The 57,671-nt window shown below is 36.3% G+C and carries 56 protein-coding genes and 2 tRNA genes (1 of these 58 only partly in view); 18 read left to right on the forward strand and 40 right to left on the reverse strand.

The annotated features are described in order from the left end of the window. Positions 1-162: 162 nt before the first annotated feature. On the reverse strand, positions 163-1,050 hold the full coding sequence (locus MSWAN_RS09330) for an SPL family radical SAM protein (protein ID WP_013826398.1): 888 nt from the start codon (positions 1,048-1,050) through the stop codon (positions 163-165). Between the two features lie 257 nt (positions 1,051-1,307). Here MSWAN_RS09330 and MSWAN_RS09335 point away from each other — a divergent pair, with 257 nt between their 5' ends. Next, complete coding sequence (locus tag MSWAN_RS09335) at positions 1,308-2,384, forward strand: archaeosine biosynthesis radical SAM protein RaSEA (RefSeq protein ID WP_013826399.1); 1,077 nt, start codon at positions 1,308-1,310, stop codon at positions 2,382-2,384. 180 nt (positions 2,385-2,564) lie between these two features. Here the strand turns inward: MSWAN_RS09335 and MSWAN_RS12355 are convergent, their stop codons facing one another. Further along, the gene (locus MSWAN_RS12355) at positions 2,565-4,223 is read right to left on the reverse strand and encodes a sensor histidine kinase (RefSeq protein WP_013826400.1); all 1,659 of its coding nucleotides are present in this window, start codon (positions 4,221-4,223) and stop codon (positions 2,565-2,567) included. Between the two features lie 468 nt (positions 4,224-4,691). On the opposite strand from MSWAN_RS12355, the gene MSWAN_RS09345 reads away from it, so the two are divergent. Further along, positions 4,692-5,939, forward strand: coding sequence for a threonine/serine exporter family protein (locus MSWAN_RS09345; protein ID WP_013826402.1), 1,248 nt, complete (start codon positions 4,692-4,694; stop codon positions 5,937-5,939). A 351-nt stretch (positions 5,940-6,290) separates the two neighbouring features. Here MSWAN_RS09345 and MSWAN_RS09350 read toward each other — a convergent pair whose 3' ends face one another. From MSWAN_RS09350 to MSWAN_RS09360, 3 genes are all read right to left on the reverse strand, one after another. Next, positions 6,291-6,956: an ABC transporter ATP-binding protein gene (locus MSWAN_RS09350; RefSeq protein WP_013826403.1), complete on the reverse strand. Its 666-nt coding sequence runs from the start codon at positions 6,954-6,956 to the stop codon at positions 6,291-6,293. After that, the gene (locus MSWAN_RS09355; RefSeq protein WP_013826404.1) at positions 6,949-8,109 is read right to left on the reverse strand and encodes an ABC transporter permease; all 1,161 of its coding nucleotides are present in this window, start codon (positions 8,107-8,109) and stop codon (positions 6,949-6,951) included. The genes MSWAN_RS09350 and MSWAN_RS09355 overlap by 8 nt, the downstream gene beginning before the upstream one ends. A 292-nt stretch (positions 8,110-8,401) precedes the next feature. Continuing rightward, positions 8,402-8,971, reverse strand: coding sequence for a class I SAM-dependent methyltransferase (locus MSWAN_RS09360; RefSeq protein ID WP_013826405.1), 570 nt, complete (start codon positions 8,969-8,971; stop codon positions 8,402-8,404). 204 nt (positions 8,972-9,175) lie between these two features. Between MSWAN_RS09360 and MSWAN_RS09365 the strand changes: the two genes are divergently transcribed. Beyond that, positions 9,176-10,468, forward strand: coding sequence for an adenylyltransferase/cytidyltransferase family protein (locus MSWAN_RS09365; RefSeq protein ID WP_227717017.1), 1,293 nt, complete (start codon positions 9,176-9,178; stop codon positions 10,466-10,468). A 129-nt stretch (positions 10,469-10,597) separates the two neighbouring features. On the opposite strand, the gene MSWAN_RS09370 is transcribed toward MSWAN_RS09365, so the two are convergent. The 7 genes from MSWAN_RS09370 to MSWAN_RS09400 form a co-directional block, all read right to left on the reverse strand. Continuing rightward, positions 10,598-10,798: a hypothetical protein gene (locus tag MSWAN_RS09370; protein ID WP_144011578.1), complete on the reverse strand. Its 201-nt coding sequence runs from the start codon at positions 10,796-10,798 to the stop codon at positions 10,598-10,600. Between the two features lie 506 nt (positions 10,799-11,304). Beyond that, positions 11,305-12,129, reverse strand: a complete 825-nt coding sequence (locus MSWAN_RS09375) for a DUF1932 domain-containing protein (RefSeq protein ID WP_013826407.1) — start codon at positions 12,127-12,129, stop codon at positions 11,305-11,307. A 235-nt stretch (positions 12,130-12,364) separates the two neighbouring features. Continuing rightward, positions 12,365-13,240: a damage-control phosphatase ARMT1 family protein gene (locus MSWAN_RS09380; RefSeq protein ID WP_013826408.1), complete on the reverse strand. Its 876-nt coding sequence runs from the start codon at positions 13,238-13,240 to the stop codon at positions 12,365-12,367. Between the two features lie 247 nt (positions 13,241-13,487). After that, on the reverse strand, positions 13,488-14,504 hold the full coding sequence (locus MSWAN_RS09385) for a site-2 protease family protein (RefSeq protein ID WP_144011642.1): 1,017 nt from the start codon (positions 14,502-14,504) through the stop codon (positions 13,488-13,490). A 196-nt stretch (positions 14,505-14,700) separates the two neighbouring features. Next, a complete protein-coding gene (locus tag MSWAN_RS09390; RefSeq protein WP_013826410.1) occupies positions 14,701-14,901 on the reverse strand; it encodes a MoaD/ThiS family protein in 201 nt (66 codons plus the stop codon). 322 nt (positions 14,902-15,223) lie between these two features. Beyond that, the gene (locus MSWAN_RS09395; RefSeq protein WP_013826411.1) at positions 15,224-16,159 is read right to left on the reverse strand and encodes a TIGR00269 family protein; all 936 of its coding nucleotides are present in this window, start codon (positions 16,157-16,159) and stop codon (positions 15,224-15,226) included. Between the two features lie 311 nt (positions 16,160-16,470). Next, the gene (locus MSWAN_RS09400; protein ID WP_013826412.1) at positions 16,471-18,165 is read right to left on the reverse strand and encodes a dihydropteroate synthase-like protein; all 1,695 of its coding nucleotides are present in this window, start codon (positions 18,163-18,165) and stop codon (positions 16,471-16,473) included. A 187-nt stretch (positions 18,166-18,352) separates the two neighbouring features. On the opposite strand from MSWAN_RS09400, the gene porC reads away from it, so the two are divergent. The 7 genes from porC to MSWAN_RS09435 all read left to right on the forward strand — a co-directional run bounded on the left by porC (position 18,353) and on the right by MSWAN_RS09435 (position 23,470). Continuing rightward, a complete protein-coding gene (porC, locus tag MSWAN_RS09405; protein ID WP_013826413.1) occupies positions 18,353-18,886 on the forward strand; it encodes a pyruvate synthase subunit PorC in 534 nt (177 codons plus the stop codon). 72 nt (positions 18,887-18,958) lie between these two features. After that, the gene (gene porD / locus MSWAN_RS09410) at positions 18,959-19,201 is read left to right on the forward strand and encodes a pyruvate synthase subunit PorD (protein WP_013826414.1); all 243 of its coding nucleotides are present in this window, start codon (positions 18,959-18,961) and stop codon (positions 19,199-19,201) included. A 1-nt stretch (position 19,202) separates the two neighbouring features. Continuing rightward, positions 19,203-20,357, forward strand: coding sequence for a pyruvate synthase subunit PorA (gene porA, locus MSWAN_RS09415; protein WP_013826415.1), 1,155 nt, complete (start codon positions 19,203-19,205; stop codon positions 20,355-20,357). Further along, positions 20,358-21,221 carry a pyruvate synthase subunit PorB gene (porB, locus tag MSWAN_RS09420; RefSeq protein WP_013826416.1) on the forward strand — a complete coding sequence of 288 codons (864 nt, stop codon included), beginning with the start codon at positions 20,358-20,360 and terminating at the stop codon, positions 21,219-21,221. A 6-nt stretch (positions 21,222-21,227) separates the two neighbouring features. Next, positions 21,228-21,734: a 4Fe-4S dicluster domain-containing protein gene (locus MSWAN_RS09425; RefSeq protein WP_013826417.1), complete on the forward strand. Its 507-nt coding sequence runs from the start codon at positions 21,228-21,230 to the stop codon at positions 21,732-21,734. A gap of 2 nt (positions 21,735-21,736) precedes the next feature. Next, positions 21,737-22,168 (forward strand): 4Fe-4S dicluster domain-containing protein, encoded by a 432-nt coding sequence (locus MSWAN_RS09430; RefSeq protein WP_013826418.1) that lies wholly within the window; start codon positions 21,737-21,739, stop codon positions 22,166-22,168. 462 nt (positions 22,169-22,630) lie between these two features. Beyond that, entirely contained in the window at positions 22,631-23,470 is an 840-nt protein-coding gene (locus MSWAN_RS09435; RefSeq protein ID WP_013826419.1) for a fumarate hydratase, read from the forward strand. Positions 23,471-23,746: 276 nt separating this feature from the next. Here the strand turns inward: MSWAN_RS09435 and phoU are convergent, their stop codons facing one another. The 8 genes from phoU to MSWAN_RS09475 all read right to left on the reverse strand — a co-directional run bounded on the left by phoU (position 23,747) and on the right by MSWAN_RS09475 (position 30,137). After that, positions 23,747-24,409: a phosphate signaling complex protein PhoU gene (phoU, locus tag MSWAN_RS09440; RefSeq protein ID WP_013826420.1), complete on the reverse strand. Its 663-nt coding sequence runs from the start codon at positions 24,407-24,409 to the stop codon at positions 23,747-23,749. Positions 24,410-24,412: 3 nt separating this feature from the next. Continuing rightward, positions 24,413-24,883, reverse strand: a complete 471-nt coding sequence (locus tag MSWAN_RS09445) for a DUF2226 domain-containing protein (protein ID WP_013826421.1) — start codon at positions 24,881-24,883, stop codon at positions 24,413-24,415. A gap of 9 nt (positions 24,884-24,892) precedes the next feature. Next, positions 24,893-25,561 (reverse strand): phosphate signaling complex PhoU family protein, encoded by a 669-nt coding sequence (locus MSWAN_RS09450; protein ID WP_013826422.1) that lies wholly within the window; start codon positions 25,559-25,561, stop codon positions 24,893-24,895. Between the two features lie 96 nt (positions 25,562-25,657). Continuing rightward, positions 25,658-26,413 (reverse strand): phosphate ABC transporter ATP-binding protein PstB, encoded by a 756-nt coding sequence (pstB, locus tag MSWAN_RS09455; RefSeq protein WP_013826423.1) that lies wholly within the window; start codon positions 26,411-26,413, stop codon positions 25,658-25,660. 1 nt (position 26,414) lies between these two features. After that, entirely contained in the window at positions 26,415-27,278 is an 864-nt protein-coding gene (gene pstA, locus MSWAN_RS09460; RefSeq protein WP_048188433.1) for a phosphate ABC transporter permease PstA, read from the reverse strand. 24 nt (positions 27,279-27,302) lie between these two features. After that, positions 27,303-28,178 carry a phosphate ABC transporter permease subunit PstC gene (gene pstC, locus MSWAN_RS09465; RefSeq protein ID WP_013826425.1) on the reverse strand — a complete coding sequence of 292 codons (876 nt, stop codon included), beginning with the start codon at positions 28,176-28,178 and terminating at the stop codon, positions 27,303-27,305. Positions 28,179-28,389: 211 nt separating this feature from the next. Further along, positions 28,390-29,187 (reverse strand): sugar phosphate isomerase/epimerase family protein, encoded by a 798-nt coding sequence (locus MSWAN_RS09470; RefSeq protein WP_013826426.1) that lies wholly within the window; start codon positions 29,185-29,187, stop codon positions 28,390-28,392. 134 nt (positions 29,188-29,321) lie between these two features. After that, entirely contained in the window at positions 29,322-30,137 is an 816-nt protein-coding gene (locus MSWAN_RS09475; protein WP_048188076.1) for a phosphate ABC transporter substrate-binding protein, read from the reverse strand. Positions 30,138-30,323: 186 nt separating this feature from the next. Between MSWAN_RS09475 and MSWAN_RS09480 the strand changes: the two genes are divergently transcribed. Together MSWAN_RS09480 and MSWAN_RS09485 are read left to right on the forward strand one after the other, a co-directional pair. Further along, a complete protein-coding gene (locus MSWAN_RS09480) occupies positions 30,324-31,103 on the forward strand; it encodes a citryl-CoA lyase (RefSeq protein WP_013826428.1) in 780 nt (259 codons plus the stop codon). 289 nt (positions 31,104-31,392) lie between these two features. Then, on the forward strand, positions 31,393-31,776 hold the full coding sequence (locus tag MSWAN_RS09485; RefSeq protein ID WP_013826429.1) for a DUF2085 domain-containing protein: 384 nt from the start codon (positions 31,393-31,395) through the stop codon (positions 31,774-31,776). Between the two features lie 154 nt (positions 31,777-31,930). On the opposite strand, the gene MSWAN_RS09490 is transcribed toward MSWAN_RS09485, so the two are convergent. From MSWAN_RS09490 to MSWAN_RS09505, 4 genes are all read right to left on the reverse strand, one after another. Beyond that, on the reverse strand, positions 31,931-32,833 hold the full coding sequence (locus MSWAN_RS09490) for a phosphate signaling complex PhoU family protein (RefSeq protein WP_013826430.1): 903 nt from the start codon (positions 32,831-32,833) through the stop codon (positions 31,931-31,933). Between the two features lie 5 nt (positions 32,834-32,838). Further along, positions 32,839-33,471: a hypothetical protein gene (locus MSWAN_RS09495; protein WP_013826431.1), complete on the reverse strand. Its 633-nt coding sequence runs from the start codon at positions 33,469-33,471 to the stop codon at positions 32,839-32,841. Positions 33,472-33,947: 476 nt separating this feature from the next. Then, positions 33,948-34,019: transfer RNA gene (locus tag MSWAN_RS09500), tRNA-Thr, on the reverse strand. 78 nt (positions 34,020-34,097) lie between these two features. Next, positions 34,098-34,181 (reverse strand) — tRNA-Leu (locus tag MSWAN_RS09505). 553 nt (positions 34,182-34,734) lie between these two features. On the opposite strand from MSWAN_RS09505, the gene MSWAN_RS09510 reads away from it, so the two are divergent. The 4 genes from MSWAN_RS09510 (at position 34,735) to MSWAN_RS12530 (ending at position 38,504) form a co-directional block, all read left to right on the forward strand. Further along, entirely contained in the window at positions 34,735-34,926 is a 192-nt protein-coding gene (locus tag MSWAN_RS09510; protein WP_013826432.1) for a 4Fe-4S dicluster domain-containing protein, read from the forward strand. Between the two features lie 10 nt (positions 34,927-34,936). Then, entirely contained in the window at positions 34,937-36,094 is a 1,158-nt protein-coding gene (locus tag MSWAN_RS09515) for a geranylgeranyl reductase family protein (RefSeq protein WP_013826433.1), read from the forward strand. A 205-nt stretch (positions 36,095-36,299) separates the two neighbouring features. Continuing rightward, positions 36,300-37,667, forward strand: coding sequence for a HEAT repeat domain-containing protein (locus MSWAN_RS09520; RefSeq protein WP_013826434.1), 1,368 nt, complete (start codon positions 36,300-36,302; stop codon positions 37,665-37,667). A 258-nt stretch (positions 37,668-37,925) separates the two neighbouring features. Beyond that, positions 37,926-38,504 (forward strand): methylated-DNA--[protein]-cysteine S-methyltransferase, encoded by a 579-nt coding sequence (locus tag MSWAN_RS12530; protein WP_013826435.1) that lies wholly within the window; start codon positions 37,926-37,928, stop codon positions 38,502-38,504. A gap of 218 nt (positions 38,505-38,722) precedes the next feature. Here the strand turns inward: MSWAN_RS12530 and MSWAN_RS09530 are convergent, their stop codons facing one another. The 9 genes from MSWAN_RS09530 to MSWAN_RS09570 all read right to left on the reverse strand — a co-directional run bounded on the left by MSWAN_RS09530 (position 38,723) and on the right by MSWAN_RS09570 (position 50,418). Next, a complete protein-coding gene (locus MSWAN_RS09530; protein ID WP_013826436.1) occupies positions 38,723-39,190 on the reverse strand; it encodes a 4Fe-4S dicluster domain-containing protein in 468 nt (155 codons plus the stop codon). A gap of 57 nt (positions 39,191-39,247) precedes the next feature. Next, positions 39,248-40,627, reverse strand: coding sequence for an acetyl-CoA decarbonylase/synthase complex subunit gamma (gene acsC / locus MSWAN_RS09535; protein ID WP_013826437.1), 1,380 nt, complete (start codon positions 40,625-40,627; stop codon positions 39,248-39,250). A gap of 18 nt (positions 40,628-40,645) precedes the next feature. Next, entirely contained in the window at positions 40,646-41,815 is a 1,170-nt protein-coding gene (gene cdhD / locus MSWAN_RS09540; RefSeq protein ID WP_013826438.1) for a CO dehydrogenase/acetyl-CoA synthase subunit delta, read from the reverse strand. Between the two features lie 12 nt (positions 41,816-41,827). After that, positions 41,828-42,586 (reverse strand): ATP-binding protein, encoded by a 759-nt coding sequence (locus MSWAN_RS09545; RefSeq protein ID WP_013826439.1) that lies wholly within the window; start codon positions 42,584-42,586, stop codon positions 41,828-41,830. Positions 42,587-42,730: 144 nt separating this feature from the next. Next, on the reverse strand, positions 42,731-44,128 hold the full coding sequence (gene cdhC, locus MSWAN_RS09550; protein ID WP_013826440.1) for a CO dehydrogenase/CO-methylating acetyl-CoA synthase complex subunit beta: 1,398 nt from the start codon (positions 44,126-44,128) through the stop codon (positions 42,731-42,733). Between the two features lie 159 nt (positions 44,129-44,287). Then, entirely contained in the window at positions 44,288-44,803 is a 516-nt protein-coding gene (gene cdhB / locus MSWAN_RS09555; RefSeq protein WP_013826441.1) for a CO dehydrogenase/acetyl-CoA synthase complex subunit epsilon, read from the reverse strand. Positions 44,804-44,823: 20 nt separating this feature from the next. Further along, positions 44,824-47,175: a CO dehydrogenase/acetyl-CoA synthase complex subunit alpha gene (gene cdhA / locus MSWAN_RS09560; RefSeq protein ID WP_013826442.1), complete on the reverse strand. Its 2,352-nt coding sequence runs from the start codon at positions 47,173-47,175 to the stop codon at positions 44,824-44,826. A 396-nt stretch (positions 47,176-47,571) separates the two neighbouring features. After that, a complete protein-coding gene (locus MSWAN_RS09565; protein WP_013826443.1) occupies positions 47,572-48,681 on the reverse strand; it encodes a type II secretion system F family protein in 1,110 nt (369 codons plus the stop codon). 120 nt (positions 48,682-48,801) lie between these two features. Beyond that, positions 48,802-50,418 carry a CpaF family protein gene (locus MSWAN_RS09570; RefSeq protein WP_013826444.1) on the reverse strand — a complete coding sequence of 539 codons (1,617 nt, stop codon included), beginning with the start codon at positions 50,416-50,418 and terminating at the stop codon, positions 48,802-48,804. Positions 50,419-50,459: 41 nt separating this feature from the next. Between MSWAN_RS09570 and MSWAN_RS09575 the strand changes: the two genes are divergently transcribed. Further along, positions 50,460-51,440 (forward strand): 50S ribosomal protein L11 methyltransferase, encoded by a 981-nt coding sequence (locus tag MSWAN_RS09575; RefSeq protein ID WP_013826445.1) that lies wholly within the window; start codon positions 50,460-50,462, stop codon positions 51,438-51,440. A gap of 213 nt (positions 51,441-51,653) precedes the next feature. On the opposite strand, the gene MSWAN_RS09580 is transcribed toward MSWAN_RS09575, so the two are convergent. The 7 genes from MSWAN_RS09580 to MSWAN_RS09610 form a co-directional block, all read right to left on the reverse strand. Next, positions 51,654-52,901, reverse strand: coding sequence for a tripartite tricarboxylate transporter permease (locus MSWAN_RS09580; protein WP_013826446.1), 1,248 nt, complete (start codon positions 52,899-52,901; stop codon positions 51,654-51,656). Positions 52,902-53,275: 374 nt separating this feature from the next. Next, a complete protein-coding gene (locus tag MSWAN_RS09585) occupies positions 53,276-53,545 on the reverse strand; it encodes an elongation factor 1-beta (RefSeq protein ID WP_013826447.1) in 270 nt (89 codons plus the stop codon). A 165-nt stretch (positions 53,546-53,710) separates the two neighbouring features. Then, positions 53,711-53,872 carry a zinc finger domain-containing protein gene (locus MSWAN_RS09590; protein WP_013826448.1) on the reverse strand — a complete coding sequence of 54 codons (162 nt, stop codon included), beginning with the start codon at positions 53,870-53,872 and terminating at the stop codon, positions 53,711-53,713. Further along, positions 53,873-54,517: an amino acid kinase family protein gene (locus tag MSWAN_RS09595; RefSeq protein ID WP_013826449.1), complete on the reverse strand. Its 645-nt coding sequence runs from the start codon at positions 54,515-54,517 to the stop codon at positions 53,873-53,875. It abuts the gene before it with no gap. Positions 54,518-54,570: 53 nt separating this feature from the next. After that, on the reverse strand, positions 54,571-54,912 hold the full coding sequence (gene pth2 / locus MSWAN_RS09600) for a peptidyl-tRNA hydrolase Pth2 (protein ID WP_013826450.1): 342 nt from the start codon (positions 54,910-54,912) through the stop codon (positions 54,571-54,573). A 99-nt stretch (positions 54,913-55,011) separates the two neighbouring features. Next, positions 55,012-56,202 carry a YcaO-related McrA-glycine thioamidation protein gene (locus tag MSWAN_RS09605; protein WP_013826451.1) on the reverse strand — a complete coding sequence of 397 codons (1,191 nt, stop codon included), beginning with the start codon at positions 56,200-56,202 and terminating at the stop codon, positions 55,012-55,014. A gap of 305 nt (positions 56,203-56,507) precedes the next feature. Further along, on the reverse strand, positions 56,508-57,101 hold the full coding sequence (locus tag MSWAN_RS09610; RefSeq protein ID WP_013826452.1) for a site-2 protease family protein: 594 nt from the start codon (positions 57,099-57,101) through the stop codon (positions 56,508-56,510). A 219-nt stretch (positions 57,102-57,320) separates the two neighbouring features. Between MSWAN_RS09610 and MSWAN_RS09615 the strand changes: the two genes are divergently transcribed. Further along, positions 57,321-57,671: the 5' portion of an HIT family protein gene (locus MSWAN_RS09615; RefSeq protein WP_013826453.1), read on the forward strand. The gene runs 105 nt beyond the window's last position; the window shows 351 of its 456 coding nt (coding positions 1-351); it begins with the start codon at positions 57,321-57,323; its stop codon lies beyond the right edge, outside the window.

A 57,671-nucleotide genomic window follows, 5' to 3' on the forward strand; every position in this document is an offset into this window, starting at 1 on the left:
TTACTATTCTGTTTCTAAAACAGGTATCCATTTTCTAAGATTTAAAGGGTCCAATTTGACTCTAAAAATTTAATTTGCTTTATTAATTGGTGTACTCTCAATTGATCTATTCCATTTTACTAAGCTAATTATTCTGATTTATTCTAAATTAGATTATGTTAATCAAATTATTCGATTCTTAACACCGTATTTTGTAGATATTTCATGGTACCTTTTTGCCAAATCCATTTGATAACGCTTTGAAGGTGCAAAAGAGCTGGAAAAAAGTTTTTTATATTCTAAAACCAGTTCGGGAAAATGATTCTCCAAAAATTGGTAGTATAACATCTTGCAGTCATATGGACCATCACCATAGAGAGTCAAGCCTGAAAAAATAATATATTCAGCCCCACGAATCTTCGCAGATTTTATCATGGCCTCCAGATCTTCACTGGAATCTGAAAGGAATGGTAAAACCGGCATGTTGATAATTCCAACTTTAAAACCTGCATCACTGCATTTTTTCATGGTTTCAAGACGTTCCATTGGACTGGGGGCTCCAGGCTCCAGTATGCTGGCCAGTTTCTCATCTAACGTGGAAAAAGAAAAGGATATTAAGACCCCACATCCCAGCTTCTCCTTGAGATCATCTGGTAAGATTGCATCCCGATTTATTTCTTCTAAAACATCCAGATCTCTCAAAATTAAACTGGATTTAGTGCAAACATGAACAGGGAACTTGTAGCGCTTGATCAAAAAGAGAATTTCACGTGTTACCCCTAAATTTCTCTCAATTGGAGGATATGCTTCTGCAGCAGATCCAACAACTATGAACCCACGTTCAGCCCTTCGTATCCTGTTTTTAAGCTGACGTTTGAGCATGGAAACTGCATTTGCCTTCAAAGCCACTTCAGATCCATGGTCTCCCCCGTACTTGCTGCCGCGTGTGTAACAATAAATGCAGTTAAATGGACAGCCAGCATATGGGTTAAGTGTGTAATTCCCCAAAAACCAGTCATCACGTTTTTTGTGTTTGTTAAGTATTGATGTGACCTTAATTTCATTTAGCACTTCATCCACCTATACGCTTATCAACAACTAATTGAATATTTTATAATAATATAGAACTAACCTTCTATCTACATTTATCATCAACTTTTTAAATTTATTTTAAAAAAAGTTAAAAAAATAGTTTAGTATATTTTTTAAAAATTAAAACGTAGTTTTATAGTTTTAAAACTTTTACTAAATTTATGAAAATACTAAATTTATAAAAAAAACTTTAATTTACTGGAATAGCTGGAAATAAAAATTGGAAACGATTCAAAATGGAAATACAAAATTTAATGCATGAAATCAGAGAAGATGCCATTGAAAAAATGGAGAAAAAATCACCCTACGACTTAGCAGCCAGCTGGTCAGGAGAAGATCTACTCTACTCCGGAGTAGGAAATGCAATTTTTATAGTACTGCCAACTTCAGGATGTGCCTGGGCTCTTTCAGGTTCAGGAGGGTGTACAATGTGCAGTTACGTTGCAGATTCACCCCTTGTGGATGTTGAGGCAGATGTGCTCGTGGATATATTCAAAAAATGCATGGCAAAACACGAAATAGAGAAGAAAACCACTGTCAAAATGTTCGTATCCGGAAGCTTTCTAAACGAAGCAGAAGTTCCAAAGGTCGCAAGGGACGAGATTTTAGGGATTCTAAAAGACGAAAAACATGTTGAAGAGGTTGTTGTTGAATCAAGACCAGAGTACGTAACAGAAGAAGTTCTTAAAGAGTGCAGCGAAGCACTTGGAAACAAGTTATTCGAGGTAGGGATGGGACTTGAAACCTCAAATGACTACACAAGAAAATACAAGATAAATAAAGGATTCACAAGGGAAGACTTTGAGCAAGCAGTTCAAATCATCAAAAAGCTGCAGCCAGAGTACAATGTGCATGCAAAGGCATACCTTTTTGTAAAACCAATTTTAACATCTGAAAATGCTGCAATTGAAGAGGCTGTTGAATCAGCACGGTATGCAGAAAGTGTTGGAGCCAGCAGAATTTCATTTTGTCCTGCCACAATTCATAAAGGAACATTGATGGAACTACTCTGGAAGCAGGGTTCTTACCAGCCTCCATGGATATGGAGTGTGATTGAAATTATAAAAAGGGTGCGCAGTTCTGTTAAAATTCCAGTTATAATGGATACAGCAGCATTTGGAACAAGACGAGGACCTTATAACTGTAAAAAATGTAACTCCAAACTGAAAAGTATGATAATTAAGTCCAACCTTGAGCAGAACATTCCAAAAGAGTTTGAAGATTTTGAATGCGACTGTAAGGAAAGATGGGTTGTTGATGTGAAATTTTCAGATGTTACAAGGTCAACAACCAATTTAAACAGACGAAGATAAACTAAAATGAACAAAAAAAGTAAATAAATTTTTTTATTTTTGATTAGTTTATTTTAGAAAAAATGTAAGAAATATATTTGATAGATCTTATCAAAAATCCAATATTTATTGATAATATCGGATTCACTATCTAACAGAACATTCTTTTAAAAATATTACCAACACTATTTTAATATTTATTTATAATTCTCTTTCCATGAATATGATGGTTATTTCGGTCCCATGATCCATATCAAAAGTGAGTAGTCCTTCAATCTGTTCCACCAAACCCCTTACTAATGTTAATCCAAGCGTATCACTTTTTTTGACGTCAATATCTGCAGGGATACCCACACCATCATCTTTAACCTTCAATATACAATTATCATCTTCTTTTTTGAAAACTATTTTTAATGTACCTTTATTATCTGCGGGGAATGCATATTTAAGACAATTAGAAATAAGTTCATTTAAAATAAGTCCCAGAGGTACTGCCGTGTCCACGTCTAGTTGAATATCCTCAACTGCCATCTCAAGTTTTATATTGCTCGTATCCACTGCATAGTTTCTGAATAAATCCGTTGTTAAGCTCCTTGTGTATTCTCCAAAGTTTATATTTTTGAGGTCTGAAAAACCGTAGAGGCGCTCGTGTATGAGTGCCATTGAATTTGCCCTATTTCTACTTTCCTTAAGTATATTACGTGCTTTTTCATCTTTCACGTATCTGGACTGCAGGTTGAGTAGACTTGAAATTACCATCAAATTATTTTTAACACGGTGATGTATTTCCTTCATTAGAAGTTCCTTCTCTTCCAGAGCTTTCTGGGCATTCTCTTCTGCTATTTTAGTTCTGGTGATGTCAGTCAATGAAACCAGATGCCCCAGAAATGAATTGTTGCCGTGAAGAGGTTTGATTTGCACATCCAGCCAGCAGTGTTGCGAACCTAAACGTGTTTCATAATGTTTACGAGTCTCTTCATCAGGAATTACGAAATCTTGAACATTTTTCATCACTGAATCTGCACTCTGACCCAAAACATTACCCTCTAAACCTAAAAGCTTTCTTGCTGCAGAATTTGTTTCTACAATTCTATTTTTAGCATCAAAAACAACAACAGCTCCACTCATATTGTTAAAGATTGCTGTGTGAGCAACAGGCATTATATTCAAAAATCGAAACCTGAAAATGCTCCAGGCAGATACAAGTCCGGTTATAAAGAATGCAATGGGTGTTGGATCCACACCGGGGTCGGGAAAAAGATCTGCAAGATAAACCGCATTTAAAAGAAGTGGTACCATCGCACCCACAAGCAGAAGTCCAGCTTGATACCTGTATAAACCCGGAGAGTTGATTACAGTCTGGAAAAGCAGGATCATTCCTATGATCATGAGTGTGTACGAGTAGATCACGTTGATCCATGCACCCATTCCATGGTCGTAAACAAACACCGTACCTGAAGCTGTTGATACAGTAGTTACATGGGGCCATATAAGGCCATACCACTGGTTGGTAAACACCATCACAAGTACAGCAAATGGTATAACCATCAAAAGCAGTAATCGTGACTTTGTAAGCCATCTCTCATTTTGAGTATATGTCAAGGCAAAAAGAAACCATAAAGGAGCTATGATGACCACACCAATATAACTCATCTGCGACCAAAAGATGTTTGATGCAACATTCACAGTCATAACTTCATTTATCCCACAAAATGACCAGAAAGCAACTCCCAGAAGTGCCAGAGATATATAAGACGCACCAGGAACTTTTCGCCTTTTCCAGGTGTAAAACGTTAACAACAAAGCGATTAATGAAGATAACGCAAGGATAATAACATAAACTATATAACTGTCGTTCATTTTTCCTCCATATGAATATTAACTGTGCTAATTGTTAAAAAAACATTGAAAAGATTAGAAATTCCGGATCTTGATCTTAATTTGCCTTTTACCATAAAACATCTCCATTTAAAATTTCAGAGAAATTTTCCTAATGAAAAATATAAAAAAATACCTAATCCCACTAGATCTTCATGAAATACTTATTCGTTATTAAATCTTGAATATAAATAATATTAAAAACTTTTCTATTTCTTTCACGACCATCTTGCTTTTTAAAAAGAAATTTGTATCCAAAACAAAGTATTTTAATCCAAAACTTTTTTAAATAAAAAGGGTAATTTATAAAATTAAAACTAAATTGGGAACCGAATATTAAAACTTAAGAATTAAAACTTAGAGTAGAACTTAAAGATTAAAACTTGAAAATAGGAACTTGCGATTTAATAAGAACTAAATTTTTCAGTGATAACAGACAATAGTTTAACAATGCAAACCCCTGATAAAATTACACAAAAAACTGGGTCCCAGACCAGTCTTCTTGAATTTTTGATGGCTCTTGGAAAGGCCTTGATTTCAGCTGGTATTTCAGTGGTGGATATAACCTCAATTTTAGAACGTATTGCCTGCGCATACAAAGTAAAAGCTGAAGTACTGATTTTTCCCACCGTACTGCTTGTAAAGCTTGGTGAAACTGAATCCGCACCTCTAAGCGCAAGCAATCAGAAACCTGGTTTAATACCTTTAAATCAAGTTTCAGAGATCTACAAATTAATTTATCAAGCTGAAAATGCGGAAATTTCTCCGGAAGATGGTAAAAAACGTTTGAAGCAGATATTAACTGAAAAACATCGTTTCGGCTCCATTGGAACAATAATCGGTTACACATTGTTTTCAATAGGTATTGGGATGTTGATGCGGTTTTCACCAGAACAAATCCTAGTTTCAGGTGCTTTCGGAGTTATAGTGGCATTTTTAATTTTATTTGGTGAGAACCAGACCAAAGTCTCACTTTTACTCCCTGTAATTGCTGCTCTCATTGTTTCTTCATTGTTCTTCTTGGGTATGAAAGAGGGATTTCTGACCGGTACATTTATTATGTTAATTCCTGCACTCGCCTACTTCCTGCCTGGAGCTATCCTCACAACTGGAATGTTTGAACTGGCATCTGGTGAGATTATCTCCGGTGCAAGCAGGGTTATCTCAGGTGCTGCAATCCTCCTTTTACTACTTTTTGGATTGATTGTTGGACTTGAAATAGCTGGACTTCCTCTGCAGCAGCTCATGTTCATTAGCCCATCCAATACCTCCATTTGGTGGATTCCTTACATTGGAGTTTTAGTTTTTGGGGTTGGAATGTACCTTTTCATGTCTATAGAAAGAAGAGATATGCCATGGATCATTTTAATCCTTTATATAGCTTTTATGGGGGAACAAGTTGGTAATCACTTTGTAGGAGGATTTTTTGGAGGTTTTCTGGGTTCGCTGCTTATGGCTGTGAGCGGAACATTAACCGAGAGATATGACCATGGAACTCCAGGTTTCATTTCTATATTACCTGCTTTTTGGATACTGGTTCCCGGTTCTCTGGGTTTTATAAGTCTGGCCAGTCTTGTGGGACAAAACTACCCGGCAGCAATTAACAATGCTTTACTTGTTACAATGACCATTGTGGCAATTTCACTGGGATTGCTGGTGGGTAGAGTTCTTACTGAGCCTTTAAAAGTAGAAAAATAATATAATTGATATAATAAAATAAATTTTTTAATAAATTTAAAGATTTAATATAACTTTAAAGACCATGAAAAGGAGGTTGGAGGGTAAGAATTTTGGACTAATTTGGCAGTGGACTACTTATAAAAGGAGCAAAATATCGTTTGGAGGTTTATTCAGGATTATCTGCCAATATTTAGTCCAGTTTCTCATCTTACCCTCCCATATTAATTCTTAAAGAATTCATGACATTTAAATCACTTAGATCATCATATTATTTGGACAGTCCAACGTATTTGAATTTTGTTTTTAATCAGATCATGTTCCCTCCAAAACCCTAAAAAAAGGGTTTAAATTAATTAAACCTTTGTTCAATTATTCTACCTTTCCATCAGAAACTCTGATGATTCTATCAGCAATTTTTGCCACATTAAGATCGTGTGTTACCATTACAATGGTTACCCCTTCCTTCCTGTGTATGTCCTTTAAAAGTTCGAGGATCACTTCTCCTGTTTTTGAATCCAAAGATCCTGTAGGTTCATCTGCAAGTATTATGGAAGGGTGATTGGCCAGTGCTCTGGCAATGGCCACCCTCTGTCTTTCACCACCTGAAAGTCTGGTTGGAAATTGATTCAATTTGTTTCCTAAATTAAGTGATTTCAGAAGGTCCAATGCTCTTTGAACCATTTTTTCATCATCAAGAGGCGTTCCTAACATGGGGATCTGCACATTTTCAAGTGAAGTAAGGTTGGGTATCAGGTTGTGGAACTGGAATATGAAACCTATCTCCTGGGACCTGATCCGACTAAAATCTTTGTTCTTCATCAGATCATGTCCGGCTACTTTGATGGAACCTTCATCAGCATGATCAAGAGCCCCTATCATATTAAGAAGGGTTGATTTCCCGGACCCTGAAGGTCCCATAACAGAAATAAACTCTCCTTTTTTTATTTCAAGGTTTATACCATCCAGTGCCCTTATTCCGCCATTATCATATCCCCTTTTGACACCGCTCATTTCAATTATGTTCTCATCATTCATAGCGCAACGCCTCCGTTGGTGATAATTTAGAAGCTCTGTACGCTGGGTATAATCCTCCTAAAATTCCGAGTAGTAATGCCACTCCAATTGCTTTTAAGAAGAGTTCAGCTGAGAATGCAAGTTGAATGTTGGGTATGAGATTGGAAATACTTAGAAGCTCAACAGCACCTACACCAATAATAAGCCCTACTATGGATGCCATTACCGTGATAATAACAGATTCTCCCAGTATCATAGTCATGACTCTTTTATTGGTCCATCCAACAGATTTGAGAACTCCTATTTCTCTGGTTCTTTCAACTACGGATTTTATCATGATAATCAGAACGATTACCCCACTTATAAGTACCGCCAGGAGTGAAATTGCCCATGCTCCGGTGCTTATGGTTTCAAGTCCGTTGTTCATTCTACCCATCGATGCCATGGATTTTGTGTTTGATAAATCAGGATAAGCCGCTTCTATCTTGTTAATTAGATTGTCTGAGTCTTGGGTGTTGTTAGCTTTAACCATGATTGAAGATACTGTTCCAGTGCTGTTGGTAATGTTTTGAAGGGAACTTAGTGACATGAATACGCCACCATCCTCCATGAAATTACCTGTTTCATAGATACCCACAATTTTAAAGGTTTGATTGGATATGCTGAGTGTATCCCCCACTGTTTTGTTCATGGTTTTAGAAGCAGTTGTACCAATTATTACCTCATTTCCAGTAGAATATGTGGAACCGTTAGTAATTACCGCGTCGGCAAGTGATAGTTTGCTTCCATCAATTCCTATTGCATTAACTGGCATCTGAGAACCATTAATGGTGAAACTGCTTTGTAAAGCTCCTACTGCATCTTCAACACCTGTTATTTTCAGGACATCTTCAACACGCGTTTGATTTATGGTTCCTCCACTACTGGAATTTTGACTCATCATAGCTGAATCAGGACCACCTTGCCCTCCCGAACCTCCTGTAGAACTCGCTGAAGTTAGTGTAAAATCAGCCGCTCCGGCCGTAAGGGTTTTTTCGGTGGATGCTGTCAGACCATCACTTACCAGACCCAACCCCACTATCGCAGCGATCCCTATGGAGATCCCCAGTAGAGCCAGGAATGTCCTTGATTTATTTCGGAATATGTTTTTTAGAATTAAGTTTATGAACTTCATAGCTCCCTATCTAAAATAACATAAAAAGTAGTTTTTCCCATATTGGACCCAAATCTATACCAAATAACACCCAATTACTTATAAAAGTTGTAAAATAAGGTATTGATTTAGATATAAAAGATCTATCCATTATTTTCTGAAATAATTTAAAAAAATAGGAATAGTCGATTAATTTAGTTGAATTAATTGTAAAGAATTATATAATATACTTGATAGCAGCTTGATAAAATAATTATTTTAAAAATTAAGATTTAATTTAAATCTAAAATCTAAATAAAAATAAATCAAGATATCATTTTTGGAATATTGCCTCTGTAATCTGACCCATAAATCTTATCTTATTTATTTTGAGATTAATTTCCTTTAATCCTGCTTTTTGCATTAATTTCTTAATTTCACTTGTAGACATGCCATGATTATCTGCAATTGGCTCTCGGATATAAATTTTTCCTCCATCTTTTAATTTTTGAATAAGAACTTTTAATATATCTCCCCTTAAATCAGACTCTATATCATGCAGTACGTAATGAATTATAATCGCATCATAAGACTCATCTGGAATATCCACATTATCAATTTTTCCAAATTTAAAATTTACGTTAGGATATTTATTCATCGTTTTTTTGATAATATTCATCCATTTTCGGGATATATCAACACATGTTAAATGACCTTCTCCTTTTAAAAGAATTTGAGCCACATGTCTTGAAAGAGCACCTGACCCTGAGCCATAATCCAAAATTTTCTCATTTCCATTCAGATTAAGGCTTTTTGCATAGTTTTTGTAAAAAGGACTACCAATTGAGTAGCATACTGCAACTGTGAAAAATACTTCTGTTGAACCGGGTTCTTCAAATTTCATAAGTAATCATCTGATTCATACCATAAAAAATATGTTATAACAAAAAATGTTAACTCAGTAAGTCTAATATTCATAAAACTTTAACTAATTACAAACATACAATTATTAAAATATATTTAAAATAATTAAATGACTTTTTTATGCTTGAAATAGATTATAATAAACATCAACACGGTATTTAAAGGGGGTATTAACCTGATTGGAATAAGCGCGGATTTTGACCCAGTCCACAAAGGGCACGTTAAATTAATAGATAAAGCCAGACAACTGGCAGATAAAAAAGGCGACGAAGTTGTCATCTACCTCAACAAGGGTTACAGTGCCAATCATGCACCATTTTTTGCAAACTTCAATGCAAGAAGCCGCATGGCACTTGAAGCGGGAGCCGATAGAATTGTACCAATCGAAGGGTTACATCACAGGCTCACCCTGGCATATACAGTTCCAATAAGGATAGCAATGATGATAGAAGATGGTGTAGTGGATTACGTTGATGCGGCAGATGTTTCAACGGATAAAATAAAAAAATATTCATCATCTTTTGCGAAAAAAGGAATATTCAGCGGTATACCTCGAAATTTACCTAACAGAAATGTTATACGCTGGTTTGCTGTGAACGAGTTTCTATACAAAAAATACAACAGAAAGCTCAAGTTCCATATAATACCAGAGTACAAGATCCATGGTGAAAAAATTTCAGGAAGGTTCATAAGGCGTGAAATAATCGAAAATAACATGGAAATACCTGAAAGTGCAGCCAAACTTCTTCCAGACTCAACTGTCCAGATATTAGAAGAAGAACTAAAAAAGGGCAACATACCCGGTGAAAGGAATATAACTGTCTTGACAAAAAGGCTTAATACTTATTCCCGGGCAAAAATGATTAACATCGCCCATATGAACGCTGATGCTGTGAGTGCACTTGTAAAAGGTAGGAAATACACAAACGAGGATCAGATCTGGGCTTCATTAAGGATGGCTGGTTACGGCCCTGTTCTTACAAGGCTCGTAATAAGCGCTGCTGAGGAAGATGTAACTCGCAGAGAAGTTTTTGACCTCATCAAAAAGTATGAAAAAGACGGGATCATCCCACCAGACCAGAAAGTCGAAAATGTCATTGAGAGGGCATGGTTTGTGGCATCAAAGTCTGATGAGGGAATGCCATCTTCCGATGCACATAAAATGTTCAGAAAAGGAGTTAGGATCCATGAAAAACCCCTTTACACTTTCGATGGGGGTATGCATCTCAGGAGCTTTGAAATTCCATCTTTAGAAGATGGTATGGATGCCACACTTTACGTGGATAAAAATGATAGACTCTGCTGTGATGTGCGTGCAAAGGATCGTAAGATAAAAAGTCCACTTAAGCTACCAGCCAAACTTGTAACTTATCTGAGGCTTCTTATTGACTCTCAGTTCATCCCCCTAAGCGCTCAGCTAGTTGAGAAAGAGGAAGGTTGGAGAATTAGAGTATTTGTTGGGGATTATAAAAATTAATGGAGATTGAACTTTAATTAATCTCCAATGAAATCTTTTTTTATTATCTTTAATTTTAGAACTGACATGATTTCATATATTTAAATCCTGTGATGAATTCCTCGAACTTATCCTTTGTTCTGAATTTTTCTATGGGTTTTTGTTCCTATGCTCAACTACAGGGCACATCCAGTCCTTACAAAATGTCATGACCATCTTTCCGCTATCTGTGGTTATGTAAAGTCTCCAGCAGTCACTGTTTTGTGGTTTGAATCTAATATCAACGATAGTCTTACCAATAAGCTTCTGAAGAGCTTCTTGACATTCCTGCATATGCTCGTTGATTTCCAAATGACCGTCCCCTTTCTTAATGCCCAAATTCTATAATTATAGACCTAAATTCTAGATCTGTTAATTGTATTGATTCCAGTAGGATTATTTTGTCTCTTAAAAGTTATAAAATTTACTATGAACGTATTATGCCTCAAACATTCCAAAAAATTCTATTTTAGGTTCTGAAACTGGATAATGTTAAATTAGAAAAACCAAGATAATTTAGGATAATTCAAAACATTATAAGATTATAGGATTAGATTATTAGTTTGATTTAGGAAATTGTCCCAAAAACTTTAGGAGTTATAAAATTATTATACAATTAAGTATTCACTCAATTTTCAAATATTGTTCCATTTAACAAAGTCTCATTAACTCATTAATCTTTTCTAATTTTCAGTTCTAATTCCAAGAGGTTTCCCAAGAAAATAGAAAGTTTAAAGTACTATAAATTAATATGTTATTACCACAACAGTTGAACATGGTTATGTCTAGTTCCAGTATTTAGAAGAGGATAAAAGTAATCAGTCTTCATAGAAACTGTAAAACACATCTCTATAATTTTCCAGTTTCTTTTCATGTTTACCCTCTTTATTTGAGAGTAATTTAAAAAATTCAGATGTTGCCCTGCTCATCATGGGATTTGTATGTTCAGAAACCACTTTCACAACCTCCATCATCTCCTGAGCACGTCTTTCAGCATGAAATGTACTGCTTATTATTCTGGACATTGCAGATTCCTTGAAACCAGGGCATTCAGTTTCAGATATGCATTCAAGGAGCATTTCATCAACTCCCATTTTATAAGCCACCAAAAGAGTTTCAAAAAGCAGAGCCGAAACTCCCTTGGTGTATGCACTTCTAAGCATCTTTATAGCAGAAGCTTGACCAATTTCATGACTTATAACTTCTATATTCATCCCATAACCGTTGAGCTTTGCAAAACGCTCTGCACCGCTGCCTGATGCAATGATCTTAACATCCAACCCTTTTTTTACACTCCCTATTAACGATGCATCAACAGTTTTACCTTTTTTTATAAACCCAAGTGCTTCTTTAACCCTTTGGGGTGAAATGTTATTTACATCCACATAAACACCATTAAAATGTTCTCCAACTTCCTTTGCAACTTCAACAGCGCTGGATGGAACAACTGCAGATACGATGATTTCTGATATTTCTGCAACTTCTCTATTGGTTTTGCAACGATTAACACCAACTTTATCTGCAAGATCTCGTGTTCTTGAACTTCTACCCTCAACACAAGCGCAAACATCCACTCCGTTGCGTATAAGTCCATCACTTAATGTTGATGCAACTTCTCCAAATCCTAAAAATCCCACTTTCATAGATACAACCCCAAATATCTGGATAAATGTTAATTTGTATTTGATTTTGATTGATTTTGAATTTAAGAATATTAAATAAGTTCGGTTAACATGCCATTAATTGAACTCAAATATAGATTAAATTCCTGTAGAATATTATTCCCGTAAAATTATTTAAGTAGATTTTATTCATCAGAGATTTCCATCAGTAGGTTATATCTCATTAAAATGAATAATTACTAAAAATGGATAAAAATTAATTTTTAGAGGCATTGAGCATTAAAACCACATTATCACCCTTTTCCACGCCAATATCCCTTGCAACAGGGTCGCATTTAGCGTTCAAAAGGGAAAATACTGGTTTTTCCTTGAGATACATCTCTCCCAAGCCTTCGTAGTTTCCAAGGCCCTTGGCTATGACCATATCTGCCTTATCAAATATTTCCTTGAATTTAGATGATACATCCTCATAGATTACACCTACAGAGTCCGTACCTGTAGTTATGAGCTCTGCAACCTCTTCCAAACCGATACCGAGGGCATCTTCCAGGCATGCATCGTTTAAAATTGGTTTTTCTTTAAGAGCTACTGTAACTTCCACCCCATATTCGTGGAGTTTTTTTATGAGTAACTTATCAAATACTATCTCCCCTATGTTGTCTGCAAGGTACAAAACAGTTTTAGCCTTTTCAAGCTCATTTTCAAGCTCTTTGGAGTTGTTTACCCCAAAACCTTTTTCCATGGTTTTAATTAGGATGCCTTCCATGTCTGAGTCCAGCCCCATTGCACCGAAGTCTATGACATTGCCTGCTATTGCTGCTTTTAGGTAACTTTCAAGCCCGTTTTGATCCTCCACTATTTTTTCAACCCTTGGAAGGAATTTCAGGGCTATTTCATTGCAAATTTCCCTTTGATAACTGTATGGATCCTTGTTTCCAGTTTCTTTCTTTATGGTTCTGTGTATCTCTGTTCCAATCACGTTGGAAGCTGCACCCCCGTGGAAATTTTTACACACTATTTTTGTGACCTTCTCTGTAACATCCATTTTCAATGATTCATCGTTTGTTGCAAGATCAACTGCTTCTCTTGCCTGTCTTAAGAAACATGCTGCGCATTCGTAGTGAACTTTCATATTATCTCCTTAAATACTTAATCCATTTATATAAATCTTTATTTTGACTTATTTTTGTTTTTTTCTCTGGTTTTTATAAAATTTTTATAGTTTCTATATTTTAAATTTAGGTAGTTTGTATTTTGTACAACTCCAAATCCAATACACTTGGAAATCATTTACAACTTGGAAATCCTGAAAATCCAGTTTAATCTGTAAATTTTTAATCATTTAATATATTTTGAAATTTTGATTTGGGATATGAATCTTAAAGAGAATTTGTTGGAATTGGGGATAAACACAGAATAAGAATTATCAGCATAACCAACGCCATAATTTTTCTGCCCCTTGTCAATTTTGAAGCATTATCAAGTGCTCCAGGATGCTTTTTAGTAAAAAAGAGTATTAAAAACATTAGTATGGCCATTGTTATCCATCCAAGAACCACTGTTACCACTATACCCATCATAGATATTATCTGGTGAGTCTTACCATCGAAAAGCGACCTTGAGATGTGTCCACCGTCTAAGAATGATACAGGCATCAAATTGAGCATAGTCACTATTATACCAACCCACGCAGCAAATAGAACAGGGTGAATCTGCAGCATGTAACCTGCAGGTACAGTTGGTGCCAAGAAGTACATAAATATGGCCATTAAAGGTGGTGGGTTGAACATTCCAGCCCCTGAATCTATTGGAACCACCGTTGATAATAAAATTCCAGTTATGAGGACAGGAATTGTAACGATGATCCCTGCAATCGGCCCGCTGAACCCAAGATCGAAAAGGGCATTTTTATCAGGAATAGGTGATTTAACATTTATAACTGCCCCAAATGTCCCGATAAGAGTGGGTGCAGGTACGAAGTAAGGTAAAGTTGCTTCAACACCATGTTTTCGAGCTGCAAAAAAGTGAGCACTCTCATGAACCCCCAATATACTCAAGATTGCTATCGAAAATGCTACACCACTCCATATGTTCTGGTTTCCAACCATGTAACCTGCATAGATGGTGGTTGCAACGGTTACAACAAAAAGAACTATATTTATGTAAATATTGGATTTTCTCTTTTCAGGTTTTTCAGCTATCCCTATTCTGTAATTTTCCCCATAAGGCTCCATAAATGGAATGTAACCTATTTCAGCCATATCCTGGATTAACCAAGAAAATTTATCGTGATCATAGTCGTAAATGACAAAATAAGAACCTTCTTCAGTAGAATGAAATCCCTCTACCTGAAAGTAATTTGAGATGTTCTTCTCAATGAGATCGAAGTTTTCCACATATACACATCCCGACTTATTAAACATTTTAAGAAGTTTGTTAAAATTAAAATATTAAATTTAAAACACCTTATTTAAGTTGAATATGAATCCCTCAAATAACTGGGGTACAATGTTGGAGTTAGAATATTTCAATGAAATCCTTTAACTTCAAAATATCTTGATATTTAAACAGTGTTCAAAGAAGGGGAACACATTAACCACCGTATATAACCTGTATAATTTCAATTGTGTCCCCGTCAGCAACTGGCTCTTCTTCTATAACGATGTAATTGTTTTTTTTGACGACCACTGTTTCTGAGGGAACATCCATAATTTCAAGCATGTCTTTTACTGTTTGATTCTCATTTATTTCCCGGATCTCTGTATTTTCCCCTATGACTATTTTTACTTCCATCAAAATTCGTCTCCAATCCTTGAATTACTTCTGTTAAATTTTTTTAATTTTTATTAAGTTTTATGCCACTAACTAGTTCTAATAAACGTTCGTAAGTTTACATGTTTAATCTGTCAACAAACTTTAACAAAGTATCCTTGTTATTAGTTTAAGTTGTATTAATCTGTGATCTTATATCTTAACTTATTTTTTATATCATTAACATCATTTATAATAAAAATACATTTTTTATGATCAATCTTCGTAAAAATACATCTTTTACTTACACACTGGATATTGATTATATTATTGATTATACTCCATATTCCAATTTAAAAAGCGTTCAATTCTCATCCCAATGTTTAAGGAAGCTACAAGCCTTACAGAGATCACCTGAAGCAGGTTCGCCACAGTTTACACAGACCCCTGTACTGGATTCATTTGCAAACTCATTTTTTAGAACTGGTTTTATCTTCTCAAAACCACGCAGGGTTGAGTACATGATGGTTGGATGTTCCACAGAAAGATCCTTTATGAACTTGCCGATTTCAGCCCTGAACGACTCTCCCGCATAAGGACAACCTGCAAAGTGCACATCCATGCCCTTAGCCACAACATAAAGACCAATTTCCTTTTCGGGTATCTCACTTAATGGTTTTATCTTCACTGTGAACTCTTTGTTTCTTGACTCTGACTTTGGACCGATTCGTGTTAAATTTCGGATGTTTCCCTCAAGGTAATTCATGAGTATCGACTCAGTTTCATCGTCCAAATTGTGGCCTGTTGCTATTTTGGTGGCTCCTTCTTCCTTGGCTACCTTGTTGAGGAACCATCGCCTGAAAACTCCGCAGTACGTGCAGGGATGCCTTGAACGTGCAAGATCAGAATCTTTCTCAACTATATCATCGAGTGTTAGTCCAAAATAATCCTTAAAAGACACAATTCTATGTTTTACGCCTAATTTTTCAGCGTTACTTGCTGCGATGCGCACACCATCTTCCCTGTATCCGGTTATACCCTCATCAATTGTTACAGCAACCAGATCTATTATGTTCCTTTCTTTGAGTGAGTTAAGGATGTCCAGTAGCATGACGCTGTCTTTACCGCCTGAAAGTCCAAGGAGAACTTTATCTCCCTTTTCTATGAGTTTATATTTACGGATATCATGCAAAACTTTTTCTTTTGTGGTTTCTATGAAACACTCACGGCATAACTTCTGGCCAGACTGTTTTTTCTTTATGATAACATGAGGATTTCCGCATTTAGTACATACGTTCATTTTAATCTCCAAACTTGAAAATTAATTATTCTGAATTTGTTACTTTGAAATTAACTTTCTTAATTTAAATTATTTTAATTAAATTATTTTTAAATAGTTTAATAAAATATTATGAGAATTATATTTAAAAAAAATTAACTTATTGAAAATTTAGATTAACTATGAAAATTGGTATATTTAAATATAAAAATAATTAACATTTTTTTTTAGTAGAATTTCATAAAAATTAGGAAAAAATTTATAGAATTATTTTTTAATAACCTATTAAACAGCTCATTAAATCTATTAAGCTTATTAAACCTCATTAATATTTAATTAAATATGGGAAAATCTTGGACATAGTTCTTGCCAAGTTTAACGGCAATTTCAGCTTTTTGAAGTTCTGCACCCAGGTAGGTGGCATGTTCCATCCTTGAAATCAGCCCTCTTTTCAGTATTTCATCATAGAGTTTCTTGGCTTTCTTCCCAGTTATGGCTATTTGAGGTTCCATTTTAATGTAATGCACCGCAGTTATAAGGCCCTCTTCAACTAGGATCTTGAAGCTTCCTGCAGGGTCCTGAATAAACTTTGTGTCAATTTCACCTTCAACAATTGGAACATCAAACTCTTCGGTTATAACATCTGATTTACGTTTATCTTTCAGGACAAGAAGGTTTATACCCAGATCCTTCGGTATTGATCCCCTCTTTTTAGACAAGAACATCATATCTGAGGACACTGCAAGCTCCCGAACACTCCCCCTAGTCTTACCACTTTCTTCAGGGGTGAAAAGTACGCTGGCACCAAGTTCCATGGCTATACCTGCAAGTAGAGCATTCACACCCACTGAATCAGCATCTAAAAGTTCCGTAACATTCCCAATACCAAAAAAGACAGGTTCACTGTTTTTTTCTTTAAACTGACGGCATGCCATTATTGAATCCACAATGCTACTGCTATTGATAGGGTCGAGGATAAGGTCGGCGATCACATCGATTCCACTGCATTTTTCCCTCAGACTCTCAAGTGACTTAACACGTTCATCAACTGTACGGGGGACCCAGTTTTTGCGGTAATCTGTGGGCAGAATAACTGCAGGGATGTTTTTTCCCTTAAGAAGTGGTAAAACCTCTTCCACGTTGCCGTGATCCAGACTCAACACCATGTCAACCCTGGCTTCAATTGCTGCTTTTAATTCAACAGGGTTAAGGCTGTCTATACTCACTGGAACATCCAGATTTTCTTTTAGAATTTTTACCATGTGGGGAATTTTATTGTCTAGAGTTTCACCGGCAATCATACCAATATCCACCATGTCCGCCCCTGATTTCACGAAGTATTCTGCCCTTTTGAGCAGTTCGTCATCGGTTAAAAGGGGTGCGTTGGCTATCTCAGCAAGTACCCTCATTGGGAAATCTTCTCCAACTGGAAGTTTTCCAACCAGAATATTTTCAGGCTTTTTCAGGAGTTTTTTAGTTTTTTCCTCATCTTTTTCAAAGTCTTCTATGAACTGGAGGGCACGTTTTCGAAGCTCATCCTCGATTAATTTATCTGCAGGTGTTTTTGAGGATAATTCAAGTTTTTCAATCATTTCAAGAACTATCCCAAGATCAGCAGCATCTTTAGGCCCTTTATAAGTTGGAATACCAGTTTTTTCTTCCACGTAACTTACGTCTTTTCTTATGAGTCCCGGTGTTAGAATCATGTCAAATGATTTTGGATCGAAATTTGAAGCGTATTCTCCATTCAAATTTTCTAGATCATCTGTATTCTCATATGGAGTCTCATAGATCTTTTCATCTACCCCTTCTTCCAGATTCTCATCATGCTTTTCTTCACCCATTTTATCATGATTAAATTCATACTGATTTTCAATGTCTTTTAGCTCTTTAACTATCCTTTTAGGGGTTAAAAATGCAGCTATAGGTGTGTTAACCATATGAACGTAAATATCCTGTTCTGATTTAGCTGATTCCTTTTTTACGAGTTTGCTTGCCAATTTTCCTGTTACAATTAAAATTTTCATGAGCATGCCTCTAAACCTGAATTTTTATTAAGAGTAAATTTATTGAAGGTCTTGTAAAACATTTTTCATCATGTTTCTAACCCCAGTATATTATAAGAGTAGACCATATATCTTATAAGATCATTGACCAACACGTATATATATTACAATTTATAATGATTAACTATGAGGAATGGAGGTATAGCAGATGATTGAAATTCGCTTTCACGGACGCGGTGGACAGGGAGCCGTAACAGCAGCCGAGATATTGGCAAAGGCAGCCTTTGAAGATGGCAAATACTGTCAAGCATTCCCATTCTTCGGCGTTGAAAGAAGAGGCGCTCCTGTAATGGCGTTTTCAAGAATAGATGACCAGCCCATAAGAAGAAGATATCAAGTTTACAAGCCTAATTATGTAATAGTGCTGGACGACGGCCTTCTTGAAGTCGCAGATGTGTTCTCCGGAATTAAAGACGGAGGAAAAATAATTATAAACACCACAAGTGATGTAAAGACTGTTGACGGCGCAGAAGTCCAAAAAATTGATGCTACAGGTATAGCACTGGAAATTTTAGGTGTCCCAATCGTTAACACCGTTATGCTCGGGGCTTTTGCCGGTTTAACAGGCGAAATTTCACTTGAATCCCTGATAAAAATCATAAAAGAAACTTTCAGTGGAAAAATAGGTGAAAAGAACGCAAAAGCCGCTACAATAGCGTATAATAAAGTAAGAGAGGAATAAGATAACAATTAGCTAAGGATAATAAAATTGTGATAATTATCTAATGATTAGTTAATGTAACAAGGTGATTTCATGGTATCAATTGGAGCAGCTGTTAAAAAACCTGGAAGTACCACTAAAAATAAAACAGGTAGCTGGAGAACATTTAAACCAATTTTGGACAAGGAAAAATGTATAGAATGCGAAAATTGTGTTCTTTTCTGTCCGGAAGGCTGTATAAATAAAGAATATGACATAGACTACGACTTTTGTAAAGGGTGCGGCATATGCGCCGAAGAATGCCCTGTAAAAGCTATAAAAATGGAGAGGGAATAATATGGTTCTTAAAGTGATTTCTGCAAACGAAGCAATAGCAGAGGCTGTAAAACTTGCAAAACCGAATGTTATTCCTGTTTATCCCATAACCCCTCAGACAACTATTTCTGAGCACCTTGCAAAGTTCGTTGCAGATGGAGATATAGATGCAGAGTATATTAGAGTTGAATCAGAACACAGTGCAATAAGTGCATGTGTCGGTGCCTCCGGTGCAGGTGTAAGAGTTTTTACAGCAACATCATCACAGGGGTTAGCATTAATGCACGAAATATTATTCGCAGCTGCTGGTTTAAGAGCGCCAATAGTACTTGCAGATGCAAACAGAGCATTATCTGCCCCATTGTGCATATGGAACGATCAACAGGATTCAATATCACAAAGAGATGCAGGATGGATGCAAATCTATGTTGAAAACTGTCAAGAAGCACTTGATTCCATATTACTTGGTTACAAAGTTTCAGAAAACCACGATGTGTTACTTCCAAGTATGGTGTGTCTGGATGGTTTCATACTTACCCACACAGTTGATCCGGTGGATATACCTTCAGCAGAAGATGTTGACAAATTTTTACCGTCATATAAACCAGAACATGCATTCCTTGACCCTAAACAACCCATGTCAATAGGTTCATTTACTGACCCTGATTATTACATGGAAGCAAGGTACGCAATGGAACTGGCAATGGAACGATCAAAAGACGTTATAGCCAAAGCCAACAAGGAGTTTGCAGAGATATTCGGAAGAGAATACGGTTTTGTTGAAAAATACAAATGCGAAGATGCTGACATAATCATCGTTGCAATGGGATCAGTTTGCAGTACAATAAAAGATGCTATAGACGACCTCCGTAAGAAAGGTGAAAGAGTCGGTTTACTGCGTGTCAGAGTTTTCAGACCATTCCCAGTAGATGAGATACACGATGCCTTAAAAGGTGCTTCAAAAGTTGCAGTTATTGATAAAAACATCTCATTTGGAATAGGTGGAGTTCTCTACAACAACATCAAAGCCAAAATGTGTGATGTTGAATCTTATGGATTTATTGTGGGACTTGGAGGACGTGACATAAAACCTTCAACCATACGAGATATAGTCGATAAAACCAAAAACCCAACAAAAGACATAGAGTGGATAGGAATTAAAGAGGAGGAGCTTTAAATGGAGATAAGTGAAAAAGAATTTCTTGCACCAGGACACAGGGCATGCGCTGGATGCGGCGCCACCATAGGCGTCAGGCTCGCGCTTAAAGTGCTGGGTGAAAACACTGTTGCAGTATCTGCAACAGGATGTTTAGAAGTTGTAACAACACCTTATCCTGAAACTGCATGGAGAATTCCTTGGATTCACGTTGCATTCGAAAACGCTGCAGCCGTTGCATCCGGAGTTGAAGCAGCATTTAAAACCCTTGGAAGAGATTCTAACATAGTGGTCTTTGGTGGAGATGGTGGAACAGTTGACATAGGACTTCAAGCACTATCTGGAGCCATGGAAAGGGGACATAACATAATTTACATTTGTTACGATAATGAAGCTTACATGAACACGGGTATACAGAGGAGCGGTGCAACACCCTACGGCGCATCAACAACAACCTCACCTGCAGGTAAGCAAAGTTTCGGTGAGGACAAACCAAAAAAGAACATGCCAATGATAATGGCCGCCCATGGAGTGCCTTACGTTGCAACAGCATCAATAGCATACCCTGAAGATTTCATGAATAAGGTTAAAAAAGCATCAGAAGTTGATGGACCAGCATATATTCACCTCCACCAACCATGTACAACAGGTTGGGGTTACAAACCTTCAAAAACCATAGATATGGGAAGGTTAGCTGTTGAAACCGGTTCATGGATACTTTATGAAATTGAAGAAGGTGAGTTCAAGGTTACATACAGGCCAATGCAAAGAAAACCTGTCAATGTATATCTTGAAGCACAGAAAAGATTTAAACACTTAACAGATGAGGAAAAAGCCAGGATTCAAAGCCTTGTGGATTCTATCTGCACTGAGCTTAAAATATAGGGGGACATGACCTTGAAAAAGATACTGATTCAACCGGACGTCTGCGACGGTTGCGGGGATTGTGAAGAGGCCTGTTCAAAGATTTACGGCATATCAAGGATCAGTGTAAGGGAAATTGATGAATCACACTATCCTATAGTCTGCCAGCAGTGCGAAGACGCCCCATGCAAAATGATATGTCCCACAGAAGCCATAGAAGAGGAGATCACCTCTGAAAAATGCATAGGCTGCGGACTATGTATGATGGTCTGTCCATTTGGAGCCATATCAATGCATGATAGAAAGGCCCATAAATGTCATCAATGCCCTGACTTCGACACACCTGTCTGTGTAAAGGCATGCTCCAAAAGAGCCATTGCAAAGGTTGATACAGACAAAATGAAGGTCGAAAAACAGAACATGCATATCAAGAAACTCTCAGGACTCGGTAAAAAATCAAAGAAAAGTTTTGATAGGGTAAATGTCTTGACAGCTCATACTAGAGGCAGAAAGGTTCTGCAGAAGGAGGTCTAAAGATGAAAGAACTCGTTTCACGACCTGAACTGTGTGAGGACTGTTCCAGATGCGAGAGGGTCTGCCCTCAAAACGCAATAAGAGTTATAAATGGTGTGCCAGTTCACTGCCTGCACTGCGCAGAGGACAGAGCTCCTTGCAAGGCAGTTTGCCCTGAAGATGCCATAGTTGAAGTTGACGGTGCAATCATCATAAATGAAGATGACTGCATAGGTTGCGGTCTCTGCAAAGATGCATGCCCAATTGGAGCTATTTATATTAATGAATCAGGAATTGCCAAAAAGTGCAACCTTTGTATAGACAAAGAAGTGCCACTTTGTGTTGCTGCCTGTCCAACAGAAGCACTTAAAACAGATTCAACGGATGTTTTATCTGGTAAAAGGGATAGGATCGCCAAGGAACTTGAAAGGGTCAAATTGATCATGAAATACTAGGAAATTCAAGGATTCCTTCTCTTTTTTTCTTTTAATATCTTTTTTAGTCATTATCTAAATTTATCTAAAATTTCCTTTTAAACTTAATTTTAATAAATACTTTCTAATCTTAACTTTTTTTTATCAAATCATATACCTTTTTAATCTTAAATTCTCTAATTTCAATCTTTATTTTTTTAAAAATCATTTTAAACTTATATCTTCTCTAAAAATTGTTTTTATGTTTTATTCTTTGGATAATTTTTAATTTTAAAAGACAGTTGAAATAGATTTGAAAAACATCCTAAAAAAATATCATTTGAAATTAAGAGTTTTATAAAAATTAAAAAATAAAGTTAAGATTTAATTAAATCTTAAAAAAATTAAAAAAAAATATATTTCATTAAATTAAAGCTTTTATTAAATTAAAGTAAATTTGGAATTAATTACTATTTATTTAAAAAGTTAAAACAATGATTCAAAATGATCACAACAAAACAAGTTGAGGAAACCATATCCCGCATTTATAAGGAAGCTGTTATACACCTTCCAGAAGATGTGAAACAAGCTTTGAAGGATGCATACGAAAATGAAGATGATAAAACAGCACGTTTAAACCTTAAAACCGTGCTGGACAATATTGATGCTGCTTCGGAAGATGATATTCCCATGTGCCAGGATACAGGTCTTCCAATTGTTTTTGTAAAACTTGGAAAGGTTGAAGTTGAAAACCTTTACGAAGGAATAAGAAACGGTGTTGAAAGGGCAACAAAAGAGGTTCCCCTGCGCCCAAACGTTGTGGATCCCCTGACCCGTGAAAACACAGGCAGTAACGTAGGAAAAGACATACCTCAAATAAACGTGGAGCTGATTGATGGAGATTATCTTGAATTAACAGTTTTCCCAAAGGGATTTGGCTCAGAAAACAATAACGCACTCAAAATGGCCCTTCCCGGTGAAAGTGTTGAAGGGATAAAAAAATTTGTGCTTGAAACTGTGAACAATGCAGGTGGAAAACCTTGCCCACCTACCATAATCGGCGTGGGGATTGGTGGCTCCTCAGATATGGTGATGAAGCTCGCCAAAAAGGCACTGCTGCGATCTGTAGGGGAACATAACCCAGATCCAAGGTTGGCAGAGCTTGAAGATGAGCTTCTGGAACTTGTTAATGCCACTGGCATCGGTCCAATGGGTCTTGGCGGTAAGACAACAGCTCTTGATGTTAAAGTTGAACTTGCAGATACCCATACCGCGGGTTTACCTATTGGTGTCTGTATTCAGTGTTGGGCTGGAAGGCATGCAAGTGCGATTTTACGGCCGTAAACTCTTAATTAACTTTTTTTAGCTTTAATTTTTATTATAAACATTTAAAAATAAAAAAATGTTTATTTTAATGAACTTAATTAGTGATTTCATTTTTTTAATAAATTTCAAACTCAATTTATTTAATGAAAGTATAAAAAAAACTATGAACTTATTAATTAAAACTAAATAAAACGTTAAAAAGGATTAGGTTAAAAATAGAATAAAAAAAGAGAAAATCAAAAAGAAGTAAAAGAAAAAAATTTTATTTTTAAGTTAACTTCTTGATCAAAGCTCTTAGGGTTTTTCGCATGTCAACATGAATATGGTTCTGTCGCCTATGTTTTCTGCACGATCTGCGATCCTCTCAAGGAACCTTGCAACAAACAATATATACACCATGTAGGATATAGCATCCTTCTCTTGGAACATGCTTTTGGTTATATCCTGAAGGGCTTTATCAAATAAATCATCCACCATGTCATCGTCATGGTGAAGTTCCCTGGCAAGGTCCATGTCTTGTTCCAAAAATGTGGTTAAACTTTTACTCACCATTTTCTCCACTATATCAGCCATATCCTTAAGGTCATTCATTGGTTTTTGTGGGATTTCCTCGTCTTTTATGTGTCTTGCAACCTCTGCAATGTTAAATGAGAGATTTCCCATCCTTTTAAGATGACCTCCTACTTTAACACAAGCCTCAATGAACCTTAAATCTCTTGCAACAGGTTGTTCGGCAGCTATTACTCCCATTGCATCATGTTCAAGGTGATAATTCATTTTATCTATTTTTTCATGCGCCTTGGTAACCTTTTTCACCAGATCCTCATCATAACTGGAAAAAACAAGTATGGCATTTTTATACGCCTCAATGGTTGTTTCACCCATTTTTCCCACTTCTTCCCTCAAATCATTCAGTCTTTTACGGAATAGTACCCTTGGATATCTTTTTTTCTGCATATGCTATCCTCCACCTATTTTGGATCTATAATCTTCTAATAAATTTTCAACATCAATTTCAGATGGTTCATTTATCCTATACTTCGACAACAAGTCTTTTCTATTAATGGAATCTTCCCTATCAACGACCTCATTTAACTTAAACCTATTTAATATCACGTCAATTTCCACTGGTAAAGATAATTTAGACTCCTCGTTAAGTTCAATAATTGTTTCAAAGAGATTTGAATCAATTTCATAAATTTCAATTCTCGATTCATGCTCAATTTCTATCAATTTCAATGCTTTATTCTCGTAACATTCTTTAAAAGACTCAATATTAAAACTCCATGCCCCAACAACCAGCATCTCCTTCAGAAATATTAAAAATTCATTACCTTTAGTAAGGACTCTCAAATATCCCAGTGAAGGCAACTGTGATTTTTTTAAATTTCCCTGAATTACAAGGTTTGGTTCATTGGATGGAAGCCACATATTACTAGTTCACCTCATCAAGAAGTTATAAAACATTTTATTATGCATAACACGTTTTCCAACAATTGAATAAGCTATTCTATCTGCCATTCCCATTATATGGTGTCCCATACTCAAGAGATTCCTTCCAACAAGGATCAGGTAACTGTGTGAACTATCATGTGTAATTTCACTGTACTCTGAAAACATTTGATTATAAAAACTTTGTACAGAAACGTAGCCTTTAGTGGAACGTTTTAAAAGCTGTAAATCCTCATTTAAAAGGGAACCAACCCCATCTTGCAACATGCTCTGGACTGTTTGGGACATAAAGGTGATGTGTGGTGGTTTATGATAGTTTAAACCCTTTTCCGCGGAATCTATACTGTATCTCGCTATATAAGCCGTGAGATCATTTATTCTTTCAAGTTCTATAGATGTTCTAAGGAGTGCAGCTCCAAACCTCAAGTCCTTTGCAATTGGCTGGTGTAATCCAAGTACTTTAAGACATTCATGCTCAATACTGTAACTTTCCTTGTTTATTTTATCTGTGAATTCTATTACCTCTCTTGCCAAGGCCACATCATCATTTAAGAAACTTTCAACAGATTTGTTTATCCGGACAGTTGTTTCATTACTGTAACTCAGGATATCTTTGCTCAAATTCATTAGTTTGTTTTCAAGGACAATACCAAACATCAGCACACCTTTAAAACTTATAAAGCTATAACTTGCTTAACCCTACTAAAACCTCATAAAACTTATTAAATTTATTAAGTTCTTTTGTTTATTTTATCACCCAAATCTGCCAGTTATATAATCTTCAGTACGTTTATCCTCAGGTTCTATGAAGAGCTTATCTGTACGGCCACTTTCAACAATTTCTCCATTAAGGAAAAATGCTGTGTGTTTTGAAACCCTTGTTGCCTGCTGCATATTATGAGTCACGATGATAATTGTATAATCCTTCTTCAATTTGTGGATCAAGTCTTCGATCTTGGTTGTTGAAATAGGGTCAAGTGCTGAACAGGGTTCATCCATCAATATAACTTCCGGAGAAACTGCTATCGTCCTTGCAATGCAAAGTCTCTGCTGCTGACCACCGGAAAGTCCCATTGCAGATTTGTCAAGTTTGTCTTTAACTTCATCCCAAATTGCTGCAGCTTTAAGACTTCTTTCAACTGTTTTCTCGATTTTATCTTTATCTTCAACTCCATGTATCTCTAAACCATAAGCTACATTTTCAAATATGGATTTAGGGAAGGGGTTAGGCTTTTGGAAGACCATGCCCACTTTTTTACGGAGTTCCACAACATCGACTTTCGGATCGTAGATGTCTTCACCATCAAGGAGAACTTTCCCTTCCTTTTTAAACATTGGTATGAGGTCGTTCATCCTGTTTAAAGTCCTTATGAATGTAGATTTACCACATCCAGATGGTCCGATGAGTGCTGTAACTGCTTTTTCAGGTATTTTAATATTAATATCTTTTAAAATATGCGCTTCATCAAAGTAAACGTTTAAATCTTCTACTTCTATTATTTCCGACATTTTATCGCCCCATCATCTTTTTTGTGTACCTTTCAACCAGAGTGTTTGTGACAATGGTTATTCCTAATATCAAAATAACCAGTACTGCGGCTGTTCCATAAGCATTTGGTAAAGATATGCCTTCTGTGGCCAATATGTACAGGTGCAGTGGTAAAGGTCTTGCAGGGTCAAACATTGAAATTGGTACGGAAAGTGCTGCTCCAACTGTGTATAAAATCGCAGCTGTCTCCTCCATAGCCCTTGCCATACCAAGAATTATACCCGTAGTTATACCAGGAATTGCGGCAGGTAAAACAACTTTATATATAGTTTGCCATTTGGTTGCGCCCAATGCAAGACTTCCCTCCTTGTAAGCTTGTGGTACTGTCTCAATTGAAACTTCAGCAGTTCTTAGTATCGTTGGAAGCGCCATAAATGATAGCGTAAGAGCTCCTGAAATCACAGACCAACCCAATCCAAGGAATACAACAAAGAAAGCCAGTCCAAAAAGACCGAACACAATAGAAGGTATGGAGGCCAAGGTTTCAGACCCAAACCTTATTAACTTTACGAGTCTACTTTCACCAGCGTACTCTGAAAGGAAAACTGCAGCCCCTACACCCAGAGGTGTTGCAACAACCACGGCTATGAAAGTTACATAGAAAGTTGACACTATCATAGGGAATATACCACCAGATCTACCCGAATCTATTGGATCACTTAGAAGGAAGTTTAAATTCACAACAGGCAGGCCCTCAAATAATATGTAACCTATGATGACTATTAAAATGAAAATTGTAAATAGTCCAGATCCCCACAGCACTGCGTTCATGACCTTCTGCGAATTATTGGGGGATAATATTTTAATCAAGATTAAAACCTCCATCTGCAAGTTTTCTTAAGCCATTTATCATAGGTATCCGCCCCCAATTGTAACCTTCTTTTTGTAGTGGATGTAGTTGGCTATCAATAGCAAAATTATTATCATTCCAAATAATACTATACCCGTTGCAAAAAGTGCGTTATAATGTAAACCTGTTGCATAACCCATTTCAAGTGCTATGTTTGATGTTAAAGCTCTCACTGGATCAAATATTGAACCCGGAATCTGTGCAACGTTTCCTGTAACCATTATGACTGCCATTGTTTCTCCTATAGCCCTTCCCATACCCAGAATAATTGCAGTTATGACACCTGGAAGTGCTGCAGGAAAAATAACCTTCCGGATTGTTTGCCATTGGGTTGCACCAAGAGCGAGAGAAGCTTCTTTGTACTCAACCGGGATCGATCTGAAAGCATCTTCAGATATGCTTGTTATGGTAGGAAGGATCATAATGGTTAGGAGTATGGAAGCTGCTAACATACTGAATCCCGATCCCCCAAAATACACCCTCATAATAGGTACAAGGACTATAAGCCCAAAAAATCCGTATATAACAGATGGTATTCCTGCAAGTGCCTGTATTGTAGGAGTTAAAATTCTCCTCATTTTATCCGGGGCTACTTCTGCCAGGAATAATGAACATAAAATTGATAATGGCACACCCATCAGGAGCGCCAATGCAGTTATACCTAATGTGCCTATTATCATAGGGAAAACACCATAAAATCCATTTGTAGGATCCCAGTCCATTCCGAAAATAAAATTCAAAATTCCTACCTGCTGCAATGCAGGAGCTCCCTGCTGGAAGATGAATGCTACAATAAGGACAATTATAGCAATAGATGATATTGCCGTTATGAAAAGTGCTTTTTCTACTAAAATTTCATCCCATTTCTTTGCCATCTAAACACCTCAAAGATGTCAACTCAAGACAACATCTTTAATCTCTTTTGATTTTGTTTTTGATTTGGTCAGTCTAATTCTATTTTGTAATAGTTTTAATCAAATAATTATCGCTTATCCAGTGGTTATTTGTTACCTTAACCAATAGATTGAGTTAAATTTATAGCTTTGTTAAAATGTAAATTTATAGTTTTGTTAAAATGATGATTCCTCAATGTACGGGGTGGCATATCTCTGCAAGTGAGGAGTGTAAAATTGAATATTTAATGTGTGGGACTGATCTATTCTCTAATGTAATGAAAATATCCTTATCTTCCACAAGTCTAAGCAAAGCGTTCAAATCTAGTTTTCCTGTTCCTAAAGGTAGATGATCCCTTCCAAAATCATCAAAATCATGCACATGGATTCCAATAAGATTATCTCCAACAGTTTCTATCATTTTGTTTAGAGATCCTCCTAAACGACCTAAATGGCCAACATCCAAAACAAATGAAACTTTATCATCCGTAAATTCCATTATCTTTTGAGCATCAGTCTGGTCCTGGAATATGTAATGATTTAATCCTTCCGAACACTGGTTTTCCAGACCTATTTTAACGCCAAAATCCTTTGAAAAATCTGATATCATATTATAAGCTTCTGCAAATCTTTCATAACCTTCATTTAATGCTTCTTTAGAACTGTCATGACTTTGTATCCATCCACAGTGCAGAACTGCATTTTTTATGTTGAGATCGTAACAAACACCAAGATCTCCGAGAACTCCTAAAATGTTCCTTTTCCATTTCCTTTCATCAGTCTCTGCCAAATTGTAGGGATAAGATACATGTAAATTAGAGTTTAAATTGTAAATATCAAGAAGATCATTGATCTTATTGATTTCTTTTTGTGGAGGTATCCATTCTTTACCAATTTCCACATAATCAACACCTAAAGAATCTAAAAAGCCAAAAAAAGATTCTATTGAACCTTGAAAATTGTTGTAAAGTGCTACACCGACTTTTTTCATTTGTTCACCGTCTATTCACAAATTTTTTATAAAATTTTAAAATTAAAGTTAAATAAAATATTTTAGTATGGGAATGTTCATGTAATGGAATTGCCCATATCATGAAAATTCACCATACTAGTTATTATATTCTATTACGAGGTCATAGGAGTTGCGCCGGCTTGTTTAACTATTGCCTGACCCTCTGAACTCATTGTCCAATCTATGAAGTCTTTAACTACACCTGTTGGTGTTCCTTTAGTTAAGAACAAGAATGGTCTCTGTACCTTGTATGTACCATCTGAAACTGTCTGTTCTGAAGGAGCTACACCATCAATTGTTAATCCTTTGACATCACTGGTTACACTTGCTAAGGACATGTAACCAATTGCATCCGGATTTCCTTTAACTGATTGTAGTATGGCTTCTGTTGAACTTTGTACTATTGCTGATTTAATAATGCTGGTTCCATTTCCACCCATTATTAATTTTTGGAATGCATCTCTTGTACCTGAACCGTCTTCTCTGGTTATAACGCTTATACTTCCGCTACTTCCACCAATCTGACTCCAATCAGTAACATTACCTGCAAATATAGATTTTACTTGAGCACTGGTTAAGCTTGTAAGATTGTTAGCATTGTTTACCACAATTACAATACCATCTTTTGCAATTTGAGTCTGGTTCAGTCCCTCTGCTTCAGCAGGTTTAAGTGCTGATGAAGATGTACCAATTTGTGCTGTACCCTGTTTAGCACTCGTAATTCCAACAGCAGAACCTCCACCTTGGACAGTTATCTTAACATTTGGATGTTCCTTCATGTAAGCCTCAGCAAGTTTTTCTGCAACAGGTTGTACAGATGTTGATCCTGCTATTGAGATCTTCTGCTGATTTGAAGACGCAAAAATCATATACGCACCCACTATAACGATTAGGGCTATTACTATACCTATTATATATTTTGACTTCATTTTTATCACCACAATTAGTAGTCCTCCCTTTGACTATTTAAAGATTACCATTTGTGTATAGATTAACACATTTAGTGAACATAACATACCTTTTAGGTCCTTAAGCATACTGTAAATACACATTTTGTGATCAATACTGTGCAAAAAGGATAAATTTAAATATGTTTTCATCTATTAAATTCCAACATGATAACAGAAGAAGTATTGAGGGGAATGTTCAAACCAAGGCAAAGCCCGTGGAAAACTTCCATAACCAAGGTAGAGCCCAACAGATTAACAACAAGAGGACACCTTCAGGAAGATTTGATTGGCAACATATCATTCCCTGAAATGATATATTTGCTTATAAAAGGGGATATGCCTTCAGAAAATCAAAAAAAGATGCTTGAATCCGTTCTGGTATCATTCTGCGACCATGGCATAACACCTCCCAGCACACAGGCAGCAAGGTTAATGGCATCTGCAGGATCACCTGTAAACGCATGCATAGCCGGAGGAATCCTTGCATTCGGACAGAATCATGCAGGAGCAATAGAAATCGCCATGAAAACTCTCCAAGAGAGTGTGAAACTTTCAAAAATGTGCAACAGAACCGTAAATGAAACTGCTGAAAGTATAATGACAGATTTCAGAAGTATTGGGAAAAAAATACCAGGTTATGGGCACAGGTACCACACAGAAGATCCCCGGGCAAAAAAACTCATAAAACTTGCAGAAAAGTATGGTTGTTACGGGAAACACCTCAAACTTGCAGTCAAAATCGAAGAAATTCTATTTGACAATAAAGGAATTAAAATGAATATAGATGGCGCAAATGCAGCTATATTATCAGATATGGGGTTGAACTGGAGATTTGGCCCAGGAATATTCATAATTGGAAGGGTTCCGGGTATTTTAGCCCATGTAACTGAAGAAATGGAAATTGAAACACCCTTTAGAAAGATGATGGAACTGGATGAATTTTAATTTTTCTAAATTGATTTCCAGCTTATTTTGATATATAACCAATATTGCAACTTTTTAGGGAAATTATTCTGATTTTATTTATTTCACTTGATAATTACTTTTATTTGAATTTAATTATTAGAATTATTTAAAAAATATTTTATGCAAAATCAGTAATAAGATTATTAATTATAATTTATCAAACTCAAACTTCTTAAACGAGTCAATCAGGTTAATTTCCAATTTAAACCCAAACTATCTAAAATAATAATAAATAGTAAAACAAATGTAAAAATCTAAGGATACCAAAATGGCTGCAAAAATCAAAAATAACTGGAAAAAAGATTCTACAGAGCAATCTGAATTAAAACTTAAGAAAGTTTATATATGCCACCGTATCCCTGAAAGAACATTCAAAATTGGAAACCATTATTTTCCAGTTTGTTCAAGGTGTACTGGCCTTTATATAGGTGCTTTTTCTTACTTCCTATTTGTGTACTTCTTTTATGTGCAGTATTCCATCGCCCTGATTTTATCGGCAGCAGCTATGGTAACTCCAACCTTTCTCGATGGCTTAACTCAGTTTTTGGGTTTTAGAGAAAGTAACAACACCCTAAGATTTGCAACGGGTTTAATCGGAGGTTTAGGGCTTGGAATTCTTGTAAAAGCATTTAAATGGTTTTTAATAAGTTAAAATAAATATTAAATGCATTCTTCAATGTTTTTGTAAAACATGGGGCATTCAGCAAAGAATTGAAACATGAGATCAAAAAGATTGAAAAAGATGAATGAAAAGGATAAAAAAAGAATGATTCCTTCTCTTAGGTTAATAACTTAAAGATCCAGAATTAATCTTTAGAAATCCTTCTGAAACGTTCCGGTGTTGTTGTACGGGGAATATTCCTGTAGAACTCCCCTGAAGCATCTACTATCTCAACAGAAATATCTCCAATCCTCTCAAATGCCTTAACAACCCTTGAAAGTGAAAGGTAGTAAGTTGAGCGGTCCTTATCCACAATATCATCTTCAGCCATTAAAATAGCCATGTTATTCAATGCCTTCTTCTGCAATGCGTGGATTTTCTCCTCGTAATCCATTACTTTATCTTTAAGGTCAAGTTCCTCATTTAAAAATGCTTTTACCGAATATTTAACCATTTTTCTGGATGTTTTAAACATTGATTTCAATATGCTGACCATCTCCTCATCAACTTCATAACATCCATTCAAGACGAAGTTTGCAATGTGACCTGTGTGGTCTGCTATTCTTTCCAGATCGTAGGCAATTTCGCTGAAGATCATGGTCTTGCTGAACTCTGAGTAAGGGTTTATGGATATAACTGTGTCAACAGATGAACGAACCTTCTCATGCATGTTATTTGAAACATAATCCATTTCCAGGGCTTTGGTGGCCATATCCTTGTCATATTTTTCGAATGATTCAAATGACATGTCGAACTGTTCACAGACATGTTCTGCCATGTTCTTCAACATTTCCTTGATTAAGTAAGTCCCTGCATGTTCCCTTGAAGTTTTCTCCTCGTTGAACATCTCGGAGAATTCATCAAACTTCTTCAAGTCAAGGATGTACGCCCTCCTAACAACTCCCCGTTTAACAAGGGGTTGGAGAAGTTTTGTTACATATCTTCTTGATAATCCAAGTTTGTCTGCAATTTCATCCTGTGTGGATGGATTTTCATGAAGTATGACATCAAGCACAGATTTAAGAGTGCTATTTGCTTTATTTACCATTTATATCACATTATTTTCCGTCTCGTGTGTTTCTTAACAGTTTTTTTATTAATAGTTTTTTCATTTGTGAGGGTCACAGCTTCTTTTGCTATGGCCAATATAACATAGGAAAGTGCTGCAATAACCAATAGGGAAATCAAAACACCGGACTCAGCACATATCATAGAGTATAAATTTGTTATAGGAGTATTAAGATCAGAAAATCCTCCTAAAAGTTTTATTACTCCAACTCCTAATAATACGTAACCATAACTCGCTTTTATATTATCCGGTTCTAACAAAGGATATATTCCCATTACTATGAGCCCGAATCCAATGGATCGAAATAGGTTCCCTCCAGTTGCATGCTCGAGTGTTCTGAAAAGATACTCTGGCTTCCAGTATACAGATGCTAAGAGGTACAAAATTTCAACAGCTACTATAACTATGAGCGGGAATATATAAACAATTTTTTTTGTATCCACTCTTTTAGTTTTAACCCCTTCAAGAGGCTGTTTAAAGATATGTGTCATTAACTGATACAACATAGACCCTAAAACAGCCCCAATAATTGTTCCTCCTACACCGAGCATAGCTGTGGTGTATGCAACCAGCCCCGAGATAACCCCAGCCATTACTATATCTAACATCTTTGACATTTTATCACTTCAAAAAAAGTTAATTCTATTTAAACATTCTTTTTTTTAGTTTTTTTTCTTTTTAGCTTTTCTTTTTAATTTTTTATTTTTTTAGTTTTATATGACATCAAATTCAAGATTTTTTGATATAAGAATATTTCTGCTACTTGATTCATGGATTAAAATCCTTTAAAAATTTATCTTCAAGTTAAAAAAATGATTTCAAATCCCTTTAGTAAATTGAAAAAAATAAATCCTTAAAATTGATCAATTGTGAATTTTAAATTTGAATTTAAGTTTTTGAATTTGAAAGGTTTAAAATTTTTGGTTAAAATTATCTTATTTGAATTATTATATATTTTTAATAACTATTCATATCTATTGTTTTTATCTATTGATAACCCAAAAAAATTGTTTAAAAAATAAAAAGAGATAAAACACGGTAAGAATTTAGGAAATTCGATTTAAAAACTCAAAAAATCCAAATCCAAAAATTAAGCCTTAGGGGGGAATTGAACCCCCGACCTATGCCTTACCAAGGCATCGCTCTACCCCTGAGCCACTAAGGCAATATTAAACATTTATAAGAATTTATTTATTGTATTTTAATCTAATTAATGGTAAAATTAGATATTAACAAATTTAAGTGCAGGGGATGGGATTCGAACCCACGTAGGCCTACGCCAGAGGATCTTAAGTCCACCCCCTTTGGCCAGCTCGGGCACCCCTGCATATGACGCATACATCGAACTTGGTTAACGTTCTATATTAAGTTAACGGTTTCACCAAGGATTTCACCATTTATCTAATTTATATCATCTTAAATATAAATACAACTGTTAAATCTTAAAATATCATATAAAAAGTTTTAAATATTATTCACAAGTAAACAAAACCATGTTTTTAGAAATATTAATGAAATTTAACAAATTTGAATAATAACAATCCGATTTAAGAGTTTAAAACGATTTTATGAAACTTCAAATTTATGATTTATTAATGGGATGAATGTAATTTAATAAGGGCTTGAAGGAGATAATTAAGAGATAGTTAATAATATCTTAGAAATATCCTTGAGATTTGCAAATAAACTGCAAAATACCATATAGAATAATCTTAAATCAATTAGATCAAAGATTAATTAATATCAAAATTCAGCACAAAATATCAATAAACTCAATACAAAATTCATTGATTGTTTCCACTATTATTATCTATGCGATGGATCATTAAATTATAGCTAGAACATAAAACTTCATTTATATTTTAACAGACTTGATTTAAATGAATATCATAACAGAACGTTGCGGATACTGTGGTGCATGTGTTAGTGTGTGCCCTAAAAACATCCTGGAACTTAAAGAAGACAGAGTATATCTACAAGAGGGATGTGAAGAATGTGGATCATGCGTAAAAGTATGCCCTCTTGGAGCCCTGGAAGTTGGGTCCAGAATAGAAAGGAGAAATACTAAATAGGTGGCCCAAAATGGATAAGATGAACTATGATATCGTTGTTGTAGGCGGTCGCATTGCAGGATCAATTTCCTCCCTCTTCGCATCAAAAAATGGTGCAAATGTTTTGATGATTGAAAAAAGACAGGAAATAGGGACTCCTGTCCAGTGCGCCGAAGGCACTACTCTTGGAACATTTGAAACCCTCGAGATGAAACCCTCCCAGAAATATATCTGCTCAAATATAGAAGGGGCAAATGTACATGCACCAGACGGCAGAGTTGTTAGGGTAAAAAACGAAACAACGAAAGGTTACATTTTAGAGAGAAAAATCTTTGATAAAGAGCTTGCCATTAAATCAGCGAAAGCAGGAACTGACATAATGGTTAAAACCATTGTAAAAGACCTGATAATTGACAATGGTAAGGTCTGTGGGGTTGTTGCAAACCATCTGGGTGAGACTATAGAAATAAAGGCAGATGTTGTCATAGCAGCAGATGGGGTAGAATCAACCATAGCAAGAAAAGCAGGTTTAAAAACCACTAAAAATACAAAAGATATATGTTCATGCGCTCAGTATGAACTGGTTGGTCTGGATGTTGATCCTGAGTTTCTGGAATTTTATTTCGGAGAGAAAACAGCACCGGGGGGTTATGGATGGATCTTTCCAAAAGGTGAGGGCATTGCAAACGTTGGTCTGGGTGTAAGGGGCTCTGCAGAAACTGCTTACCATTATCTCAAAAAGTTCACCTCAAAATTTGATGCAACACCCGTTGAACTCAATGTAGGGGGAGTACCATTATCAGGACCAGTTAAAAAAACATTTACAGACGGTTTAATTGTTGTTGGAGATGCTGCAGGGCAGGTTGATCCCGTAACTGGAGGCGGGATACATTCAACTGCTTCTTGTAGCAGAATAGCGGGTGAAGTTACGGCAGAAGCTGTCAAAAAAGGAGATACAAATTCAAAATTCTTAAAAAGGTATGATGATCTTTGCAGAAGTAAATTAGGAAAAAGTTTGGAGTTATCACTTAAGTATCGAAAAATAGCGGATAAACTCACAGACAATGACATGAATTCCCTTGCAGAATTTTTAGAATACAGTGATTTCAATTCAATTTCTAAGATATCTGCTCTCAAATTTTTAGGAAAACATCCAAATCTTTTAAAGCTTCTAAAAGATATTTTGTAACTTTGATCCGGATATTTTATGTTAGATAATGCATTTCTAGATCACCTATAAATTAAAATATTTATTTTTTTATTTTCTTGAAGTACATGAATAAATTAAAATAATACACTCAATATAATTATATGGTGTGTATTTTGATCTTGTAGACGGGTTATTTTGATCTTGTATGATGTGTTATTTTCTTGTTGGAGTGGGGTTATAACATATGGAACAGTACAACAGTGCTTTTGAACCAGATATAGATGATATGCGAGAAAAAAAGGATGTAAACGGTTTAATTAAGGCCCTTAAAAATGATGATCTTTTAATAAGAAAAAATGCATCCATAGCTTTGAAAAAAGTTGGAGATGAACGGGCTGTTGAACCCCTGATAAAATCTTTAAGATATGAAAAGTGGCAGGATGAGTATATCATTTTGAGTACTGTAAGAGAAAATTCAGCTGAAGCAATTGGAATAATAGGGGATAAAAGAGCTGTTGAACCTTTGATTAATGCATTATTTGAAGATGTGGATGAAAATGTCCGGTGGAAGGCTGCATATGCCCTTGGAAGTATAAGTGATAAATCTGCAGTAAAACCTCTGATCGAAGCCCTTAACGATGCCCGATGGGTTGTAAGAGGACATGTAGCCAACGCTCTTGGAAATATAGGTGATAAATCTGCAGTAGAACCTTTGATAAGTGCCCTTAACGATGAGGACTGGCACGTCAGAAAGTACGCAGCCGTTGCCTTGGGTAACATGGGTGATGAAAGAGCAATCTCTTATTTAGTCAAAGCCCTTGAGGATGAAGATGAAGACGTACGGAGTAGATCCATAGTTGCCCTTGGAAATATGGGCGATACTGCAATCGAACCTCTTATAAACGCTTTTGAAGATGGAAACTGGTGTGTGAAAGGGAAAATAGCAGAAATTTTTGGAAATACAAATGATGAAAGATCTGTTGGACTTTTAATCAATGCCCTCAATGGTAAAAATAAAAAGGGTACAAATAAGTATGTACGGGGAAAAGCTGCTGAGGCTCTGGGAAAAATAGGCGACCAAAGAGCTGTTGAACCTTTAATCAAAGCACTTGATGAAAAATATATATATGTGCGGCTTAAGGCAGAAGATGCACTTGAAAGGATTAGATCCGCTGGAAAAGTATTTTGGATAATGCATTATGACGATGGTGAAATATCCTTTGATTATCCCACAAGTTGGGAAGTCGTAGAACATATGGATGAGAAAAAGATAATAAAAGGAAGCTGTGCAAACAGTGCATTAACCTTTTCTATCAACAGGCTCGAAGATGTAAGTGATGTCAGTCAAGAAGAATTTTCAGAAATATTGAAAAACGTTTTTTTAATTCAAAACAGCAAGATCCTATCAAGTACAACATTTAAAGCAAATGGTATGGACGCTTATTTATTACTTGGAGAGAACCCCCACGTGTCTATGACAAAAATAATGATTATTGCATTTAAAAAACATGACTTACTGTATTATTTATGGTTTTCAGGAGAACCCGGAATTTTTAACACTTTGAATGGAGATATAGATCTTATAGTTGAAAGTTTCAGGATACATAGATGAACTAAACACATAGACAACTTTAAAATTAATTTTTCAAGTTTTTAGTACTAAGTTTTTTAGTACTTAATTTTCAAATTTATTATCTTAATCTTTATTAATTTTAATTTTCGTTCATTTCTAAATTGATCCAATTTTTCTCATTTCTCCATTTTAAAAAAAATCTTCTGTAGAATATCTTAAATAAAAAGAGAACTTACCAAAAAATAGACATGAACAGATTTCATAACTTAACACAAATTTTTACAAACGAGGAATTAAATGGATGAAAACAACACCCAAATCATGATTTCTACTTACAAGTACAAAAACCTTTATTTTGCAGTTGGAGTTTCAAAAGCTGGAAAAATCGTGTGGATAGCACTTCCACAGGAAAATGAAAAGGATGCAATAGCTGATATCTTAAAACTGTATCATCCAGATCAAAATATCCAGTTTGAGGTATCAAACAAGTATACAGACATTGCTAAAAAGGTATGCAGAGTTTACAATGGAGAAGATGTTAAATTTCATTTGGACTCCCTTGATTTGAATGTTGATAAATCAAAAAGATCAAGCATTAAAACTCAATTTGAAAGAGATGTTCTCCTTGAAGTTGCTAAGATTCCTTATGGAGAAGTTAGAACTTATAAACAGATCGCCGAGGAGCTTGGAACCAAGGGTTATCGTGCTGTTGGAACAGCTGTAGGCAAAAATCCATTCCCAATAGTCATACCATGCCATAGGGTCGTGAAATCAGACCTGAGAATCGGGGAGTATAGAGGTGGGAGTGAAATGAAAAATGAAATCCTAAAAAATGAAGGAATTAAAATAAATGGGGACAAGATCACGAAAAAATGAAATTACGACTTAACAAAAAGAAAAGAAAAATTAAAAATTAAAAATTAAAGAATGAATTAAAATTTTTGAAATTAAGGAATTCTATTTAAATCTCAAATAAATTTACTTAAATAAATTATCTTTAATAATTAAACAAATAAAACTTAAAAATTAGTTTAAAAAATAGTTAGAGGTAAAAAAGTAAAAATCCTCTGAACTTTTTCTAGATCTTAATTTTCCTAAATCTTATCTTTATACACCTTCAATGCCTCTTCAAAAACATTTACATAAGACATATCCTTTTTAAGATCCTCAAGGTCTTCTACCGAGAAAATTTTAAGCACATTGTCCTTGCAAGCCTCAACACAGGCCGGTATTATTCTATCGCAGTCCATGCAGAGGGTGCACTTCTGTACTGATTTTTTCTCATCGTTGATCACTAGCATGCCCACAGGACATGCTATCATACAGAGTCTACAGAGTATGCAGGCATCCTCATCAACAATAAGCGTGCCATTTTCTTCTTTTATAGCTCCTGTTGGACATATACGTTTACAGGGGGCCTTATCAGGGTGACATTGGAGGCAAAATAATGGTACTGTGCTTGTTTTCTTTGCTCTCGCCACTCCATGCTCTTTACGACATGCTGTGATGCAATCGTTACATTCTGTGCACATCTGTGGGTCTACGACCATCAATGTTTTCATATCTACACCTTTATATCTAATTTTTAAGCATTCCTAATTTTTAAGCATTCCTAATTTTTAAGCATTCTCTTTTAACTTTAATAATACACCTGCTACTGCAGATGAATCCCTTGGACCTACTTTAACTTCCCAACCTGTTTCATCCTCGATTTCACCGCTTACAGGTGCTGCAAGTCCGGGTATCATGAGTATTCTGGTTTTAACCTTGTCCTCAACACCAGATTCTTTTATAAGGTCTGCAACGGATTTACCGTTGAACTGACCTCCAGCTATTGAAACATCCACAGCTCTTCCATCTGTGTCAAGTACCAGAAGGTAGCAATTGGCTTTTCCAGATTTTAAGTCTCCTTCTACCGTGTAGTATGTTAAGGCGAAGTTTGTGGTCATGAGCACTGGTGAATCTTCGTTAACTTCACCGAACTCGTAAATTCCCGGATCAACTGCCTGTGGTTTCCTTGGATCTGTGTATACGCTCTGTCTTAAGGTTAAAATTGGTATTAATTCCCATATGTTCGTTCCGTGGATTATCAGAATATCTGCGTATTTGTCAATGAGTGTTGCTGCAATTGTGGCCTCTTTTATTCCACCTTCAACTTCATCCTTCTCTGAAAGCCATGTTACAGCAGGAATTCCTAAAAGTGGGAATCTAAAGTCATCATCTCCCTCTGTTATGCCCAGTCTTCTGATCATAACGAAGTTGTCAAGGGTGTCACCTATACCATCACCTACAAATGTACCAGGATCAAGAACTATATCCTTTATTCCCTTTGATCTAAGGATTCTTGAAAGTTCTTTCATCTTTTCAAGGTCATTTTGCACAAATAATGCTATTGGACAATCATATTCAATTGCCAGTGCCGCCATATCCTCTACGTTGTTCTCAGTAGCAGCGTAAATAAGTGGTCTTTCATCTCCAACTTTTTCAAGTGCTGCCTTCATGGCCACAGGATCAAGGGAACAGAGTATCAACGGGAACTTGGATTTTTTAAGCTTCAAAGCAGCTTCAGCAAAATTATCATTGTTTCCAGATGCGTTTCTGAGTGCTATAGCATTGAGCTTGAGTTTTTCACCCGTTCGTTCAAATTCAGTTTTCTCTATGAGTTTAACTCTTTTTCGGAATGTTTTATCATCCATATTGTCGCTCACATCTATTACAAGAGGTGTGGGGTTGTAGTACGTAAGCTCGTATCTGTAGAGAACTTCATCCCCACCAAAGGTTACAGTTTTATCCCCGGTACCTATGGTTATTTCCCTCACTGCAGGGGCGAGCAGATTTTCAAGCTTTTCTAATTCATCTGCAGCCAGGGGAGTGCATAACTCAAGATCAATTTCTTTTTGTGAGAGTTTTGTGGCGAATGCCATGCATGATGCTTCTCCACATTCAGCGCAGTTGGTCTTTGGAAGTAATCTGTAAATATCCATTGCAGTAACTTGCAATTTTAAACCTCCTTCTCCTTATTCAAGTTCTGTTATCCATCCTGAAATGTCAGGGACATCTGTGGTCATGTATTCTTTGGTGAATGTTTCACCGATCTGTTTGAGCATATTCACTGATGATGGGTGGAGCATCATGAAGATGTCAACACCACAGAGCATCATGGTAAGGCCTGTTACTATCTCCCATATAGGTCCACGGTATGCTGTTGGTCCCCATTCATCTTTTTTCATCCATGCTTCACGTGAACCCCATGCATTGGTTGTACCGGATGACATTGGCATCTGCAGGTCTGTGTCACCCCTGAGGGCTGCAAGTCTGGTTCTTGTTACAACATCAATTGAAAATTCTATACCATAACCTAGCGCACATGTTGTGGGGTCCATTACGATGTCCTTTTGAGTTAGGCCCTCTTTCATGAGGTACTTGTTAAGACTTTTCTGCATGTTTATGTCTGTTATTGCCCATGATAGAACTGCATGGTTGTAATCTACAGCTGCCTTTGCAACCCTTTTGTAGTCAAGGTCAAGGTTTGCTGATGCAAGAAGACATCTTTCACCTTCTGCAGCTTCAGCTGCTGCTTCAAGCACAATTGGATCTTTTTTAGGGTCTCCAGAACCTCCTATTACCAGTGGGACCTTAACAGCCTGAAGAACTTCTTCAATATCCTGTGCTGCTTGGCGTGGAGTTTTGTCCATAACCTTTGGTCCTGTTCCAATAAGATGTATCGTCACCATATTTGCCCCGAATTCTTTAACAGCTTTTTTAGCCCATTCTCCAGGGTGTTCCATCACATCAGAGAAGTGTTCCCTGATGGGTTTTGGAAGTCCGGGCATAGGTATGTCAAATACATCGAAGGTTACAACAGGAGCGTTCGGCTGAGGTTCCTCAAACCTGTAAAGAGCTTTTTGTCCCCCTAAAAATACTGGTTTCCTTGTGCCTGCCCCAAGCTGAACTTCCGCCACTTCCCCTTTGTAATCATGTATCGGGGGTGCAAAAGGTGCTGATGGGGGCAGTTTTATGCCCATATCCTTTGCTACAGTAGCCTGCTTTTGTGCCACTTGCTGAACAGCCCTTTGAACAGCAGGCATCAGCTGAAGTTCCAGTTCTTCAAAATCCATTCTAAACTCATTTATTTCTATAGAGTCCGTTTTTTCAAGTAGTTTAAGAAGCTGTGTCATTTTATCCATTAACCCACATCCTTAATTTGAATTTAAAATTTGAGATACGATTTTTGAAACTGTAATAACAGGATCAGAATCATCTGAAAGGTCTATAAGAGGTGTTCCTTCAATATCATATTCTGAAACTTCTTTATTTTCATAGATTGTTCCTATAACATCAAGTCCTACTTCCTGAACTTTTTTCATCATTTCATTTTCATTCTCTGCTTTGACCCTGTTCAAAATCAGGAACATTTCCTTGAAACTTATATCAAGTTCATTTGAAAGATCACTGATCCTCTGAGCTGTTAATATACCTCTCTTTGATGTGTCGGTCACGACCAACATCGTATCAACATTTTGAGTTGTTCTGCGGCTCAAATGCTCCAATCCTGCCTCTGTATCAATTACAATTAAGTCATAGTTAGATGAAAGTCTTTCTATTATTCTTCTGAGCATGTTGTTAACTGCACAGTAACATCCACTTCCTTCGGGCCTTCCCATAACAAGAACATCAAAAAGTGGGGTTTCTACAATGGATTCCATTATTTTGTAATCCAACATATCCCATTTGTTCATTCCCTCAGGGATGTTGCCTGCTGCTGTGTCCTTTTTAAGTTCCTCTCTAACATCTCCAACCGTCTTATCAACATCAACACCTAATGCTTCTGGTAGATTTGAATCTGGATCGGCATCTATGGCAAGTATATCTTTGCCCATTTTTGAAAGGTTTTTTATAATAAGAGACGATACCAGGGTTTTGCCTGTTCCCCCCTTTCCACTTACTGCTATTATCACTGCACCACAACGCTCTTTTTAAACATTAAGACTTTATGAACATCAATTTTTTGAATAAGTTTTGATATTTGGAAATGTTAAGATAAAATTTAATTCAATGATCTGAAAAATATACGAGTAAGATCAAACCTGATTTTATCTAACCTATTTCTTTTTAATTATAACCTTTTCAGCGTAAATCTTGGCATTTTTAAAGATTATTCTAACTCCTCCAGAGGTTGGTACCGTGAGTTCTGGTACTTGAGCAACTGGTGCAACTGGCACACCCTCCATCCCAACTTTTTCCATTTCTTCACCCTCTTCTTCAATTTCAGGAGATTCTGCCTTATCAGATTCTGTTTCTTTAAGTCTTTCCATGATTGGATGTTCTGCATCTTGCAAGAATTTCCTTATTTCTTTTATACTGTTTGCATCTTCATCAGTTGGAATTTTATCCATGAGATCTTCCGGTATGAATCCTTCCAGTGAGCTTTTAATATCTTTAGGAAGCCATATTATCCTTTCATAGCCACCATCTGCCTGTAAGAACTTTGGTGACCTCATATATTCTAAACTTAATCCTGCAAATCCTTCTATCTGTTTTCCGCCAGAACACTGTCCTGCCATTGCTGAGAATGGAATTCCAAGGGGCGTTTCACCTTTAAAGTCCCTATCAACAATTCCTATTCCATCAAGTTCAGGTATGTAAAAGGCCACTGCCTCAAAACATCCGCATGATGTGTGTGGATGCCCGAATACACTATGAAGGTAAACTCTGTCAAATGTGCCCTGTGACTTTTCAGCCACAGCCGCGTTGACATTTTCGTATTCCCCCTTCACATCGTCAATCACTGCACCCTTTTCTATTTCAAATATTGGTCCGTCTGGATCCATTTTTGCCGCTGCCCTGCAGTCAAACCAGTTTATGGCTCCACAAAGAGCTGTTCTATCCGGTGTTACCACACATACATGGGTTGGTGCGAAGGATTGGCACATTACGCAGCCGTAGAATACATCCACATCTTCCTCTGAAAGTTCCCTTGACCTTGCATCCCTCTGTTCATACTGGGATCTTGCAGTTTCAATGAAGGATTCCACTTCTGATTTTTCTGTTAATATTCTTATAGACATGGATTCTATTATTGGGAATTCTTCTTTATATAATGCAGAAAGTGCCTTTCCAAGGTCTTCAAGCTTAAAACCTGCTTCTTTGGTTTCTTTGCTGATCCTACACCAGATCTGGTCTCGCTGGTTCAGGTGCATGAATCCTTTAACGTAGTTACAGAGCTCGTGCATCTTTCGCTCTATTACCCCTTCAAGCTCTTTTTCAAGTTTTTCACCCTTAATCTCCACGAGAATTCCAAAGGGATAAATTTTTCCTTCTTTCATCTCGTCAATATTTGGACCTACAACCTCGATCTTCCCATCTTCAACGTCTTCTTTTACTTGGACAAGTTCTGCCCCAATGGATTTTGGGCCGGCAAGTTCAACGAACATGTTCGCTGCCCTTATACGTTCTCCTTCATACATGGGGCTGACATCAACAGGTATATCCTCAAACATTGAATTCCCTCCGATACTTCTCTAGTTGTCTTAAATAAGTCTTATTTTTTAGTCTTTATTTTAAGTCTCCAATATTTCTAATTATTTCTAATATTTCTTAATTTGAAATACCTAATTTGAAATATTTTTAATCTAAAATATTCATCATAAACCAATTGCTCAATCTGTTTTCATTTTATCAAGATATTTAAACCATTCTTCATCTTTCATATTCGGGAAGGATGCATCAGCATTTGAATGGAAATATTTACAAACTGTAAGCGTTTTAATGTGAGGTGCAAAGTGTTTAAGGGTTGAAAGACCCTGTGAAGCTATGTAGTAAATGCATCCTAAAAAGATAACCAGGTCATGTTGGCCTTCATCCTTAACTCCCTGCCATTCTGGGTCCTGGAGAAGGTTTACGATTTCTACAATTCCGTAAGACTTGGTTTTAACTCCTTTATCTCGAAATGCTTTGTATGCATCTGCTGTTGTAACCACTGGAAGCTCCCATTTTTCTGCAATGTCTGCAGAATAATTGATCAACGGTTCTTCCGTTACTAGGGGCCCTAAAACTAGTAAAGGCCTTTTAGCCTTTCTAAGCATCATTTTAGCTGTTTCTGGTGTTGCAAGAAGCGCCTGTTTGGGTCCTGCTATCACCGTTGGTTGCCATGGAATTACTCTTTCGTTGCTCATTTAATCACCGTTCCAACCACTTAATCACCATTTTTATCCTTAAAATCCATTAAAGATGGCTCTTGTGGTGTTGACCTTGGTGCCCATCCTTTTTCCTTTAAAATTTTCATAATATCCTTTTTGTAGGTTATAGGAACATCTTTATCTGTCCTTACGAATAGGTGAACATCTTCCGGTATTGTGCCAAAGTACTTCTTGTGAAGGTCTATGTAATGGTTGAGCTTTATATTTCTTCCTTTTGGAGTGTCAGTAGGTCTTATGCAAAGTTTTGCGACCATTACAGTTGCTTCTTCCCGTGTTTCTGCTGCATAAAGCAGGTGCTCAGGTGCTGGCTCACCATCCACAACCTTTCCTGTTCGGAGATCGTTTATTTTCCATTTATCCTTCTTATCAACTCTTCCAAGGTACAAACGTCTATATTTTGAGCCATGAGGCCCTATAACTGCAGGTATTCCCCATCTATTAACACCAGCTGCTATCGCAGCTGCTTTTTGTGAGTATGCGCCCCATGCAATTCCACAGGCCCCTACCCTGTTGAGGATGTAGTCTGCAACTTCTTCATAGTTACCCTCTAATGGTTTTTTAGCAAATATATTGGCTATCTTTATTGTGGCGCCTGAAACATGGGAATTTGAAACACATGAACCCAAGTTAACAAGCCCCTTGGCGTCGAAGTCCCCACTGTACTTCTCGTACAAAGTTTTTCCATCTTCGTCCCTGTACTCACCTATGGACATTGCTCCACATCCTGTTGTAACCACAATGTAGTTACGTTCAAGGAATTCTTCTGCCATTTTAGCAACTTCCAATCCTCCTTCCGGATAATTGGAACACCCTATAAGCGCTATAACTCCAGGTATGTCCCCTAAAACTATTGGTGCTCCTACTTTCCTTATTTCAACGTCTTGTACAGGTCCTCTTCCAGCACGGATGTTGAATTTCTGGTCTTTTAAGAAGCGTTCACCAACTTTCGTGAGCATCGAAACTATAGGAATATCCCTTGGACATTCCTGTTCGCATCTTCCACAAATGTAACAACGATCATGTTCATAAAGTTCCTCCATTTTAGAGAAATCACCATTTGAAACTGCCATTACAGCATCCATCATTGGTAAACTGTTCGGACATACCCTGTCGCACCATCCACATTCTGTGCATTCTTTAGCATATTCTACAATTTCTTCAAGGTCTGGGAGCATTTTTAAGTTTTCCCTCTCTCCAGATATTTTTCTTGCAACTTTTACAGCCACTTCTCCAACCTTATCTGGGTCAAGTATCAATGCGCCCTCAATATCATTGTTCACAAGCTGTGATACGATTTTATCAGCATCTTCTTTGGTTTTATCAGGCAGCCCAAGGCAAATCTTGTCTGTGGTTGCTATGACTACTGCTTTGTTTTTCTTGGCCTCTTCCAGAACATCTGTTCTGACGCACTGCTCATCAACAACTATTACGTCTGCAACTCCACTTCTAACAAATTTAAGCTGTTTTGAAATTGGACCGACAACTTTGGCCCTGTTACTGTATCTTGTGATGTCTATGGCCGCACAGCAGATTCCACAAACTTCAATGTCATCTTCAAGTCCCTGATCTTCCATGTAATCAATAATTCCAGCCCCAGGTGCAATGTTATGTCCTATACACAGTACTACAGGTTTTTTACTATCTATGGTTCCAAGTCCCAGTTCCACAAGCGGTGCATCCTCAGATCCTTTCGGCAGGTCCAGGGCGGCAATCTGAGCTACGTCTCCAACTTCCATTGCAACATGATCCATTAAACCTGCATGAAGTACCTTTGACTCAAAATCCATGTAATTTCCTTCCTGTCCAGTGTGGGCAGCTGAAAGGAGTTGTAATGACTGTTCTTCGACATAACTCATAGTTTCCCTTAAATCACCTAATGTTTCAGGTTTTTTACCAATTACAGTACGCATGATAGGTGCTTCTATATCTATGCTGCCACCCAGGTCTATTGGGAAATCTTCACCTTTTTTATCTATTAAATATTCCAGCAAATGTCTTGAATGCCCTCCATGAGCTGCTGTTCCTATGCAAGATGCTATAAGCACCATCCTACCTTGCTGAGCTTTTGCATCGATTCCACATGCTCCTTTCTTACCAAGGAGGTCACACTTTCCAAAAGTGCAAAGACAGCACATATCACAGAAAGGAGCATAAAATGGCTCGTATCTTTCCAGTAACTTCATATCCCATGATCTCAAATCTGTTACATTTGGCTTTGGAGTTGGTCCCATTGGTACCTCTGCTGAGATTCCATTAGAGCCATCTTTTTCAATAATATCGCCAATTGAAACTTTAAAGTCCTTTGTTTTCCAAAAATTGCCCTTGAAATCCTTTGTTTTCGGTGCCATGTTTATCACCAAATTATTAATGATTTATAATGATGATTTTCTTTTGAATGACCACTATATATAAAGTTTGTGTATTACTTTTTCAGAAATAAGTGTATTTTTATCTTCGTATTTAATAAAAGATTTTATTTAATATTGTTTATATTGAAATTCTTATTGAAACAGGAGTTTTAGTAAATATTAAGAAATTTTATGTTATAAAATTAAAATCAAAGTAAAATTAAAAAGATAAAGTGTTGTTAACTTTATTATATAAATGGTTATCAACACTCTACTTTATAGTTTTGTGTAATACGTTAAACAAATTATGTAATATGTTAATGTAATATGTTTCAAATGTCGTAATTTTAATAAAAATAGAAAAATGGAGAATATTTATATTAATCAAACCCCATTTTACATCTGTGGCTCCAACCTTTTTATCATGAAAGCCATAAAAGCCACTATCATGGGGAATAAGAATAAATACATTATCAAAAGCAGTATAGGTGGAACTATGGGCCCCATTACTGTTGAAGCTGCTATTAACATGATCATGGTGATAACTGGTCCAAGTATGGCTACAAACATGTAGATCATGGTAAAAGAATTCAGTTTCATGGCGTAATCCTTGAGCTTCATTCTCATTTCATAGGCTGTATCCTCTGCTATGACATTAAGAGTTTTTGCAAGGTCTCCACCACTGGACAATGTCCTTGTTATCTGGTTAACTGCCCTTTTAAGTCCTTCAGAATTTATTCTCTCACTCATATCTGTAAGAGCTTTTTCTGTCGTTTCACCATATTTTATTTCCTCAAGCGCCCTTGCAAATTCCTCTGAAAGCGCCCCATATCCTGAGAGCGATATGGACTTCATACTATCATGTAGACCTATTCCTGCACGCAGTTCTGTTGCCATCTGTCTCAATGCAAAAGGCAGTTCCCTTGAAGCTTCACTAGTTTTTTTACCCTTCTGAATGTTTGGCAAAAATATTATGAACATTGCCATCATGAATATTGCCAGACCAAATGCAAGGCCCAGTTCTATTCCAAAACCCAGTACAACAATGATTCCAAATACAAGCACAAATGAAACAACACCTAAAATGAGGATCATTTTAGGGTCTAATCCTTCTTTCTCTTCTTCCTTAAGAAGTTTTTCCAAAGAAGCTTTGCTGTAAGATTCCTTTTTTTGTTTAGCTTCTTTTGTTTCCTTCTCTTTTTTTACGGGTTCCTTTTTTTTATCTATGAGTTCCTTGAATATGTCAATTTCATCTTTATCCATCCTCATTCGTTCTATAACTCTTGAAGGTTGTTTAGGAACTTTATTTTGTTTTAAACCCTCAGTTAATAAGGATGATGCTTTTTTTTCTGGTTTTATGGCTCCCTTTTTAGCTTTTTTTCGATCGGGTCTGGTTTTATTTAGCCTTTCCACAGGTGCAGAAACACCATTTCCCACCTTTTTACTTGAGTCAACGGTTATACCACCAATCCTGTTGAAGAGTTTTCTAAGACCATCAAAAGCCATTTTATCACCAGTATTATTCCATATTTAATCTTTGTACCTATTTTTGTTATTTATTCTAAATATTCATATAAAAATATTCATATAAATCTAAAGTTCCTTGAAATATCTAATTTTACGTAATTATAATATTTTATCTAAAATTTCATCAGGATTTTTATAATAATTATTGATATACGCTGCAACCTCTTCAATGGATCTGATGTTGTTATCTGCCATGTACTCCAACACAAGCTTTCGTTTCTCAATTTCTTCTTCAATTTCAGATATTCCTATTCCGCGTAGTTCAGCTATTGCCCGAAGTGTCTTACTTGCAATTCCTACATATTCAACTTTATCAACCACGTTGTTCCACTTGAACACACGGTTGAGTTGCACGTTTCCTTCTTCCATACCCACAACTTCTGCAACTTCCGTCACTCTTCTTATTGAGCCCCCTTCTGGCCTGTACATCCTGTTCTGCATTATGACGAAATCAAGAGCCGGTATCATAATGGTTGGAACATTCATAGGCGGGTTTACAAGCCTTGTTATAGTTTCTCGGGCTGTATTTGCGTGTAAAATACCCATACCGGAGTGGCCTGTGTTTAACGCTGTAAAAAGAGTTACAGCTTCGGCACCCCTTACCTCACCAACGATCACACGGTCGGGCCTCTGCCTCAAACAATTCTTAACCAGTATGTCCATTGTAAGTTCACCCTTCCCCTCAATGTTTGGTGGACGGGTTTCCATCCTTAATACATGGGTGTGTGGAAGTTGCAGCTCTAGAGTATCTTCTATTGTGATTATTCTTTCACGGGGAGGTACAAAAGCCCCAATAGTGTTCAAAGTCGTAGTTTTACCAGAACCCGTACCGCCCGCTATAATGGCATTACAGGGTTTCACACCAAGCCCATCAGTACAAACCCATAAAAAAGCAGCTAAATGGGATGAGAATGTTTTGAAGTTTATTAAATCAATAACAGTTAATGGATCTTTTCTAAATTTCCTTATGGTCAGTGTTGAGCCGTCTGCAGATACCGGAGGAATTGTTGCATTTACCCTTGAACCATCTGGCAGTCTTGCATCAAGAATAGGTGTCTGCTGGTCTATTCTTCTGTTAACCTGCCTGGCTATAACATCTACAATGGATTTTATATCGGAATCATCATCAAAAACAACGTTTGTAACCATCATGCCCAGTTTCCTGTGGTATACAAAGACGTTTTTCCCTGTTCCTATGACCATTATTTCCTCAAGGTCGTCGTCCTTTATCATTGGATCGAGTTGGCCGTAACCAAGCATTTCCTGGGATATCTGGGTTGCGAGACGATCCACATCTCTTACTCCTTTCATCCTAAGGAATTCCCTTACTTCTCCAATGAACGATTCCTCTTCAATACGGAAATCTTCTCCCTGGGAAACTGCAACTTCAACGAGTTTCTCACGAATCTCATTGAAAAGTAGGTTTTCTTTTTCTGAGAACTTGGGGAGACTCACATTGTAGCGAGGTATTAAACCCTCTTCTACTATTTCTGCTTTAAAACTATCAGAAACTTTTTTGATCTTTTTAGAATGTTTTTTAGAAGGTTTTTTCATTATTTTATCTAATTTAAACCCGTCTTCATCCTTTTTATCAGGTAAAATTTCTTTTTTTTCCCTTTTCCTTCTAATTATTTCCCCTTTATCCTCTTCAGTCTCCTCAGTAGTTGCAAATTCTCCAAGAAGATCCTTGAGTATTTCCTTACGTTTGTCTTTCATAAGCCTCAATTATTTATATACAGTATCCAATATTTAAGCATATGGACATAACATGCAATTGCGGTGGGGAATGCGTAAAATCAGCACCATATGTTTTGAAGGATATTAAGTTTTTTTACGATCCCTGCGATAACTGTAAAAATTTGAAATTAAAAAAGTTTGCTCCCCTAACCAGTCAAATTGACTTAAACCAGATAAATGCTGGTTTTGGGAGGTGCAAATGCGGCAGGCGGCACCTTGACATTGTGATGGCCCATATCCTGAAAGTAATGATCGAAAACGGGGCAAAAGGTGAGAGATCAACCTTGAGAGATACCTGCGTTCCATTGATAACCCCAGGATATCCAACAAATTCAGCACCTTACCTCCAAGAGAACTCACTTGTTATACTTACAGATGATGTAGACAAAAAGTGTGCTGAAACTATCGTTAAAGATGTTCCAGAGGTTAAAGGCGTTTTAAAAGGCGATTTAAGAAAAACAGTTGGGATTAAGGATTCTAATTCCGCCCCTAATGTGTACAAACTCCTTGCAGGTTGTGATATGCGTTGTGATATCGTTCAAACGCAATATGGGTCAATTTGTATCTACAAACATCAAGGAGAAATACATATAGAATTCTCAAAGCCAGTATCCCCTAAGGTAACCATTTTAAACAAAGCCCTAAACCAATATGCAACCCCAACAGTTCTGGACTGCACTTGCGGCCCTGGAACACTGGGTATAACATGTTTAAAAGCTGGAGCAGAGAAGGTTGTATTCAACGATCTATGGTACCCTGCAGCAAGAACTACGGCCCTTAATCTAGAGATCAACGGATTTTCAGTGGATATTTTTGATAAAAAAGAGGGTTTAATAGCATCTGGAAAGAATTTTGATGTTTACTGTGCCGATGTTAAAGATCTAAAAAACATTCTGGATGAAAAATTTGATATATGCCTCGTTGACACGTTTCCAGGGGTTGGTATTGATAAGTTCAAGATTGCCGTCAAAGAACTCTGCAATCAAGTTTTTGTTATCTAAAATATATATTAAATGGAGTTATATATTGGGGAGTTCTCTATTGGAAATAAAAATGATCAACCAGATCAATATATAGTTTAACTTGGGATTTAACTAAATGATTTAAGAGCTAAAAATCAAATATTACTTTAAATAAACTTATTTATCTATTTTATTTTAAAGATCTTTAATTTGATCAAACAACAATCAAAACCATCTATAAATCAATCTTAATCAGACTAAACCTGCATAGATAATAATTGCTGGAAGTATAAGAACACCCATAAGGTTTGATTTATTCACTTCAACGTAATGGGGCAACAATCCCAATGCAATAGCAGTTACATAAACCAGAATTATGTAAAAAAGGTTTGTATGTTCCATAACTGTAAATAAAACTACCAAAAAGCTCATAAAAATAATCACAAACCAAGAAAGTTTTCTATAGTTTATTTTTTCTATTGATTCACTTACAATATCACCAAGCTTAAGACAGAGGAATAAAGAAAGGGAAACTGCCATCAAAGAGACAAATACAAAGAACATTAACTGATTGAATCCAAAGCTTTGAAGTAGCTTGTCCACATAGACTGCAATTCCACTTCGAGGATTACCAATTAAATAAATAGCTACTAGCGAAAAAAGGGCGTCTGAAACATTCACTCCACTCATGGCAACGAGAAAGCCTTCCCTGTTGTTTTCCACATCTCCGCTCCCACTTAATTCCTGGGCAATTATACTTCCCTGGGCAGGCCCCATACCCGGAAGAAATCCAAGGATAGTCCCTGCAATTCCACCTGCAAATATCCCCCTTAAAACGTTGCTGTCAACTCGAAGGTTGTGAAACCTGTTCTGGGTAGGGACCACTGAATTTTGAGACATGCTGAAAAGAAGGGTGCTCACACCAAAAAGCCCTGAAAACATGCATAGAAGCGAAACATTTGAAGATATAGTTGTGTTTAACATCACCCAACCCATAACCCCTGAAATCAAAAATAAAACTGTTGACCACATCATAGAACTTAAATCTCTGTTTAAACCTATGATCATGTATACAACAACAGCCACAAGCAAAATCCAGATATACGGTTTCATGAAACCATATAAAGGAGGCAAAATCAGTATAAAAAGGGGCAGAAGTAAGATGGTGACAACTATTGCTCCGAAACCACCTAACGCAACGAGTCTTATGGCTTCCTTACCTCTTCCCTGAAGCAGCAGATAATGTCCCGGTAAAATGGAAAGCACTGTTCCCTCATCCGGAACACCAAGGAACATGGACGGTATGAATTCCATAAGGGCATGAGATATTGACATTGAAATTAAAAACGCACACAAAATTTCAGGGGATAAGAAAGTTAAAAGAAAAACAGATGAACTGAAAACAAATGCTCCAACTGTATTAACGTGAATACCAGGTATTACGCCTGTTACTGCACCACATAAAACCCCTATAATGCATATAATGATGATATCAATCAAATTATCACCGTCAATATAATGAGAATATAACGAGATTTTTATTTTTTAACGAGCTCTTATTTGTTTAAAATCGATTATTTACTACATTATAATTAATTAGTTTAGTATAATAGTAATATTATTATTAAAAATAGTATTATATAAATGCAGCGATCCAACTTTTTTGAAAATAGTTTTAACGAGAAAATTGTTAGAAAAATTGTTAGAGAATTTATTATAAAAAATTTTAAATTGCGTTTTAAATTAAGAAAAAATTTAAAGAGCTTAAAGAATTTAAAAAAATAAATCAAACGTTATAATAAGAAATAGAAATTAGCAAAAAGGTTGAGGGAATTAATGGAAATCATCAAGACCTATTCTACCTGATCCATTTATTACATTAACCTTCGTATGTCCACAACTTCAATGCTTGCTACATCTACAAGCTTAGAAAGGTTTGCTTCCACCTGCTCTGTACCGCCCTCTGCATCGTCAACAACTACCATTACATTAAGGGCAACAAGGCCAAAAGCTATTGGTTCTTCCTCAATTTTGTGAAGTTCAGTATTTTCTGGTATTGATTTTCCAACATCTTCTTTAAGTTTTTCCATATTAACATCAGGACTTTCAGGCATTAATTTTATTGTTGCTACAACTTCTCCCATTGTTCTACCTCCAAAACAACCTTCAACCTTTTTCGAAAAGGTTGATCAAACTCTGGTAATACTTTTATTTTCATTAATAAAAAAGTATTTCAATTAAACAAAACCTAAGTAAAATTTAAAATCAGCTTAAATTTCAAGTGTCGTCTTAAAAAGGATTAATATGAATTAAGGTCCTTTAAAACCGCATTCACACTTGTAAAGATGACCGAAAGTTCTGCATTTCTCGCATCTGTAGAGTATTCTGTCACATTCCGGACATACAAACTTCACATAGTTTTCTACAGGAGATATCTCTTGTTTACATGATGTGCATTCTATTTTTTCCATTTAATTTCCTCCAATGAGTGTATATTTAGAGTTTTTACCTTCTATTATAGATATAACCCTTTCAGGGCGTCTACCATTTACAACATAACATTCAGATTTGTATTGAAGCAAAAGCTCTGGTAAAATTTCATCCACTGATGTTTCACCAAAATTTAGTAGTTTTTTTGCACTTATATTTTTTATAAGTTTCGCACCAGTTTGTGATGGATAACTTGTATATATACCATCTACATCTGTTGCTATTAAAAGTTTGGTTTTTAGAAGATGTGATATATAAAGTGATATGGAATCAGATGTCACGCTCCAAGAATGTTCAAGAGGGTCAAGGTACTCCATAATCAGGTAAGGCAGTAATATTGGAAGTTTTCCATCACCAATAGTTTTTTTAGCATCTTCAAGAGAGTGAACTGCTTCAGCACCATCAACTTTATCTGCAACGAGCATTCCAAGAATATCCATGCACATTATGGCACTTTTATGATTTGCAGTGTCTGAAAACTGCACTTTTGTATCGTAAGCCCTTAACTTATTTGCAAGGGCTCCACCGCCGCATATCACAATTGACTCAGTCCCAACAAGTGTTTGGCAGAGTTTTATGGCATCATCTGGGAAGAGACTTCCACCCACCTTTACAACCCATTCCATATCAGCACTCTCTTTTTTAGTATTTAAACTATATATTATGGATTTCAGTTTATCTATTTAAGGAGTTTAAGATCCTGAGTTACTTTATCTATTATTTCGTCTTCATCAGGGCCTATTCCAATGCATGTTATGGTTGATTTTGGAATTTCAGTATGTCCTGCATCTTGAACAAGATAATGTGGGATGTCAGAGCCTTTAACCATTTCGTAGACTTCAAAAAGTTCCCTGAGATCATCAACTTTAACCACGACTTTTTTCCCACCTTCCTGCTCCCATTTTTTGATTTTACTGTCATTAGCTCTAACATATGCGCCTAAACTTGCGTGACAAGCTTGAGCCGCAATTTTACCTCTTCCCATCTTGAGATCCGCCCTCATAACTATTACCTGTTTCATATCTTTCACCAATAAATATCATAAAATGAATTAAAAGTTTTAATCTGATATTTGTAATTTAATTTAACTTGTAATCAAATAAAATATGGATAATATAATTTAAACCAGCCTGTTCCCAACCCTATCAGCGTCAAGAGAATAAACCTCTAATCCCGGAATTATAACCCTAACAACAGGTATTTGAATCTCAGGACGAGTTAGATCTACGTATAAAACATCATCAAACCCACATTTTTCAAGCAACTTGAAAGAGGTTCCTATATCTTCTTTAAAAGATTTTCCGGATCTATTCTTAATCTCGGAAATATCAATTTTTTTCTCTGACTCTCCGAACCAGTGTTTGTTAATTCGTTTCATCCGTTCGTATCCGGCCTTCCGCATGAAGACTGCTCGAACCGTATCTTCCCTTGTTCCATGTATTTGAGTTGCTCGACTTTGTGCTACTTCTGTAAGAGCCCTTATTGCAGCTATTTCCGGGTCGAGGTGAGTTCCAACTCCCAATGTTAAGAGAGCAGGATCCTTAAGGACGGGGTCATCTGAAACTGCGGCCATGGTTGTAACTTCCACATCCGCCGTTAAATCCACAAGCTTCACATTGATTTTTGCATCATCGAATTTGGATAATATATCTTTTATTATCTGATTTTCAGTACCTTCACAACTCACTTCTGGTTTGGACTTATGTTTGGCCTCGAAGATGCTCCATGCATCCCTCTCTATGACTTCCATCATACCATGGAAAACAGCTTCTTCCAGTCTGTTTCCAGATGCAAGACCGTTTGTATTTGACTTGAATAAATCAACACCATTTGTTGGGTTGAATGGATGGTAAACCGAATTTGCAGGTACAAAATACTCTTTTTCATCCTTTAAATATGTAGCTTTCACCCATTCAATCTCAGATGTCTCTGGATCAAATGTGGAATATGGAAGTATCAATGATTTTGGGTTTATGGAACTTTCCATTTCATTAAAGACTCCTGAAATGATATTATCCCCATCAGTACCCTGAAACTCTGCTGAATATCTTTCAAACGATTCCATCATTGCAGATGCCTTTGCTTGGGTTTTTGTAGCTCCTTTACCAGCATATATGCTCACAGCACCTTCTGCAGCGGAGGGACGTATTGCAGAATAAACAGGTATCCCCACACGGTCTAAGTGAGTTATCTCAGCTATTCTGGTAACTCCTGCGGTCTTTAATTTACCTTCAACATTCTTTATTGTCTTTTCAGGAGATATGGACCTATGTGTGCAGCCAAAATACTTTATTGGAACATCTTGAAACATTGGGATCACTTGAAATTCTTATTTTTCTTTCGATTATAATCAAAAATTCAATGTTAATTCGTAAAACTTTTCAGTATATATTAGATATGGTATTGTAATTAGATTTTGTAATTAAATTTTAAGTTCGAGATACATTTCTCTAGATACATTTCATTTAATTCTAAATACATTCCATTATTTTTATTTATTGTTTGTTAGAGTTTAACCTATACAGGTACAAAACATTTTAGAATTATTTGCTTTTTATTTAATGACCAAAAAATTTAATGACCAAAAAAAACTAAGAAAAAGAATTTATAACATGTTTAAACTGACATGCCAAACATGGCTTTTACGGTTAAAATAAGGGCCAAAACTGCTGTGATTCCCCATACAACAGGGTTCCATTTTAAAACCTTTGCACCATCTAGTATACTCACAGGTATAAGGTTAAAGAATGCTAAGAAACTGTTAACTGCAAATCCAAATGTTGCAATCATTGTAATTAATTGTGAAGACGTTGGTACGAACATCAACGTTAGAAAGAACAGCGCGAGGATTATATTTGTAACAGGGCCTGCAAGAGATATTTTTCCATTTTCTTCCCTGGATATGTAGTCCCCATGGATGTAAACAGCTCCGGGAGCTGCAAATACAAAGCCAAAGTAAGCTGTTATTATTGCAAATATTAATCCCTGCACCCACATCTTGAATTCAGCCTGGAATCCATATCTTATTGCAACAAATTTGTGGGCTAGTTCATGCAGTACGAATCCAACACCAACAGTGATGAATGTAACTGGGAATAAAGTAATTAAAACATTTACATTGTTTCTACTGAATAGATAAGCGAAGATGAATGCTATGACAAACATAGAAATGAATATATCTCTGACTTCATGAGATGTGAATTTTACCATAATTTAAGAAGCTTGTTTTTCACATATAATGATTTCCATAGTTAAGACTTAAACCCAATTATACCCATAATTTACAATAGATAATAAGTATTTATAAAAAGTTAACAAATCAATGCAAAGACAGTCCGATCCATCTTAAAATGAGGAAGGACTTTATAAACTTTAAATCATATAATAAAAAGCAGAACTAAAGGCTATTAGAATATTGGGATGGATAATATGACAATAAAATGTGAATACTGTAAGGTAAGTGGAGGATACGGTGATCTTATTTATCAAACAGATTACTGGATGGTATTTCTCGCTCCCAGCCAGAGATACCTTGGAACCTGTGTTGTTGCCCTCAAAAGACACTGCAAAAATTTATCAGAACTTGAAAACAATGAATGGGCAGATTTTGCAGCCATAGTGGGTAAATTAGAGGATGCACTGGACAAATCATTCACCCCTGACCTTTACAACTGGAGTTGTTTCAAAAATGCCACGTTTAGGGATGAAAACCCTAATCCCGAAGTTCATTGGCATTTCATACCCCGATATAGAAAGGAAGTCAAATTCATGGATACTGTA

It is taken from the genome of Methanobacterium paludis, from assembly GCF_000214725.1.
Taxonomy (GTDB): Archaea; Methanobacteriota; Methanobacteria; order Methanobacteriales; family Methanobacteriaceae; genus Methanobacterium_C; species Methanobacterium_C paludis.

Bases quoted from the DNA above. Each gene is read 5' to 3' on its own strand.
- MSWAN_RS09590 (WP_013826448.1), bottom strand. From the start codon at position 53,872: ATGGAAAAAATAGAATGCACATCATGTAAACAAGAGATATCTCCTGTA.
- MSWAN_RS09480 (WP_013826428.1), top strand. From the start codon at position 30,324: ATGATAACAGAAGAAGTATTGAGGGGAATGTTCAAACCAAGGCAAAGC.
- MSWAN_RS09470 (WP_013826426.1), bottom strand. From the start codon at position 29,187: ATGAAAAAAGTCGGTGTAGCACTTTACAACAATTTTCAAGGTTCAATA.
- phoU (WP_013826420.1), bottom strand. From the start codon at position 24,409: ATGCAGAAAAAAAGATATCCAAGGGTACTATTCCGTAAAAGACTGAAT.
- MSWAN_RS12355 (WP_013826400.1), bottom strand. From the start codon at position 4,223: ATGAACGACAGTTATATAGTTTATGTTATTATCCTTGCGTTATCTTCA.
- MSWAN_RS09485 (WP_013826429.1), top strand. From the start codon at position 31,393: ATGGCTGCAAAAATCAAAAATAACTGGAAAAAAGATTCTACAGAGCAA.
- MSWAN_RS09360 (WP_013826405.1), bottom strand. From the start codon at position 8,971: ATGAAATTTGAAGAACCCGGTTCAACAGAAGTATTTTTCACAGTTGCA.
- MSWAN_RS09355 (WP_013826404.1), bottom strand. From the start codon at position 8,109: ATGAAGTTCATAAACTTAATTCTAAAAAACATATTCCGAAATAAATCA.
- MSWAN_RS09575 (WP_013826445.1), top strand. From the start codon at position 50,460: ATGGACATAACATGCAATTGCGGTGGGGAATGCGTAAAATCAGCACCA.
- MSWAN_RS09510 (WP_013826432.1), top strand. From the start codon at position 34,735: ATGAATATCATAACAGAACGTTGCGGATACTGTGGTGCATGTGTTAGT.
- MSWAN_RS09605 (WP_013826451.1), bottom strand. From the start codon at position 56,202: ATGTTTCAAGATGTTCCAATAAAGTATTTTGGCTGCACACATAGGTCC.
- MSWAN_RS09380 (WP_013826408.1), bottom strand. From the start codon at position 13,240: ATGAAAGTTCACTACGAATGCGCAGCATGTTTCTTAAGACAGGCAAGA.
- porC (WP_013826413.1), top strand. From the start codon at position 18,353: ATGATTGAAATTCGCTTTCACGGACGCGGTGGACAGGGAGCCGTAACA.
- cdhB (WP_013826441.1), bottom strand. From the start codon at position 44,803: ATGAGCAACGAAAGAGTAATTCCATGGCAACCAACGGTGATAGCAGGA.
- MSWAN_RS09520 (WP_013826434.1), top strand. From the start codon at position 36,300: ATGGAACAGTACAACAGTGCTTTTGAACCAGATATAGATGATATGCGA.
- MSWAN_RS09445 (WP_013826421.1), bottom strand. From the start codon at position 24,883: ATGTGGCTTCCATCCAATGAACCAAACCTTGTAATTCAGGGAAATTTA.
- MSWAN_RS12530 (WP_013826435.1), top strand. From the start codon at position 37,926: ATGGATGAAAACAACACCCAAATCATGATTTCTACTTACAAGTACAAA.
- MSWAN_RS09565 (WP_013826443.1), bottom strand. From the start codon at position 48,681: ATGGCTTTTGATGGTCTTAGAAAACTCTTCAACAGGATTGGTGGTATA.
- MSWAN_RS09610 (WP_013826452.1), bottom strand. From the start codon at position 57,101: ATGGTAAAATTCACATCTCATGAAGTCAGAGATATATTCATTTCTATG.
- MSWAN_RS09475 (WP_048188076.1), bottom strand. From the start codon at position 30,137: ATGAAGTCAAAATATATAATAGGTATAGTAATAGCCCTAATCGTTATA.
- MSWAN_RS09390 (WP_013826410.1), bottom strand. From the start codon at position 14,901: ATGGAAGTAAAAATAGTCATAGGGGAAAATACAGAGATCCGGGAAATA.
- MSWAN_RS09435 (WP_013826419.1), top strand. From the start codon at position 22,631: ATGATCACAACAAAACAAGTTGAGGAAACCATATCCCGCATTTATAAG.
- MSWAN_RS09375 (WP_013826407.1), bottom strand. From the start codon at position 12,129: ATGAAAGTGGGATTTTTAGGATTTGGAGAAGTTGCATCAACATTAAGT.
- MSWAN_RS09515 (WP_013826433.1), top strand. From the start codon at position 34,937: ATGGATAAGATGAACTATGATATCGTTGTTGTAGGCGGTCGCATTGCA.
- MSWAN_RS09490 (WP_013826430.1), bottom strand. From the start codon at position 32,833: ATGGTAAATAAAGCAAATAGCACTCTTAAATCTGTGCTTGATGTCATA.
- porD (WP_013826414.1), top strand. From the start codon at position 18,959: ATGGTATCAATTGGAGCAGCTGTTAAAAAACCTGGAAGTACCACTAAA.
- MSWAN_RS09430 (WP_013826418.1), top strand. From the start codon at position 21,737: ATGAAAGAACTCGTTTCACGACCTGAACTGTGTGAGGACTGTTCCAGA.
- MSWAN_RS09425 (WP_013826417.1), top strand. From the start codon at position 21,228: ATGACCTTGAAAAAGATACTGATTCAACCGGACGTCTGCGACGGTTGC.
- porA (WP_013826415.1), top strand. From the start codon at position 19,203: ATGGTTCTTAAAGTGATTTCTGCAAACGAAGCAATAGCAGAGGCTGTA.
- pth2 (WP_013826450.1), bottom strand. From the start codon at position 54,912: ATGAAACAGGTAATAGTTATGAGGGCGGATCTCAAGATGGGAAGAGGT.
- MSWAN_RS09335 (WP_013826399.1), top strand. From the start codon at position 1,308: ATGGAAATACAAAATTTAATGCATGAAATCAGAGAAGATGCCATTGAA.
- MSWAN_RS09350 (WP_013826403.1), bottom strand. From the start codon at position 6,956: ATGAATGATGAGAACATAATTGAAATGAGCGGTGTCAAAAGGGGATAT.
- cdhA (WP_013826442.1), bottom strand. From the start codon at position 47,175: ATGGCACCGAAAACAAAGGATTTCAAGGGCAATTTTTGGAAAACAAAG.
- pstB (WP_013826423.1), bottom strand. From the start codon at position 26,413: ATGTCGGAAATAATAGAAGTAGAAGATTTAAACGTTTACTTTGATGAA.
- MSWAN_RS09395 (WP_013826411.1), bottom strand. From the start codon at position 16,159: ATGAACGTATGTACTAAATGCGGAAATCCTCATGTTATCATAAAGAAA.
- MSWAN_RS09570 (WP_013826444.1), bottom strand. From the start codon at position 50,418: ATGAAAGACAAACGTAAGGAAATACTCAAGGATCTTCTTGGAGAATTT.
- MSWAN_RS09400 (WP_013826412.1), bottom strand. From the start codon at position 18,165: ATGAAAATTTTAATTGTAACAGGAAAATTGGCAAGCAAACTCGTAAAA.
- cdhC (WP_013826440.1), bottom strand. From the start codon at position 44,128: ATGTTTGAGGATATACCTGTTGATGTCAGCCCCATGTATGAAGGAGAA.
- porB (WP_013826416.1), top strand. From the start codon at position 20,358: ATGGAGATAAGTGAAAAAGAATTTCTTGCACCAGGACACAGGGCATGC.
- pstC (WP_013826425.1), bottom strand. From the start codon at position 28,178: ATGGCAAAGAAATGGGATGAAATTTTAGTAGAAAAAGCACTTTTCATA.
- MSWAN_RS09345 (WP_013826402.1), top strand. From the start codon at position 4,692: ATGCAAACCCCTGATAAAATTACACAAAAAACTGGGTCCCAGACCAGT.
- pstA (WP_048188433.1), bottom strand. From the start codon at position 27,278: ATGGAGGTTTTAATCTTGATTAAAATATTATCCCCCAATAATTCGCAG.
- cdhD (WP_013826438.1), bottom strand. From the start codon at position 41,815: ATGGATAAAATGACACAGCTTCTTAAACTACTTGAAAAAACGGACTCT.
- MSWAN_RS09450 (WP_013826422.1), bottom strand. From the start codon at position 25,561: ATGTTTGGTATTGTCCTTGAAAACAAACTAATGAATTTGAGCAAAGAT.
- MSWAN_RS09495 (WP_013826431.1), bottom strand. From the start codon at position 33,471: ATGTCAAAGATGTTAGATATAGTAATGGCTGGGGTTATCTCGGGGCTG.
- MSWAN_RS09530 (WP_013826436.1), bottom strand. From the start codon at position 39,190: ATGAAAACATTGATGGTCGTAGACCCACAGATGTGCACAGAATGTAAC.
- MSWAN_RS09585 (WP_013826447.1), bottom strand. From the start codon at position 53,545: ATGGGAGAAGTTGTAGCAACAATAAAATTAATGCCTGAAAGTCCTGAT.
- MSWAN_RS09595 (WP_013826449.1), bottom strand. From the start codon at position 54,517: ATGGAATGGGTTGTAAAGGTGGGTGGAAGTCTCTTCCCAGATGATGCC.